Source organism: Collinsella sp. An7, from assembly GCF_002159335.1.
Taxonomy (GTDB): domain Bacteria; phylum Actinomycetota; class Coriobacteriia; order Coriobacteriales; family Coriobacteriaceae; genus Coprousia.
Map to the genome: position 1 here is coordinate 115,344 of NZ_NFHP01000004.1, position 57,671 is coordinate 173,014.

Annotated in this window: 46 protein-coding genes, 1 pseudogene and 1 riboswitch (2 of these 48 cut by a window edge); of the genes and pseudogenes, 29 read left to right on the plus strand and 18 right to left on the minus strand. The window is 65.8% G+C overall.

The window, feature by feature from the left end:
• Both B5G20_RS06015 and B5G20_RS06020 read left to right on the plus strand, forming a co-directional pair.
• Window positions 1-3,342, plus strand: partial view of a DUF4430 domain-containing protein gene (locus B5G20_RS06015; protein WP_143750234.1) — the 3' portion only. The gene continues 2,244 nt to the left of window position 1, outside the view; the window shows 3,342 of its 5,586 coding nt (coding positions 2,245-5,586); the start codon falls outside the window, past its left edge; the stop codon is at window positions 3,340-3,342.
• Window position 3,343: 1 nt separating this feature from the next.
• Window positions 3,344-4,459 (plus strand): DUF4430 domain-containing protein, encoded by a 1,116-nt coding sequence (locus B5G20_RS06020; protein WP_087355895.1) that lies wholly within the window; start codon window positions 3,344-3,346, stop codon window positions 4,457-4,459.
• Window positions 4,460-5,012: 553 nt separating this feature from the next.
• Here the strand turns inward: B5G20_RS06020 and B5G20_RS06025 are convergent.
• Window positions 5,013-5,381, minus strand: a complete 369-nt coding sequence (locus tag B5G20_RS06025; RefSeq protein ID WP_343283991.1) for a GtrA family protein — start codon at window positions 5,379-5,381, stop codon at window positions 5,013-5,015.
• 263 nt (window positions 5,382-5,644) lie between these two features.
• Window positions 5,645-6,040: a GtrA family protein gene (locus B5G20_RS06030; protein ID WP_087355897.1), complete on the minus strand. Its 396-nt coding sequence runs from the start codon at window positions 6,038-6,040 to the stop codon at window positions 5,645-5,647.
• A 208-nt stretch (window positions 6,041-6,248) separates the two neighbouring features.
• Between B5G20_RS06030 and B5G20_RS06035 the strand changes: the two genes are divergently transcribed.
• Window positions 6,249-7,136, plus strand: a complete 888-nt coding sequence (locus B5G20_RS06035) for a DegV family protein (RefSeq protein ID WP_087355898.1) — start codon at window positions 6,249-6,251, stop codon at window positions 7,134-7,136.
• A 162-nt stretch (window positions 7,137-7,298) separates the two neighbouring features.
• On the opposite strand, the gene B5G20_RS06040 is transcribed toward B5G20_RS06035, so the two are convergent.
• Complete coding sequence (locus B5G20_RS06040; protein ID WP_087355899.1) at window positions 7,299-7,829, minus strand: nitroreductase family protein; 531 nt, start codon at window positions 7,827-7,829, stop codon at window positions 7,299-7,301.
• A gap of 144 nt (window positions 7,830-7,973) precedes the next feature.
• On the opposite strand from B5G20_RS06040, the gene B5G20_RS10355 reads away from it, so the two are divergent.
• Window positions 7,974-8,123: a hypothetical protein gene (locus B5G20_RS10355; RefSeq protein WP_158094408.1), complete on the plus strand. Its 150-nt coding sequence runs from the start codon at window positions 7,974-7,976 to the stop codon at window positions 8,121-8,123.
• Window positions 8,124-8,229: 106 nt separating this feature from the next.
• Here the strand turns inward: B5G20_RS10355 and B5G20_RS06045 are convergent, their stop codons facing one another.
• The 4 genes from B5G20_RS06045 to B5G20_RS06060 all read right to left on the minus strand — a co-directional run bounded on the left by B5G20_RS06045 (window position 8,230) and on the right by B5G20_RS06060 (window position 12,515).
• Window positions 8,230-9,219, minus strand: a complete 990-nt coding sequence (locus tag B5G20_RS06045) for an RsmB/NOP family class I SAM-dependent RNA methyltransferase (RefSeq protein WP_087355900.1) — start codon at window positions 9,217-9,219, stop codon at window positions 8,230-8,232.
• A gap of 105 nt (window positions 9,220-9,324) precedes the next feature.
• Entirely contained in the window at window positions 9,325-10,071 is a 747-nt protein-coding gene (locus tag B5G20_RS06050; protein ID WP_087355901.1) for an energy-coupling factor transporter transmembrane component T, read from the minus strand.
• Complete coding sequence (locus tag B5G20_RS06055) at window positions 10,064-11,836, minus strand: energy-coupling factor transporter ATPase (protein WP_087355902.1); 1,773 nt, start codon at window positions 11,834-11,836, stop codon at window positions 10,064-10,066. The genes B5G20_RS06050 and B5G20_RS06055 overlap by 8 nt, the downstream gene beginning before the upstream one ends.
• A 106-nt stretch (window positions 11,837-11,942) precedes the next feature.
• Window positions 11,943-12,515: a hypothetical protein gene (locus B5G20_RS06060; protein ID WP_087355903.1), complete on the minus strand. Its 573-nt coding sequence runs from the start codon at window positions 12,513-12,515 to the stop codon at window positions 11,943-11,945.
• Window positions 12,516-13,196: 681 nt separating this feature from the next.
• Here B5G20_RS06060 and tgt point away from each other — a divergent pair.
• Both tgt and B5G20_RS06070 read left to right on the plus strand, forming a co-directional pair.
• Window positions 13,197-14,336, plus strand: a complete 1,140-nt coding sequence (gene tgt, locus B5G20_RS06065; RefSeq protein WP_087355904.1) for a tRNA guanosine(34) transglycosylase Tgt — start codon at window positions 13,197-13,199, stop codon at window positions 14,334-14,336.
• Window positions 14,303-15,787, plus strand: a complete 1,485-nt coding sequence (locus tag B5G20_RS06070) for a DUF2252 domain-containing protein (protein ID WP_204207690.1) — start codon at window positions 14,303-14,305, stop codon at window positions 15,785-15,787. The genes tgt and B5G20_RS06070 overlap by 34 nt, the downstream gene beginning before the upstream one ends.
• Here B5G20_RS06070 and B5G20_RS06075 read toward each other — a convergent pair.
• The gene (locus B5G20_RS06075; RefSeq protein ID WP_087355906.1) at window positions 15,730-16,518 is read right to left on the minus strand and encodes a helix-turn-helix transcriptional regulator; all 789 of its coding nucleotides are present in this window, start codon (window positions 16,516-16,518) and stop codon (window positions 15,730-15,732) included. The genes B5G20_RS06070 and B5G20_RS06075 overlap by 58 nt on opposite strands.
• Before the next feature lie 316 nt (window positions 16,519-16,834).
• On the opposite strand from B5G20_RS06075, the gene B5G20_RS06080 reads away from it, so the two are divergent.
• A complete protein-coding gene (locus B5G20_RS06080) occupies window positions 16,835-17,530 on the plus strand; it encodes a TIGR00730 family Rossman fold protein (protein ID WP_087356029.1) in 696 nt (231 codons plus the stop codon).
• 343 nt (window positions 17,531-17,873) lie between these two features.
• Complete coding sequence (locus B5G20_RS06085; RefSeq protein ID WP_087355907.1) at window positions 17,874-18,797, plus strand: TIGR02452 family protein; 924 nt, start codon at window positions 17,874-17,876, stop codon at window positions 18,795-18,797.
• A gap of 315 nt (window positions 18,798-19,112) precedes the next feature.
• On the opposite strand, the gene B5G20_RS06090 is transcribed toward B5G20_RS06085, so the two are convergent.
• From B5G20_RS06090 to thiC, 3 genes are all read right to left on the minus strand, one after another.
• A complete protein-coding gene (locus tag B5G20_RS06090; RefSeq protein ID WP_087355908.1) occupies window positions 19,113-19,703 on the minus strand; it encodes a DUF308 domain-containing protein in 591 nt (196 codons plus the stop codon).
• A gap of 252 nt (window positions 19,704-19,955) precedes the next feature.
• Window positions 19,956-20,774: a bifunctional hydroxymethylpyrimidine kinase/phosphomethylpyrimidine kinase gene (gene thiD, locus B5G20_RS06095; RefSeq protein WP_087355909.1), complete on the minus strand. Its 819-nt coding sequence runs from the start codon at window positions 20,772-20,774 to the stop codon at window positions 19,956-19,958.
• A 227-nt stretch (window positions 20,775-21,001) separates the two neighbouring features.
• The gene (gene thiC / locus B5G20_RS06100) at window positions 21,002-22,402 is read right to left on the minus strand and encodes a phosphomethylpyrimidine synthase ThiC (protein ID WP_239286899.1); all 1,401 of its coding nucleotides are present in this window, start codon (window positions 22,400-22,402) and stop codon (window positions 21,002-21,004) included.
• Window positions 22,363-22,488: riboswitch (TPP riboswitch) on the minus strand. Its footprint overlaps the gene before it by 40 nt.
• A 678-nt stretch (window positions 22,489-23,166) precedes the next feature.
• Between thiC and ilvD the strand changes: the two genes are divergently transcribed.
• The 5 genes and pseudogenes from ilvD to B5G20_RS10560 form a co-directional block, all read left to right on the plus strand.
• The gene (gene ilvD, locus B5G20_RS06105) at window positions 23,167-24,831 is read left to right on the plus strand and encodes a dihydroxy-acid dehydratase (RefSeq protein ID WP_087355911.1); all 1,665 of its coding nucleotides are present in this window, start codon (window positions 23,167-23,169) and stop codon (window positions 24,829-24,831) included.
• Window positions 24,828-27,023, plus strand: coding sequence for a biosynthetic-type acetolactate synthase large subunit (gene ilvB, locus B5G20_RS06110; protein ID WP_239286900.1), 2,196 nt, complete (start codon window positions 24,828-24,830; stop codon window positions 27,021-27,023). Before ilvD ends, ilvB begins: the two co-directional genes overlap by 4 nt.
• Entirely contained in the window at window positions 27,020-27,493 is a 474-nt protein-coding gene (gene ilvN, locus B5G20_RS06115) for an acetolactate synthase small subunit (RefSeq protein WP_087355912.1), read from the plus strand. Before ilvB ends, ilvN begins: the two co-directional genes overlap by 4 nt.
• Before the next feature lie 344 nt (window positions 27,494-27,837).
• Complete coding sequence (gene ilvC / locus B5G20_RS06120) at window positions 27,838-28,833, plus strand: ketol-acid reductoisomerase (protein WP_087355913.1); 996 nt, start codon at window positions 27,838-27,840, stop codon at window positions 28,831-28,833.
• Window positions 28,834-29,397: 564 nt separating this feature from the next.
• Window positions 29,398-29,610 (plus strand): annotated as a pseudogene (locus B5G20_RS10560) (IS30 family transposase); the annotation flags it as partial.
• Between the two features lie 76 nt (window positions 29,611-29,686).
• Here the strand turns inward: B5G20_RS10560 and B5G20_RS06130 are convergent.
• Both B5G20_RS06130 and B5G20_RS06135 read right to left on the minus strand, forming a co-directional pair.
• Window positions 29,687-30,706, minus strand: coding sequence for an aldo/keto reductase (locus tag B5G20_RS06130; RefSeq protein ID WP_204207692.1), 1,020 nt, complete (start codon window positions 30,704-30,706; stop codon window positions 29,687-29,689).
• A gap of 324 nt (window positions 30,707-31,030) precedes the next feature.
• The gene (locus tag B5G20_RS06135) at window positions 31,031-31,834 is read right to left on the minus strand and encodes an alpha/beta hydrolase family protein (protein ID WP_087355916.1); all 804 of its coding nucleotides are present in this window, start codon (window positions 31,832-31,834) and stop codon (window positions 31,031-31,033) included.
• Window positions 31,835-32,080: 246 nt separating this feature from the next.
• On the opposite strand from B5G20_RS06135, the gene B5G20_RS06140 reads away from it, so the two are divergent.
• From B5G20_RS06140 to asnS, 6 genes are all read left to right on the plus strand, one after another.
• Window positions 32,081-32,827 carry a carboxymuconolactone decarboxylase family protein gene (locus tag B5G20_RS06140; RefSeq protein WP_087355917.1) on the plus strand — a complete coding sequence of 249 codons (747 nt, stop codon included), beginning with the start codon at window positions 32,081-32,083 and terminating at the stop codon, window positions 32,825-32,827.
• Window positions 32,828-33,641: 814 nt separating this feature from the next.
• On the plus strand, window positions 33,642-34,649 hold the full coding sequence (locus B5G20_RS06145) for an ABC transporter substrate-binding protein (RefSeq protein WP_087355918.1): 1,008 nt from the start codon (window positions 33,642-33,644) through the stop codon (window positions 34,647-34,649).
• A gap of 58 nt (window positions 34,650-34,707) precedes the next feature.
• Window positions 34,708-35,745, plus strand: coding sequence for an ABC transporter substrate-binding protein (locus B5G20_RS06150; protein ID WP_087355919.1), 1,038 nt, complete (start codon window positions 34,708-34,710; stop codon window positions 35,743-35,745).
• Window positions 35,746-35,974: 229 nt separating this feature from the next.
• Window positions 35,975-36,937, plus strand: a complete 963-nt coding sequence (locus B5G20_RS06155; protein WP_087355920.1) for an ABC transporter permease — start codon at window positions 35,975-35,977, stop codon at window positions 36,935-36,937.
• Between the two features lie 2 nt (window positions 36,938-36,939).
• Complete coding sequence (locus B5G20_RS06160; RefSeq protein ID WP_087355921.1) at window positions 36,940-37,734, plus strand: ABC transporter ATP-binding protein; 795 nt, start codon at window positions 36,940-36,942, stop codon at window positions 37,732-37,734.
• 205 nt (window positions 37,735-37,939) lie between these two features.
• On the plus strand, window positions 37,940-39,343 hold the full coding sequence (gene asnS / locus B5G20_RS06165; protein WP_087355922.1) for an asparagine--tRNA ligase: 1,404 nt from the start codon (window positions 37,940-37,942) through the stop codon (window positions 39,341-39,343).
• Window positions 39,344-39,598: 255 nt separating this feature from the next.
• Here the strand turns inward: asnS and B5G20_RS06170 are convergent, their stop codons facing one another.
• Window positions 39,599-41,740 (minus strand): TIM-barrel domain-containing protein, encoded by a 2,142-nt coding sequence (locus tag B5G20_RS06170; RefSeq protein WP_087355923.1) that lies wholly within the window; start codon window positions 41,738-41,740, stop codon window positions 39,599-39,601.
• 158 nt (window positions 41,741-41,898) lie between these two features.
• Between B5G20_RS06170 and B5G20_RS06175 the strand changes: the two genes are divergently transcribed.
• Window positions 41,899-42,846, plus strand: coding sequence for an AraC family transcriptional regulator (locus tag B5G20_RS06175; RefSeq protein WP_087355924.1), 948 nt, complete (start codon window positions 41,899-41,901; stop codon window positions 42,844-42,846).
• A 44-nt stretch (window positions 42,847-42,890) separates the two neighbouring features.
• Window positions 42,891-44,105, plus strand: a complete 1,215-nt coding sequence (locus tag B5G20_RS06180) for an aminotransferase class I/II-fold pyridoxal phosphate-dependent enzyme (protein WP_087355925.1) — start codon at window positions 42,891-42,893, stop codon at window positions 44,103-44,105.
• Between the two features lie 268 nt (window positions 44,106-44,373).
• Here the strand turns inward: B5G20_RS06180 and B5G20_RS06185 are convergent, their stop codons facing one another.
• Window positions 44,374-44,997, minus strand: a complete 624-nt coding sequence (locus B5G20_RS06185; protein WP_087355926.1) for an HAD family phosphatase — start codon at window positions 44,995-44,997, stop codon at window positions 44,374-44,376.
• Between the two features lie 372 nt (window positions 44,998-45,369).
• Between B5G20_RS06185 and B5G20_RS06190 the strand changes: the two genes are divergently transcribed.
• The 7 genes from B5G20_RS06190 (at window position 45,370) to B5G20_RS10565 (ending at window position 54,018) form a co-directional block, all read left to right on the plus strand.
• Window positions 45,370-46,206, plus strand: coding sequence for a cell division protein FtsQ (locus tag B5G20_RS06190; RefSeq protein ID WP_087355927.1), 837 nt, complete (start codon window positions 45,370-45,372; stop codon window positions 46,204-46,206).
• 18 nt (window positions 46,207-46,224) lie between these two features.
• Window positions 46,225-48,066: an ABC transporter ATP-binding protein gene (locus tag B5G20_RS06195; RefSeq protein ID WP_087355928.1), complete on the plus strand. Its 1,842-nt coding sequence runs from the start codon at window positions 46,225-46,227 to the stop codon at window positions 48,064-48,066.
• 1 nt (window position 48,067) lies between these two features.
• Window positions 48,068-48,907 (plus strand): energy-coupling factor transporter transmembrane component T, encoded by an 840-nt coding sequence (locus tag B5G20_RS06200; protein WP_087355929.1) that lies wholly within the window; start codon window positions 48,068-48,070, stop codon window positions 48,905-48,907.
• Complete coding sequence (locus B5G20_RS06205; RefSeq protein WP_087355930.1) at window positions 48,904-49,695, plus strand: PHP-associated domain-containing protein; 792 nt, start codon at window positions 48,904-48,906, stop codon at window positions 49,693-49,695. Before B5G20_RS06200 ends, B5G20_RS06205 begins: the two co-directional genes overlap by 4 nt.
• 3 nt (window positions 49,696-49,698) lie before the next feature.
• On the plus strand, window positions 49,699-50,529 hold the full coding sequence (locus tag B5G20_RS06210) for a MurR/RpiR family transcriptional regulator (protein WP_087355931.1): 831 nt from the start codon (window positions 49,699-49,701) through the stop codon (window positions 50,527-50,529).
• A gap of 195 nt (window positions 50,530-50,724) precedes the next feature.
• On the plus strand, window positions 50,725-53,085 hold the full coding sequence (gene feoB / locus B5G20_RS06215; protein WP_087355932.1) for a ferrous iron transport protein B: 2,361 nt from the start codon (window positions 50,725-50,727) through the stop codon (window positions 53,083-53,085).
• Window positions 53,086-53,322: 237 nt separating this feature from the next.
• Complete coding sequence (locus tag B5G20_RS10565) at window positions 53,323-54,018, plus strand: uracil-DNA glycosylase family protein (protein WP_239286901.1); 696 nt, start codon at window positions 53,323-53,325, stop codon at window positions 54,016-54,018.
• A gap of 386 nt (window positions 54,019-54,404) precedes the next feature.
• On the opposite strand, the gene B5G20_RS06230 is transcribed toward B5G20_RS10565, so the two are convergent.
• On the minus strand, window positions 54,405-55,802 hold the full coding sequence (locus tag B5G20_RS06230) for an aminopeptidase (protein WP_087355933.1): 1,398 nt from the start codon (window positions 55,800-55,802) through the stop codon (window positions 54,405-54,407).
• Between the two features lie 173 nt (window positions 55,803-55,975).
• Window positions 55,976-56,635 carry an MBL fold metallo-hydrolase gene (locus B5G20_RS06235; protein ID WP_087355934.1) on the minus strand — a complete coding sequence of 220 codons (660 nt, stop codon included), beginning with the start codon at window positions 56,633-56,635 and terminating at the stop codon, window positions 55,976-55,978.
• A gap of 239 nt (window positions 56,636-56,874) precedes the next feature.
• Between B5G20_RS06235 and B5G20_RS06240 the strand changes: the two genes are divergently transcribed.
• Window positions 56,875-57,315 carry an Rrf2 family transcriptional regulator gene (locus B5G20_RS06240; protein ID WP_087355935.1) on the plus strand — a complete coding sequence of 147 codons (441 nt, stop codon included), beginning with the start codon at window positions 56,875-56,877 and terminating at the stop codon, window positions 57,313-57,315.
• A gap of 100 nt (window positions 57,316-57,415) precedes the next feature.
• On the opposite strand, the gene B5G20_RS06245 is transcribed toward B5G20_RS06240, so the two are convergent.
• Window positions 57,416-57,671, minus strand: partial view of an HAD family hydrolase gene (locus tag B5G20_RS06245; protein ID WP_087355936.1) — the 3' portion only. The gene runs 500 nt beyond the window's last position; only the last 256 of its 756 coding nucleotides appear in the window; its start codon lies off the right edge, out of view; the stop codon is at window positions 57,416-57,418.

Sequence of the window (57,671 nt, forward strand, 5' to 3'; positions counted from 1 at the left end):
ACGAGCTCCGACGAGGACGTCGTCAAGGTTACCGGCAACAGCTGGGACAAGACCATGACCGGCGCGGTCACGCGGCCGGCGGAGGATACCGAGGTCACGCTCACGGCTACGGTAGGCGTAGTGACCTCGGGCGGCCCCGAGGTTACGGTCGAGGTGCCGTTCACGCTGACGGTCAAGGCCGATCCCGCCGCCATCGAGGAGGAGACGGCCGCGCTCGCGGCGAAGGTCGACGCCGCCTTCACGCCCGACGCCCTCACCTACAGCGCTGACGGCGCCGCGGTCGACGCGGCGGCGGTGGCGGGCGACCTGCAGCTGCCCACGACGCGCGCCCTCGGTATCGACGGCAAGTATTACACGGTCGCGTACGCGGCCTCGACGGACGCCCTCGTCATCAACGGGTACCGCGCCAACGTGTACCAGCCGCTGCCGGGCGGCGCGCCGCGCGAGGTCGAGCTCGCGCTCACGGTGACGAGCAAGGATAACCCCGCAATCACGGCGACCAAGACCATCGCGCTCACCGTCTCGCCGCTCGCGGCGGAGGCGATCGATGCCGAGCTCGCCCTTATGGAGGAGGCCACGGCGGGCTATGCCGCCGCCCTGCTCGACGGGCAGGGCGCCGATGCCGTGACGGGCGACCTCGCCATCTTCCAGAAGGCGTACCGCGCCGAGGACGGCTCGCTCGCGTGGGCGCGCGATTACGCGGAGGCCTCCGCCGCGGGCGACGGTATCGAGACCGTCGACCTCGAGGCGGATGACGAGATGGGCGTCGTGCCCGGCCATTGGTTCAAGTCAAGCGACGCCGGCGTGGTGGCGCACGACACGCTGCGGGTGACCCAGCCGGAATACGACACGCAGGTCACCGTCACGAGCATGCTCGCGAGCGAGAGGTTCGCGCGCTACGCCGAGCTCTATGCGGACGATGCCACGTGGGGTCCCGCGTTTACCCGGCTCGCCGGCCAAGAGGTGCGCGCCACCTTCACGGTCGCGGGCACGAGGGGGCCTGAGGACCCGGATGTGGAGGCCACAGTCGCCATCATCGGTGCAGACGCCTTTGGCGAGGACCAGGTCTGGGTGGCGCGCACGTCCTACGACCTCGCGAAGGGGTCGACGGCGGCCGACCTTATCGAGGCGGCGCTCGCCGACGCCGGGCTCGCGCACGAGGCGTCGGGCGTGGGCACCGAGGGGTACTACCTCAGCACGATCACCGCTCCGGACGGCCGCGTGCTGGGCTGGGACGAGGAGACGGGCAAATACTGGCAGCTCTTTGTGGACGGCGCCGCCTCCGATACGGGCGCGGGCCAGGTGGCGCTCGAGCCGGGTACCGACGTCGTGCTGTACTACGCGCCCTACGGCGCGTCGCCGGAGGATATCGGCAAGGCCAAGATCACGGTGACCGCGCAGATCATCGGTCCCGATGCGGAGGGCGCGGACGCGTCGTGGATGGGCCTCACCGAGATCTCGCTCCCGCAGGGCTCCACGGCGGCCGACCTCACCGAGCGCGCCCTCGCGCTCGCGGGCCTCGAGGCGGATACGGGCACCGGCTCGTACGGCTGGTTCCTCAACAGCATCACCTCGCCTTTCACCGGCGAGTCACTGGGCACGGTCGAGACCTCGCCCGGTACGTGGTCGTACTGGCAGCTGTTTGTGGATGGCGCGGCGTCCGACCTCGGCGCGGGCAGCGTGGAGCTCAAGCCGGGCACCCAGGTGGTGTGGTATTACTCCGCGTACGGCGCCGAGCTTCCCGCAAACGACGTCACGGTCGATCCGGACGCCTGGGACGAGCGCCCCTCCGACTGGGAGGCGGCGTGGGAGGGCTTCGCCCCGGGTGCCCTCGCGGGCATCGCCACGCCCACCGAGGGCGGCGAGCTCGCCTGGGCGGTCGCCACGGGGGCCACGCCGGGCAGCGCCTCCGCCGTCTATCAGAGCGACCCCGCCATCGCGGGCGGCCGCGTCTTTTTGGCGGTGGGGGACACCCTCAGGGCCTATGACAGCGCGACGGGCACGGAGCTCGCCCGCGCGACCCTCGCCACGAGCATCGATTCCGCCTGCCGGCTCGTCTTTGCGGACGGTCTCATCGTCGTGCCGCTCCACGGCGGCCGGCTGCAGGTGCTCAGGGCCGATACGCTCACCACGGTCTCGCTCACCTCGGAGCTCGCGGTGGGCGCGCAGGCGCTCTCCTCGGTGACCGTGTGGGACGGATACGCGTATTTCGGCACGACGGACGGCGCCGGCGCCGCGGGCGCGCTCTTCTGCGTCAACCTGCGGACGGGCGCCGTCGCGTGGTCGACGACCGGCTCCGGTGACGCCGGTTACTACTGGACGGGCGCCGTGCGCGCGGGCGATCGCGTGGTCGCCGTCGACGGCGCGGGTACAGTGCGCTCGCTCGACGCGGCGACGGGTGCCGACGAGCAGACGCTCGCGCTCGGCGCCGACGCACGCGCGGCGCTCGTGGCAGACCCGTCGGACGCCTCGACGCTCTACGCCGTAACGCAGGACGGAACCCTCCACCGCATCACGGTTGCGGCGGACGGATCGCTTGCGCTCACGGGCAGCGTCCGCTTTGCGGCGAGCTCGACCTCCACGCCCACCATTGCCGACGGGCGCGCCTATGTCGGCGGCGCCACGGAGAGTTACACGGGTGTGCTCGCGGTCATCGATCTGGCCACCATGACGGTCGAGCACGAGGTCACCGGCTTTGCGAGCGGGGCGTCGCTTCCCGGCGACGTCAAGGCGGCGCCGACGGTCGCGGTGCAGGGCGACGCCACCTACGTCTACTTCACCTGCAACGCCGCGACCGGTGCGGTGTACCGCTACCGCCTGGGCGACGATGCGGCGGTGCTTGTGTACGAGCCGACGGGAGCCTATGCCGACTGGTGCATGGCGAGCGTGGCCGTCGATGCCGAGGGCGCGCTCTATTACGTCAACGACTCCGGCCATCTCTTCCGCATCGATGCGGGCGCGGCACTGCCCGATCCGGAGGCGCCGGCAGACCCCGAGGGCTCGGGGACATCGGATGGCGCGGGGCAGAGCGGCACGGTCTCCGGCGCGGGCGGGGCAACCGGCGGCACCGTGCCGCAGATCGTGCTTACGGGCACGGCCGCGGCCGCCGACGCCGCCGCATCGAATGGCGATGCCGGCGATACCGCAGACGCCGAGCCCCAGAGCTTGCTCTCAGCCTTCGCCCGCGCGGGGGAGGACGGTGCGGTTGCGGCGGCTTCCGCCGCCGACGCGACCGAGGGCCCGCGCGCCCCGCTCGTCGCCGTCTTCCTCCTTGCCATCGCCGCGGGCGTCATCCTCATCATCGGTCTTGTCGTCACGCGCCGCCGCGCGGGGGAGGAGTAGCATGACTGCCACCGATCAGGGGCGCGCGCCCCACTGGATCCGTCCCGCGCTCGCCGCGCTCGCGGTCCTGCTCATCGTCGTCGGTGTCGGCGGGGCGATTGCCCTCGGCGCCGGAGACGGCCTCGCGGGGCTTCTCGGCTCCGACCTCTTTCAGACGGTGGCCGAGGAGCCGGCGGAAGATGATGCCGCGCTCACGGCGACGGTCACCGTCGACGACGTGCAGGGGGCGCTCGCGGAGCTCCCCGGTGACCTGGCCATCTCCCCGGACGCCACCGGCATCACCTGCGTGGTGGACGGTGACGGCATCTGGGTGGAGTACCCCGAGGCGACCGATGCCTCCGCGGTCATCGACCTCGCCGCGCGGCGCGCGGCGGGCCTCGCGCAGTGGGCCGCGCAGGCGGACCCCGCTATCAGCCAGGTGACCTGGATCGCCGAGGATGCGGGTCAGACGGCGCTTTTTGCCCTGGCCCTCGATCCCGCCGCCGTTGTGTCCGATGCGGCAGACGCCTCTGCCGCGGATATCCTCGCTGCGGCCACCGGCTACCGCATCGCGGGCGACGCGTACGCCTCTCTCGACGACCCGGCCTTCGAGCAGGAGGCGGGTGCGGCGCCCTCGCTGCCCGACGGCAGCGAGGTGCCCATCGAGCTTGCGCAGACCGCAACCGATGGGGCCGATGCCGCGCAAGGCGGCGCCTCCGGCTCGACGGGGGGCGGCGCTGCCGGCGCGGCGCAGGGCGGCCCGACCGGCACCGCGTCCGGCACCACGTCCGGCACCACGTCCGGCACCACGTCCGGCACCACGGCAGACCTCATCACGGTGTCCATCACCGTCGACGGCTCGGCTGCCGGGGCGGGCGCCTCGTCCGCCACGGTATCGCTCGCAGCGGGCTCAACGGTCTACGACGCGCTTGCCAAAACGGGCATCAGCATCTCCGCCTCGGGGTCTGCCTACGGCATGTACGTGTCGGCGATCGGAGGCCTCGCGGAGCGCCAGCACGGCCCCATGAGCGGGTGGATCTTCAGCGTCAACGGCGTCGAGCCCAGCGTGGCGTGCTCCGCCTATACGCTCAGCGCGGGCGATAGCATCGTGTGGACGTACGTGAACGTGGAGGAGTAAGCGACGGGAAGGGTTTCCGTTACGCGTCGGTTTGCGGGGCGCGGGCGCAAGGGGTGCGCCCGCGCCCCGTTTTGCCGCACCGGAGAGTTCGAGAGCGCCGCCCGCGGGAGGAGAGCCGCGCGCATCCCGCACGGAGGCGCCGTTTCACCGAAATAAATAACCCCCTATGGACAAAAAGCGCATCGAAATAATGATTGACCCTCGTTCTCAGGGGCCTTCACTGTGCTGCGACGGGACATGGCGCCAGCTACAACCAGCGTTTCCGCAGGAAACGTCCTGTCGCCAAGGTGAGTGCGGGCAACTTGCGCGCGCCGGAAGCCTCTGCTCCCGTGTCCTGTCGTTATTTGAAGCGCTTTTCTGGCCAGAGGGGTTATTAATATCCCTGTTGGGCGCGACCTGGCCACCCGTGAGCGGCGCGCAATCGATGGGCGCCGCGCGATTTCGCGATTCCCGCGGGCGGGGTGCTATGTGTCAATCGCGGGGAATGCGCGAGGCGCCACAGATGCGTCGTGTTCCACGCCGGGGCGCCGGGGCGGCGGGCGGCGGCGGAGGGCTACCCTGCGAGGAACTTCTTGCGGCTGAAGAAGTTGTACCAGGTCACGCAGAAGGTGGCGATGACCTTCATGGCCTGGTAGGCGATGTTGAGCACGGTTACGCCCACAAACATAAAGACGTCGTTGAGGCCCAGGCCCACGGCCGAGAGAATCGCAAAGATGGTGAACTCGCGCTTGCGGCTCATGTCGTCGCGGTGATCAAAGACGTAGTGCATGCTCAGCGCGTAGTTGAGAATGACCGACGCGGTAAACGAGATCGTGGTGGAGAGCAGGTAGTCGGCGTGGCAGAGCTCCACCAAAAAGACCAGCAGCGCCCAGTCGACCGCGAAGGAGATGATTCCCACCACGGCGAACTTCATAAACTGCATGGTCGACGGTTTGGAGAGCGCAGCGCGCACGATGCCCCTTTTCTCTCAGGCGGCGCCGGAGTGCCCCGGCGCATCGGTTACCGCGGGCGCGTCTCGGCAGAATCCGAGTCCGGGCGGCCGCGAGTACCAGGAACTATACGGTAAACATCAGGATTGTGTAAGCGACGCGCCGCCTCGGGCGAGAAAACCGCGCATTCTGCACAGTTGGGTGGGCGCGGCTACCGGCCGCGTCGTCGCCGAGCACCCGGTCCGGCCCGCCGGGCCTACTTGCTCTCGTCGCCCTCGAGGAAGATCTTGCGGGTCACAAAGTTCCACACCATCACAACGGCCGTTGCCACCAGCTTGACGAGGCGGTAATCGAGCGTCACCACCTCGGTGCCGAGCCACATGAGCGCGTCGTTGATGCCGAGCCCCACGGCCGAGAGCACGACAAAGATCACAAACTCGCGTTGGCGGCTCATGCCCTCGCGATGGCTAAAGACGTAGCGCATGCTCGCGAGGTAGTTAAAGATCACCGAAACGATAAACGAGATGGTGGCCGAGACTACGGGGTTGAGCCCAAAGACCTCGGTGAGAAAGACGAGCACGCCAAAGTCGATGGCAAAGGCGATAACGCCCACGATGCCAAACTTCACGATCTGAGCCAGGAGCTTTTGCACGGTCGTCCTTTCCGGGTGCCGGCGGATAGGGTGGCGCGGACTGCGCCGACCACCCAGTATAGCGCCGAGGCGGCGCCAGGGCGCGTGGGCACCGCTGACACTCCGTCAAAATCGCGCTCATGGCGGCCCGGACTCTGCAATAATATTGCGTAGATAGGTAACGGTCCGGTACCGTGCATATGCCGGCACCCGGTGCAAAGGAGCGGCTATGAGCGACTTCGTACTGTCTTGCGAATCCACGGCGGACTATCCGCGCTCGTTTTTTGAGGAGCGGCAGATCGCGTGGGTGCCCTTCCACTACAACCTCGACGGCGTGAGCTATCCCGACGATCTCTATGCCTCCATCTCGCCCGAGGCATTCTTTGACAAGATCAAGGCGGGCGCACAGCCCACGACCTCGCAGGTGGGCGTCGGCGACTACGTGGAGCTGTGGGAGCCCTTCCTCAAGGAGGGCAAGGACGTGCTGCACCTCACGCTCTCGTCGGGCATCTCGGGCACGTACAACTCCGCCTGCGTGGCGGCCGAGCAGCTGCGCCAGGCCTATCCCGAGCGGACCGTGCGCGTGATCGACTCCTTGGCGGCGTCGGCAGGCTACGGCCTGCTCATGGAGTACCTCGCCGACCTGCGCGATGGCGGCATGGGCTTTACCGAGCTCGGCGATTGGGCCGAGGAGCACAAACTCAACGTCAACCACTGGTTCTTTGTCTCCGATCTCGACTGCCTCAAGCGCGGCGGTCGCGTCTCTGCCACGAGCGCGCTTCTGGCCAACGCGCTCAAGATCTGCCCCGTGCTCAACGTGGACTACGAGGGCAAGCTCATTCCGCGGCAGAAGATCCGTACCACCAAGAAGGCGATCGCCGAGCTCGTGCGCATGATGGAGGCGCACGCCGAGGACGGGCTCGCCTACAGCGGCAAGTGCGTGCTCTCGCAGTCTAACTGCCGCGCCGACGCTGATGCCGTGGTGGCGGGTATCGAGGAGAAGTTCCCGCAGCTCGCGGGTAAGATCGAGGTCAACAACATCGGCACGGTGATCGGTTCGCACACCGGTCCCGGTACGGTGGCGCTTTTCTTTATGGGCGACCGCCGGGTGGACTAGCAGCTCATCGCCCCGTCGCGCATGTGTGCGCGGCGGGGCGATTTGTGTTTCTGGCTGTGTGTCGATGCGGGCGCGCGTTTGTGGGACTGCGGGGCGCCGGTTCGGGCGCCCGGGCGAGCGTTGACGCGGATATCGCCAGGGTGCCGGCAGCGCGTGCTGCGGCTAGGCGCAGTGGTCGGCAAAGGTCTCGTAGCGCACGAGCCGCTCGAGGGGCTGGGACTCCTCGTGCATGTGCGAGGGGTGGCTCTCCTCGGAGGGGTACCCGAGCGGCATCACTGAGATGATGCGGTGCGTGCGCGGGATGTCAAACTGGCGGCGCAGCTCAGACGGGTCGATGAGGCCCACCCAACAACTGTGGACGCCGAGCTCGGCCGCCTGGAGCATCATGTGGGTCGCGGCGATCGAGGTGTCGACGATGCCAAAATCGACGACGTCCGGGTTGTGCGAAGCCACGGTCATGTCGTAGGTGAGGACGAGCACCACGGGCGCGCCAAAGCGGCAGCGGGTGCACCGGTCGATCTTGGCCAGTCCCTCGGCGCTCTGCACCACGAGCGTGCGTTGGGGCTGGAGGTTTCGCGCGGTGGGTGCGATGCGTCCGGCCTCCAGGATCGCCTGGAGCTTCTCGGGCTCGAGCGGGATGGGGGCGAAGTTTCGCTCTGAATAGCGCTCGCGCGCCAAGTCGATGAATGCCATGAGTCGCTCCTGTTTCTTTTAGCTTGTTCGGGCATGCGCGCACGGGGCAGGCCGCATGCTCTGGTAAGCTTGCGGACATAACACGTATGAATGTACCCCGTTGCGCCCCGTGCGCGCGGGTTATCGATAGCTGGTGGTACGCATATGGTGGATATTGTCGACCTGCTTGCCCCGTTTGGGCTGGTACTTGGTGCAATCGCGGTGGCGGCGCTGCTCTATTTTGTGGTGACGACCATCAAGTCCCGCCGCTCGGGCGGAGACGACGCTTCGGGTCGGGGCGGGCACGCACGCTAGCGCAACCGACCGGGCCCCGTTGTGCGCATCGGCGCAACCGACCGGACTCCGCCGCGCACAGTAGGGCGACCGCCACGGGGCGCGCGCGATTTTGATCGGCGCCTCCCTAACGCGCGGCCTTTCTGATCTTGGCGAGGTAGAAGCCCTCGTAGTCGCGGGTGGGGCAGATGGTGAGCGTGCCGGGCAGACCGTTGGGCAAGAGCGGGAGCGCCCCATCCTCGGCGGCGCGGGCCAGGGCCTCTGCCGTTGCCGGGCGGGTCGGGGCGTCCTCGGGGAGCGCGCCCGCAAGCGGTACGATCGAGCAGTCGCGATGCCGTTTGAGGGCAGCCTCGACCTGCTCCTCGTTCTCTTGCGGGAGCACCGAGCAGGTGGAGTAGACGAGCTCTCCACCGGGTTTGAGCACGGTGAGCGCCCGGTCGAGGAGGGAGCGTTGCGAGCGCGTGACCTTAGCGAGGAGCTTGGGCGTTACGCGTGCCGCCGCGCGCTCGTCGCCGACACGGAGCGTACCCGTGCCGGTGCAGGGAGCATCGAGCAGAATCTGATCGAACGAGAAGAACTCGTCGAGCTGCCGAGCGTCGACGCGCATGACGTTGGCACCGCGCACGCCGAGCTTCTCAAGGTTGTAGGCGAGCTTCTCCGCGCGCGGCGCGTTCATCTCGCAGGCGGTGAGGTGGGCGGCCGGGGCGAGGGCGGCGAGCTCGGTGGTCTTGCCGCCGGGTGCGGCGCACATGTCGAGGATGTCCGCGCCGTCGCGCGGACCGAGCGCGAGCGGCGGCAGCATGGACGAGAGGCTCTGCAGGTAGACTTTGCCTTCTTGGTAAATGGACAGGTCCCACACGGCGTGCTCGCGCACGTTGGTCAACACAAACGCATCTGCGTACCAGGGGACGGTCTCCCATGAGATGCCGGCCTGGCTGAGCGCCTCGGCCACCTCGTCGCGCGTGGCCCGGAGCGTGTTGGCGCGGAGCGTCACGGGCCGCTCGCAGGCAGCGGCGAGCCCGGCGCGGATGCGCGCTGCGGCGTCGGCGTCAAAACGCTGGGCGAGTGCCTCTTCTAGAATCGACGGCAGGATGGGGGCGGTGCGGGGTTCGTCCATAGCGGTCCTTCCCATGCGGATGCTTCCAGCATGGTAGCAGAGCCGCCCGCCCGTCCGCGGCGCGGTGCCGCCGCGCGTCAGGCGAGAGCGCCTGTCGCCACCCGCCTACAGCACCAGGCCAAACGCGATGAGCGCCACGCAGCACACCGCGACCACCGCGTCGCGCGCGGCAAAGGGATAGCGCTTGTAGCTGCTCTCGCGTGTGCGCAGGTAAAAGCCGCGCTCCTCGGCCGCAAGGGCCGTGGCGTCGGTCTTTCCCACCGAGGTCACGAGCAGCGGCACGCACACGGGCAGCATGAGCGTGAGCTTCTTAAAGGGGTTCTTGGTATCAAACTCCACTCCGCGGGCCGTCTGCGCCTCCATGATGGCGTTCATCTCTTGGGTAAAGACCGGCACAAAGCGCAGGGCGGTGGTAAAGGTAAAGGCGTACTTGTAGGGGATATGCAGGTGCTCAACGCACGCGTTGGCAAGGTCGGTGAGCTTGGTCACGGTGAGCATGAGCACGAGCGGCAGCGCCACGCCCAAAAGCCGCAGGCACGCCTTGCTGCCCGAGATGAGCCCCTCGTCGGTCGCAAAGAACAACACGGGCGTTCCGCGGCGCACAAAGATTGCCTGCAAAGCGAGCATGAGCGCGGCTACGGGGACGAGCACTTTGAGCAGCGACAGCAGCCGGGAGCCGCTGCCCGCGTAGATGCCGAGCACGAGCGTGAGCGCAAGCAGGGCGATGAGCGCGGCGTAGCTGTCGGCGAGGAAGGTCGCTGCGATGATGGACGCCGCGAGCGCGACCTTGGTTACGGGGTTGAGCCGGTGGAGCACCGTGGTGCCGGGGATGTAGTCGATGACGTTAAGCACGGTTGACCAGCTCCTTTACGGTCCGAACAACATCGGCGACCTCGCTCGCGTGCGCGAACGCGGGGCTTGCCTCTCGAGTGAGGCGCTCGGCCAGGGCGGTGACCTGCGGCGGCGCTACGCGGGCGCGCTCCATGAGGGCCGCGTCGGCAAAGATGTCGCGCGTGGCGCCGGCGCCGAGGATGCAGCCGTCGGCCATCACCGCCAAGCGCTCGGCAAAGTCCGAGACAACCTCCATGTCGTGGCAGACCATGATGACGGCGCACCCGTGCTCGGCCATCTCTCGCACCGTCTCCATAACGGTCATGCACTCGCGGTAGTCGAGGCCGCTCGTGGGCTCGTCGAGTACCACGATGTCGGGCTCGACCACCACCACCGAGGCGAGCGCGACCATCTGCCGCTGCCCGCGCGAGAGCGAGAAGGGCGACTCCTCCGCGGGGAGGCCAAAGCGCTCAATCACGCGCTCGGCACGGCGGCGCGCCTCGGCGCGGTCGATGCCGGCCAGCTCGAGGCCAAAGGCAACCTCGTCGAGGACCGTGTTTTTGCAGAGTTGCCGGTCGGGGTTCTGAAAGAGCGTTGCCACGTGCCGGGCGATGCGCGAGACGGGGGCGGTCCGGGTGTCGAGGCCCGCCACGGTCACCGTGCCCGAGGCGGGCTTGAGCAGGCCGTTGACGAGCTTGGTCGCGGTGGTCTTGCCCGCGCCGTTCTGGCCGATGACGCCCACGAGCTCCCCGGGATAGACGGTGAGCTCGAGGTTGTTGACCGAGGCGCCGCCGCCGGGGTAGGCAAACGAGACGCCGCGGAAGGTGAGGACGGGCTCGGCGCCTGCGGCGTGCGGACGTGGGGCGGGTGTGGTGGGCGCCGCCGGAGCGGGCGCCTCGGCGGTGCGTACGCTGCCTGCGATACGCGTCCCCTGTTCCCGCAAGATCCCCTCGACGAGCCCGGCCGCCTCGTCCACGCTGAGCGCCGGTGGCTCGGCGGGGCAGAGGCCCGCGGCGGCGAGGCTGTTGGAGATGCGCGCCGTGCGCGGGCTGTCGACGCCGATCTCGCGGAGCTCCTCCGCGTGCCCAAAGACCTCGTGCGGCGTGCCCGAGAGCACGGTCCTGCCGCCGTCCATCACCACGATGCGGTCGCAGAACTCAGAGAGCAGCGCGACCTTTTGCTCGATGACCACCACGGTGATGCCCTCGTCGCGGTTGAGGTCGCGGAGCACCTCAAAGACCATCCGCGAACTCACGGGGTCGAGCGCGGCGGTGGGCTCGTCCATCACGAGCACGCGCGGCGCGAGCGCAAGGATCGCGGCGATGGCGACCTTCTGCTTCTGCCCGCCCGAGAGCGTGGCGATCTCGCGGTCGCGCAGGTCGGCGATGCCCACGGCGTCGAGCGCGGCGGTGATGAACTTCTCGATGTGCTGGTGCGGCACGCCAAAGTTCTCGAGTCCAAAGAGCAGCTCGTCCTCCACCACCGAGGCCACCATCTGCGCATCGATATCCTGGTTGACGTGTCCGATGATGCGCGCGATATCGGTGAGGGTGATCTCGCAGGTGTCCTGCCCGTCCACGTAGGTGGCCCCAAAGAGCTCGCCGGTAAAGTGGTGCGGGATGGCGCCGCAGAGCACGTTGGCGAGGGTCGACTTGCCGGCGCCCGAGGGGCCGATGATGCCGGTGAACGAGCCGGTGGGGATGTCGAGCGTAACGTGGCTGAGGGCGCGGGGCGCGCCCGGCGCGTACGAGAACGAGACGTCGTTGAGCTCGATGATGTTGGACATGGGCGAGCCTTCTGGTCGGGGCGGATAGAGCGTGAGGCCGTTGGCCGGTGACGCAGACGGGCCGGCCCCTTGCGAAGGACCGGTCCGTCTGGGTGCAGGTTTTGGGTTAGTCGGCGAGCTTGAGGGCCTTCTTGATGGGCAGGTAGAGCGCACCTACGAGGACGGCGTTAAAGACGGCGGTGAGCGCGACCACAGGCAGCATGGCGGCGGCGATGGCCATATCAAACTGCATGAGCGCCATGCGGATGAGCATGAAGATAAAGCCCGAGACAAAGGTCGTCACAAAGGTGCCGACGATGGGGATGACGGACTTGGCGGGGGTCTTCATGCCGGCGTTGACGATGAGCGCCATGAGCACGGCGGCCACACCCTCGGCCACAAAGTCAGCTCCGGGCAGCGTCGTGGTGATCTGGATGACGGCGGCCGAGACGAGGCCGATGATGAGCGCCTGGAGGAGGTTGGGCCGGACGACGAGGATGGTGAGGCAGAAGGCCGAGATGATGAACTCGGGGCTGATCATGCCGCCGGAGATGGCCGAGATGGCGCGGCCGACGGTGAAGTTGAGGATGAAGCCGGCGGCGAGGAGGACGGCGAGGAGGACGAGGGCCTTGATGTCGAGCTTGCCGCGGTCGACGGTCGAGACAGTGCGGGGCTGGGCGGCGGTGGTGTTCTGCGACATGATGGGTTCCTTTCGGGATGGCGTGTCTGGGGGGGGTGCCGCGTGCGAGCGGCGAGGGGCGGAGGCGCGTGATGCGGACGCGTTTGCCGGTGATAGATGCCGGGGAGCCGCAAAACAAAAAAAGGCCCCCGGTCAACCCGGGGGCCTTGGCTGAGCAAAAAGAGCTAGCGCGAGGGGCTCACCGTTGACCGGCCGAGTTCACATCACGCCACCACCAGTTGTTGAGGGCAAGGTTAGCGTTCTTCATGGCTGGTGGCTCCTTTCGTGCAATCGGGGGATGCGGGCATCCCAATCTGTTGCGGCAGACTATAGCACAGCCCCGGGGCCGGACGGCGCGCAGGGGTAAAGATTTCGGCCGTGTTACGGCGCGCGCTGTCGAGCGGCTGCGGCGCGGGGGGCGGCAGGGTTGGCTCGCTTGCCGATTGGGCCTGTTCGGCAGCCCGCCGGAGATGGGGCAGGGCCCGTCAAAGGCGGCGGGCGCGGTGCCAGGTCGTTCTTCCAGCGTGTTCGGTTGCAGCCCGGTCTGCAGCAGGCCGGGGACGGAGTTCCTGCGGTGATGGGCGCATGTCGCACGCTTGGCCCGGGCACTCGGCGATAATGGGACGACCGACGGCTCCCGGTCGCACCCGCCCGCGGGGCAGACGCCGCCGCGCTCAGCCTCAACTCGCAAAGGACCGCTCCATGGATCAGACGCTCTTCCGCTACGACATCGTTGCCGAGGACCCCAAGACGCACGCCCGCGCCGGTGTGCTGCACACGCCGCACGGCGACATCGAGACGCCTATCTTCATGCCCGTGGGAACCAAGGCCACGGTCAAGGGCATCCCGTGGGAGACGGTGCGCGACTTGGGCGCGCAGATCGTGCTCTCCAACACCTATCACCTGGCCATGCGCCCTGGTGCCGACCTCGTTGCTGAGATGGGCGGCCTGCATCAGTTCATGAACTGGCACGGACCCATCCTCACCGACTCCGGCGGCTTTCAGGTGTTCAGCCACTCCGACGCCGTCAAGCTCACCAACGAGGGTGTGCGCTTCATCGCAACCGACTACGACGGCTCCCACGTGTTCTGGACGCCCGAGGACAACATGGCCATCGCGCAGAAGCTGGGGAGCGACATCTGCATGCAGCTCGACCAGTGCATCGGCTACCCCGTCGAGCGCCGCGACGTGGAGAAGTCGACCGAGCTCTCCAGCCGGTGGGCAGAGCGCTGCTACAAGGCTCACACCCGCCCCGACCAGGCGCTCTTTGGCATCGTACAGGGCGGTATGCACATGGACCTGCGTCTGAAAAGCCTCCAGCGCCTCGAGGAGATGGGTGACTTCCCGGGATACGGCATCGGCGGGTACTCGGTGGGCGAGAGCCACGAGATCATGTTCGAGACGCTCGAGCCGCTCGCCGCGGAGTACATGCCGCGCACCAAGCCTCGCTACCTCATGGGTGTGGGCAACCCCACCACGCTCGTGCGCGGCGTGGCCTGCGGCATCGACATGTTCGACTGCGTGCTGCCCACGCGCACGGGGCGCATGGGCACGGCGTTCTCGAGCGAGGGGCGCCTGAACTTCCGCAACGCCAAGTTTGCGCGCGACCCGCGCCCCATCGACGAGAAGTGCACCTGCCCGGTTTGCACGGGCGGCTACAGCCGCGCGCACATCCGCCACATGGTGACGGTCAAGGAGATGCTGGGCGGCATCTTGCTCTCGATGCACAACATCTACTACCTGCTCGACCTCATGCGCGAGGCGCGCGAGGCCATCATCGCGGGTACCTATGGGGAGTTCGTTCGCGCTTGGATGGACTCGCCCGCGGCGGCGGATTACTAATGGGCGCCGCGCCACGGGTGTCGCCCGATCGCCGTGACCGCGGGACGCGTGAGGAGCGCGTGGCGCGCGGCAGACTGGCGGCTTCACGCTGCCCTATCGAGGCGCTCGCGTCGTGGGGTCTCCGTCAGGACGGCGCTTCGGCCATCGCACTGCTTGAGGAACAGTCTGCTACGCGCGTGGCGGACCTCATCCCCATACGCTACGGCCGCATGAGCGCCTCTGCCTTTGCGTTCTTCCGCGGCTCGGCGATCATCATGGCAAGCGACCTTGCCACGCGCCCCGTCACCGGCATCGAGGTGCAGGCGGTGGGTGACGCGCATATCGCCAACTTCGGCATGTTCTTGAGCCCCACACGCCACCTGGTCTTTGATATCAACGACTTCGACGAGACGGCGCCGGGTCCCTGGGAGTGGGACGTCTGCCGTCTTGCGGCGAGCATCGAGATCTGCGGCCGCGCGCGCGGCTTCTCGCGCCACGACCGCCGCGTTGCCGTGCGCGCCTGCGCCAAGGCCTATGCGCAAGCGATGGCCGACTTTGCCGAGATGGGGGAGCTCGATGTATGGCATGCCCACCTCGACCTTGATGAGGTGGTCGCTCATTTTGAGGACGAGATGAGCGGCAAAGAGAGCCGGACGCTTCGTCGGGCCATGGAGAAGGCGCGTTCCAAGAACAGCGCTCGTGCCGTGGAGAAGCTTGCGCGCGTCGAGGGCGGAAGGCTTCGCTTTGAGATGCGTCCGCCCGAGCTCGTGCCGCTCTCCGAGCACCACGGCTACCGCGATACCGTGGAGCTCTCCCACGCGCTCATGGTTCTTATGCGCCGCTACTTCGACAGCCTCTCCTACGACCGGCGCTTTCTGCTCAACCGCTACCGTTACCAGGATGCGGCGCAAAAGGTCGTGGGCGTGGGAAGCGTCGGCACGCGCGCATGGGCGGTGCTGCTCGCGGGCAAGGACGCCGACGATCCCTTGGTTATGCAGGTCAAAGAGGCGCAGACCTCGGTTGTGGAGCGTTTCTGGCGTCCCGCGGGGTTTGCGAGCGCCGGTGAGCGCGTGGTCGAGGGCCAGCGCCTGATCCAATCAACGGCGGACATTCTACTAGGCTGGACGAGCGTCGAGAACCCGCTCGGCGAGCACCGCGACTACTACGTGCGACAGCTCTGGAACGGCAAGGGGTCGATTGATCTCGAGGGTATCGGCGTGGAAGGGTTGCATTCGACGGCGCGCCTCTGCGCCTGGGCCCTTGCGCATGCGCACGCGCGCACGGGCGACGGTGTTGCCATTGCGGCGTATACGGGCTACGGACTTCCCAAGAAAGAGCTACGCGCCGCGGAGGATGCGTTTGCCGACGCGCTCGCCGACTTCGCCCACGCTTACGCGGATCAGAACGAGGCGGATTATCGTCTGTTCTGCGAGTTGATTGCGTCAGGCGAGCTACCCTGTGCGGTGGAGTGACGGCTCCGGCCTCTGTTTACCGAGTATTCCCAGGTGAACGGAATCGTCCCTACAAGCAGCAAGAATGCAGGGCCGATAAGGCTCGTCGCCTCTGCTGTTCCTCCGGCCATGCCGAGGACACATCCGACAGAGTAGGTGACGGCAGCCATAGCGAACCAGATGGTCCAGAACCACCGGCCTATAAAGCGCAGGACCTTGTCGCACGGGCCTCCCGGTTTGCGCGAGGCGAGGCTTGCGAAGTCGATCATCTGGCGGATGGTGGTGAGCCCTTCCCGCCGCGCGATATGCAGCATCCAGAGCGCCCCGAGGGCAAGAGCGCCGAGGCGAAAGGTGCCAAAGGAGTGAGGGGAGAGCGAGCCTGAGGAGTTGAGCTCAATGCCGTTTGCGACCATGGTCACGATTTGGATCCCCAGAACGATCCCCATGACCAGTGCAAGCTCGCGGCGCGAAGCGAGGGCACGGGTGCGTGCGCGCCTCTCGTCCTCACCAAGGAGCTCGCTGACCGTTACACCGCAGACGCGTGCGATGTACTGAATCGAGACGGCGTCGGGGATGGTGCGTGCGCATTCCCAGTTGCTGACCGTCTGGCGCGTCACGGCGAGCCGGCGGGCGAACGCCTCCTGGCTCATGCCCAACGTTTGACGATGCGCCTTGATGCGCCGCGCAATCTCCTCGGAAAGTGGGGCGATGCGGGCGCGGCCGTCGCATCGACGGTCGTTGTTCTCTTTCATCGCAACTGCCTTTCTCCCAACGCGTCATGCGCTTTCATACCTGAGCTTACCCGAGGGATCGCTGCGAGTGCTGCAAAACATCTTTTGCAGCGGGGATTTGCCTGGCTGGCAGATTCTTTTCTGCGTGCTTACGCGGCTGTGCGGGGATGCTGGGTAGGATAAAACATCATGGCGCGATGAAGGTGAGCGCTGCGTTCACCACTTGTCGAGGGGAGCACCTGTGAGTTCTGATAGCGATCTGCATGCGCCCGGCCCGCCCGAGGACGGGAGCGTAAACGAGGGGGTGGGGGAGCGCACCTACTACCGCGGTCCCGTGATGATGCGCGGCCGCATGATCCCCACCGACAACACGTACGCCAACCTGCTCGCCCCGGAGAAATCGACCGACTGGCTGCACATGGACCCCTGGCGGGTGCTGCGGATCCAGGCGGAGTTCGTGGACGGCTTCGGCGCGCTCGCCGAGGTGGGCCCCGCGGTCGTCATCTTCGGCTCGGCGCGCACGCAGTCGGACGACCCCATGTACGCCGCCGCCCGCGAAGCCGGCGCGCTGCTTGCCGAGCGCGGCATCGCCACCATCACAGGCGGTGGCCCCGGTATCATGGAGGCCGCCAACCGCGGCGCCGCGGAGCGCGGCGGTGTCTCGGTGGGACTCGGGATAGAGCTCCCGCGCGAGCAGGAGCTCAACCGCTGGGTCAACCTCGGCATGAGCTTTCGGTACTTCTTTGTGCGCAAGACGATGTTCGTCAAATACTCCGCGGGCGCCATCGCCTTTCCCGGTGGCTTCGGCACGCTCGATGAGCTCTTTGAGCTCCTCACGCTCGTCCAGACGCATAAGGTTACGCGCATTCCCGTGGCGCTTGTGGGCACTGCGTACTGGCACGGCCTCTTTACTTGGTTGGACGAGGTGGTGCGGGGCGAGGGGATGATCTCGGACCTCGACCCCAAGCTCGTCTCCATCACCGACGACGTGTCCGAGGCCGTCGCTGTGGCGACGAGCGCAATTGAGGCGTAGGGGAGTAGACGCTTGGCACCTTTGGGCGACTCACTCACCCGGTTCACGAACGGGTTCATTGCTCGACGTTCTGCCGGCATGTTCTGCTAAGACGCTGGAGCAGTGAACCCGCCTGTGAGCGCGTCTGCAAACGCCCATCCATGAACCGCCCGCGCCGGCAGGCGTACCGGCCCTGAGGACTGCGTGGCCGCCCGTCGTCTTCAACTGTTCGGCATCGATTCCACGTCGCTCGTCCCGTGCGTTAAGCGCTCGTCGCCTTCCCAACCGCCGAATTCTGGCGGCTGGTCCGATCCGGTTGACCTAGGATGAATAGCAGTATGTGACGCGAGGAGAGGCGGTTGACATGCCCAAGGAGAACGGTCGGAGACAGAACCCGCGGCGCGAGGCGCGGCGGCAGGCGGCGGAGCGGCATACGGCCGAGGTCGCCCAGCGGCTGGCAAAGGATATCGAGCGCTCGAGCGCGGGCGTGACGCGCTACGAGGGCGTGCCGACGGCCAAGGTGGCCGACCCCGTGATGCCGGAGGTCACCGTCGTGGCGCAGGACAGCGTTGCCGCCATCCTCGAGCACGGGCGCGGCTACGCGCAGTTCTGCGATCTGGCGGTCCTCGACTTTGCCTCGTTCGTCAACCCGGGCGGCGGCTACATTCGCGGTGGCTTGGCGCAGGAGGAGGCGCTCTGCACCGAGTCGTACCTCTACAACGTGCTCGACGGCCAGCGCGACTGGTACCAGGAGAACCGCCGGCGCAACATCAACTGCGAGCTCTACCGCGACCGTGCGCTCGTGGTGCCCGCGGTGCGCTTTGAGCGCGGCAAGATGCATGCGTATGCCGACGTTATCGTGGCGGCTGCGCCCAACGCCGCGCGTGCCCGGACGGACTACCATGTGGCCGAGGACGCGCTCACCGATGCCATGCGCAGCCGCATCCGCTTCGTGCTGGGCATCGCAGACGCGCTCGGGCGCGAGAAGGTCGTGCTCGGGGCCTACGGGTGCGGCGTCTTTGGCTGGGACGCCGAGCTGGTGGTCGAGCTCTTCCGCGAGGAGCTCACGAGCGGGGCGCACGGGGTCAAGCAGGCGATCTTCGCCATCCCCGAGACGCGCTACGACGACAACCTCGCTGTGTTCCGGCACGGGTTCTCGGCGTTTCCCGAGGCACCGGAGGAGAGCTATGCCGAGGCTCGCGCCGCGGCCGATGCCGCCCGGGCAGCCGAGGCATCCGCTGCCGCCGACGATGACGACGAGGACGACGACTGGCGGAAGTACCTGTAAGAACTCCGCGCGCCGCGCGGCCCGCCCGAGTGCCGCAGCGCGCGGCAGAGACAACGGGCGCCGGGTGCCTGAGGGAGGCTTCTCCGTCAGGCACCCGGCGCCCGTCTTTGTCGAGGTCGTCGAGGTGCGACTGCAGCGCTTTGCAACATGCGGCAGTTTGTAACGATAAGAGGGTCAAAATGCTCCCTTATTGTTACAAGCTGCCGCATTGCGCTCGTTATTGTTATATCTTGCCACGGACCCGGCAGAGCTTGCACACCAAGGCAAGTTCCGCCGGGCCCAAACCAAAACTCTCGTTGCTGCCTGGTTGATTTGTTAGCGCTCGATCTTCTTGATCGCGATGCCCTCCGCGATGAGCGTGATGCCCGCCACGATAAGGTACGCGGCGATGAGGTAGCTCAGCACGACGCTCGTCATCAGGGGCGTGAACAGAAAGACCACGCCGAGGATGATGTTGAGTACGCCCATCGCGCCGCCCATCGAGGAGGTGGGGATGCCGTAGTAGCTCATCTGGCGCGAGAACGTCAGGCGCTCAATGCCGGTCATGATGAGCAGGAAGGAGAGCAGAAAGACGAGCGTGCCCGCGGTAAAGGTGGCCGGCAGCAGCAGGAAGAGCACGCCGAGGACCGCGTTGAGGATGCCCGAGGCGAGGACCGTCCCCGCGCGGAAGAACTCCGGCGTCTGGAAGTAGGTCACCACCTGGCTCACGCCGTGCACGATCAGCACCGCGGCGACGATGCCCTGGATCACCCCGTACATGCTGTACGGTGCAAACGCGGCAGCGAGTCCCACGATGATGAGCGCGATGCCGAGGATGATCATCCCCGCCTTGGATCGCTTGACGCTCTGGTTCCACTGGTCGACGTAGTCGCTGACGTAGTCGTGATTCTGATCGTAGGGTGACATAGGCGCTCCTTATAACAAATGCTCCCCAACCTCTGTCCAGTCGGGGAGCGTGTGGGGTACCTCTTTTCTACCCGTTTGGGGGAGCGCCAACGGAGGAGCGCCCATCTTAAGTGGATGTTCACTATTGGCGTGGCGTGTGCGCCGCGGGCGCCCTGTGCGCGGCGCCGGCGGCGCGGCATGTTGTCCGGAGTGTCGGGAGCGGCGGTCTGCGCGAGGGCGGATGCCGACTCGGCGGGTCGCCGCCCGGGCGCTCTAGTAGCCCCACATGTGGTCGAGCGGGCCGGAGCCGTGCCCGAGGTCGAGCCCGGCCGCGAGGGCCCCCGTGAGGTAGTCCTTGGCGAGCGACACGGCGTCCACGAGTTCGTGCCCGGTTGCGAGTTCGCAGGCGATGGCCGAGGAGAGCGTGCAACCCGTGCCGTGGGTGTTTTCGGTCTCGATTCGCTTGTGGCGGAACCACGTGGTGTGTGCGTTGGCCTTGCGGTTTGCATTGGGCACCGCCAAGACGTCGTTGGCGTCGTTGACGTTGTGGCCGCCCTTGAGCAGCACGGCGCAGCCAAATCGCTGGGCGAGGTCGGCGGCGAGGCGCTCCTGATCATGCGCGGTGGCAACCTCGCGCCCGTCGCCGAGGGCGCGAGCCTCCTCGATGTTGGGGGTGATGACCGTGGCGAGCGGGAAGAGCCGGTTTACCAGGGCGTCCATCGCATCGTCCGAGATGAGCCGCGCCCCAGAGGTTGCCACCATCACCGGGTCGACCACGATGTTGGGAGCCTCCCAGTGTTCGAGGCGCTCGGCGATCGCCTCGATGATGCCCGCCTGCGAGACCATGCCGATCTTAACGGCCGCGGGCGGGATGTCCTCAAAGACGGCGTCGATCTGCGCGGCGACGAAGGCGGGCGTCGCATCCTGCACAGCGCGCACGCCCGTGGTGTTCTGGGCGGTGAGCGAGGTGACGGCGGTCTCGGCAAAGAGACGGTGCGCCGTGATGGTCTTGATGTCGGCCTGGATGCCGGCGCCGCCGCTCGAGTCTGATCCGGCGATGGAGAGGACGGCGGGGATGGTCTTGGTCTGCATGGCGGTCATCCTTTCTGCAGGTGTCGCAGCTCTACGTACCCCGTCTGCCGCCCTTGCATACCAACTGAGAATCCGGGGACGGGTGCGTTTTTCCCAAAAGCGAGAAAAACGCACCCGTCCCCAGATTCTCCATCCGGCGAGTTCCGCAGGCCCCCGCGCGGCGCGCGGGGGCCGAGGCCTGTTTGAGCAGAGGAGGCATGGGGCGGGACGCGGACGGTCCCGGTTGCCTACTCGGCGTCCAGGTCGATCGTCGTGCCCTCAAACACTTTGTTGACCGTGCGCACTGCGCACATCTTGCCGCACATGGTGCAGGTACCCTCGGTCGAGGCGGGCGAGGCCTCGTAGCGCGCGCGACTTGTTACCGGGTCGAGCGCATACTGCCACATCTCGTCCCAGGCGAGGCGACGGCGTGCGTCGCCCATGCGGTCGTCGACGTTGCGCGCGCCGGGCACGCCCTTGGCGATATCGGCGGCGTGCGCGGCGATTTTCGTGGCGATGAGGCCGTCGAGAACGTCCTTGGCGTCGGGCAGGCACAGGTGCTCGGCGGGTGTGACGTAGCAGAGGAAGTCGGCACCGGCAGACGCCGAAATGGCTCCGCCGATGGCAGCGGTGATGTGGTCGTAGCCCACGCCGATGTCGGTCACGAGCGGGCCCAGCACATAATAGGGGGCGCCGTGGCAGAGGCTCTTCTCGAGGCGGACATTTGCCTCGATCTCGTTGATGGGCATGTGGCCCGGCCCCTCGATCATCACCTGCACGCCGGCGTCCCAGGCGCGGCGGGTGAGCTTGCCAAGCTCGATCATCTCGGCGGTCTCCACGGCGTCGTTTGCGTCGTAGAGGCAGCCCGGGCGGCAGGAGTCGCCGAGCGAGATGGTCACGTCAAACTCGTGGCAGATCTTGAGGATCTCGTCGTAGAACTCAAAGAACGGGTTCTCGTTGCCGGTGACCTCCATCCAGCCAAAGAGCAGCGACCCGCCGCGCGAGACGATGTTCATCAGGCGGCCGGTCTCTTTAAAGGTCTTGACCACCGACTTGTTGATGCCGCAGTGGATGGTCAGAAAGTCCACGCCGTCCTCGGCGTGGGCGCGCGTGACCTCCAGCAGGTCGTCGACGGTGAGCTTGACGAGCGGCTTTTCCATGTAGCCGATGGCGTCATACATGGGGACGGTGCCGATCATGAGCGGGCTCTTCTGCACGAGCTCCTGGCGGAAGAAGCGCGTCTTGCCCGAGTTGGAGAGGTCCATGATGGCGTCGGCGCCAAACCGCTCGGCGGTGTGCACCTTCTCCCACTCCACATCGGCGTCGGCCACGTCACCCGAGATGCCGAGGTTGACGTTGACCTTGGTGGAGAGGCCCTCGCCCACACCGCGGGGCTCGAGCCCCTGCTCGAGGTGGCGGATGTTGGCGGGGATGGCGATACGCCCGGCTGCCACGCCCGCGCGGATGAACTCCGGGTCGCGCTTCTCGCGCTCGGCGACGTGTGCCATGGCGGGGGTGACGATGCCCGCGCGGGCGAAGTCCATCTGGGTGATGAGCTTCTTGCCGTCGGGCCCGGTGGAGCCGAGGTTAGGGGTGGTGTAGGTGGTCGGCGCGTCCATGCGCAAGCTCCCTTCGCTGGTATTACCCATATCAGGTTCCTCGGGTCGGGGCGGGCGCGCCCCCTCTCAGCCTGCCGTCGCGCCGCGCGCTCCTGCAAGCTCCCCGTATGTCGCGCACCATTATAGGCGCTCGGCGCACGCCCGGAGCCGGCAGGGCGTGGGTCATTTGGGGACGTGTTCCGTTTGACCCATTTCGTACCTTGCCGAGGGCGCAGGCGGCGAGCCTGAAGAGGGCGGCACCGGGTTGCGGGCGGCGCGGCTCGGCGCTCAGCTCGGTGCCCCGGGACGTCACGAGGCGCTTCGGACCGCGGCGATGCAACCCGCGCCGGCCGGCTGCCCGCATCACGACCGCCCGTGGGTCAGATGCTACCGTTCGCCGGAGTCCGGGTTTCCGTTCTGTTTCCGCCGCGTGCGCTCCGTCCGCCGATGCCGCAGCCGACGGCATACTGGCACAACTCAGCAAATGCGTTGACAGGGCGAGTACCTGACGGCCGTGCCACAGCGAGCGGGGGAGTGTGAGAACCCGCGGCGGCCGGTGGGGAACATACCCTCGAGCAGCTCGGCTGAACGCGCACGCCGCGCCTCCGCATCGCCGGCCACCACGTCGGAATGCGACCACCGCGCGGCGCCGGGGCAACAACCATCGCCCCGGGGAGCGACGAGGCGGGAGACCCCCACCCGCGCCTGCGCCCACGCCGCGCCGGAGCCCCCGTTACGGGCATCGCGAGGACGGCAAGCCCGTCGCCAGCGCATTTCCTGACGCGTACCAGATAGACGCCAAGGAAGCGAGGGCGATGCGCATGCGAAGCGATGCCATCAAGAAGGGGCTGGCGCGGGCACCGCACCGGAGCCTGCTCAAAGCCGACGGACTCACCGATGAGGAGCTCGAGCGCCCGCTCGTCGCCGTGGTCTCGGCGCAGAACGAGGTCATCCCCGGCCACATTCACCTCCAGCAGATCGCCGACGCCGTCAAGGCGGGCGTGCGCATGGCCGGCGGCACGCCGCTCCAGGTCAACACCATCGGCGTGTGCGACGGCATCGCCATGAACCACGAGGGCATGCACTACTCGCTCACGAGTCGCGAGGTCATCGCCGACTCGGTGGAGTGCGCCATCCAGGGGCACCAGTTTGACGCGATGGTGCTCATCCCCAGCTGCGACAAGATCGTGCCCGGCATGCTCATGGCGGCGGCGCGGCTCAACATTCCCACCATGCTCGTCTCGGGCGGCCCCATGCTCGCCGGCCGCGACAAGTGCGGCCACCAGACCGACCTCAACACGCTCTTTGACGCGGTGGGGCAGGTTACGGCGGGCACTATGACCGAGGAGGAGTGCGCCTGGCTCGAGAACACGGCCTGCCCCACCTGCGGCAGTTGCTCGGGCATGTTCACCGCGAACTCCATCTGCTGCCTCGCTGAGGCGCTGGGCTTGGCTCTGCCGGGCAACGGCACCGTCCCCGCGGTGTACGCCGAGCGCATCCGCCTTGCCAAGAAGACGGGCATGAAGGTCATGGAGCTCGTCGAGCGCGGCATCACCGCCCTTGACATCCTCAACGAGGCCTCCGTCTACAACGGCATGGTGCTCGACATGGCCTTCGGCGGCTCCACCAACACCATGCTCCACCTCACGGCCATCGCCCACGAAGCGGGCTGCGACATCTCGATGGACGACTGGGACGAGGTCAGCTCCAAGACGCCCAACATCGTGCGCATCGCGCCGGCGGGCCCGCTCCACATCGAGGACCTCAACGCCGTGGGCGGCATCCCGGCCATCGTGGGCGTGCTCGGACGCGCGGGGCTTTTGCGTGGCGATGCCCTCACCTGCCACGGCACCGTGGCCGAGTGGGTCGCGGCGTGCCCTGCGGCCGACGGCGAGATCGTGCGCGAGGTGGCGGACGCCTACTCGCCCACGGGTGGTCTCAAGGTCATGCACGGCAACCTCGCGCCCGACCGCGCGGTGGTCAAGCGCTCGGCCGTGGCGAGCGACATGTGGCGCTTCACGGGCACGGCGCGCGTCTTTGATAGCGAGGAGGCGGCGTGCGAGGCCATCTTCGGCGGCAAGATCCACCCGGGCGACGTGGTGGTCATCCGCTACGAAGGGCCGGCCGGCGGCCCGGGCATGCGCGAGATGCTCACGCCCACCTCGGCCATCTGCGGCATGGGGCTCGATCACTCTGTGGCGCTCATCACCGACGGGCGCTTCTCGGGCGCGAGCAAGGGCCCGTGCATCGGCCACGTCTCGCCCGAGGCGGCAGCGGGCGGTCCCATCGCGCTCGTGGAGGAGGGCGACCGCATCTCCATCGACATCGAGGCGGGCACGCTCGAGCTCGAGGTTACCGACGACGAGCTTGCCCGTCGCCGCGCCGCGTGGCAGCCGCCCGCGCCCAAGTACACCCGTGGCGTACTCGCACGCTACGCCAAGCTCGTGACCTCGGCCGATAAGGGGGCGTATCTGCAATGATGAACGATCGGACTCAGACCTCGGCAGGCGCTGAGCCAGCGGCGCCCGCGACGCCTGCCCCGGCGCCCGGCGGCGCCCCGCTCGCCGGCAGCCCGCGCACGTCCGACATGCCCGACGACATCCGCCAGCACCTCTGCTCCTCTGCGGTGGCGCGGCCGGACGGCAAGGGAGACGGCACCACCCGCGAGGAGCGCCTCGCGCTCAAGGAGCTCGCCTTCTCGGGCAGGCCCTTCGGCCCGGGCAGCCGCACCGAGAAGGAGGGTCGCACCATGACCGGCGCCGAGGCGATCATCGCCTCGCTCGAGGCCGAGGGCGTCGACACGATCTTTGGCTACCCCGGCGGTCAGGCCATCAAGATCTACGACGCGCTCTACGACTCCACCAAGATCCGCCACATCCTCGCTCGTCACGAGCAGGCCGCGGTGCACGAGGCTGACGGCTACGCGCGCGCCACGGGCAAGGTGGGCGTGGTGATCGTGACGAGCGGCCCGGGCGCCACCAACACCGTCACGGGCATTGCCACGGCCTACATGGACTCCGTGCCGCTCGTGGTGATTACCGGGCAGGTAACGCGCGGGGTCATCGGCACCGACGCCTTCCAGGAGGCCGATATCGTGGGCATCACCATGCCCGTGGTGAAGCACAGCTTTTTGCTGCAGTCCAACGACGACCTCACCCGCACCTTCCGCGAGGCGTTCTACATCGCGAGCACGGGGCGCCCGGGTCCGGTCCTCATCGACATCCCGTCCGACCTCGCCGGTGAGCAGATGGTCTTCCACTATCCCGACCAGGTCGATATCCCGAGCTACCGACCCACGTACCGCGGCAACGCCAAGCAGGTCAAGCAGGCGGTCGAGCTCATCCGCGCGAGCGAGCGGCCGCTCATCATGGCCGGCGGCGGCGTGGTGACGAGCCACGCCTGCGCCGAGGTGGTGGAGCTTGCCGAGAAGATGCAGATCCCCGTGGTCACGACACTCATCGGCAAGGCGGCTGTGCCCTGCTCCAACCGGCTCAACCTGGGGCCCGTCGGCATGCACGGCTCCAAATACGCAAACCTCGCCGTGACCGAGGCCGACCTCATCATCGCCATCGGGGCGCGCTTCTCCGACCGCGTGACGGGCAAGCTCAGCGAGTTTGCCCCGCACGCCAAGATTATCCACATCGACATCGACCCAGCCGAGATCGGCAAGGTCCGCGACCCGCAGGTTCCCATCGTGGGCGACGCACGCAACGTGGTGAGTGCCATCAACGAACGGCTCGACCGCCTGGGCGCCGAGCCCGTCGACGCCCCGTGGGTCGAGACGGTTTTTGAATGGCGCGACCGCTGGCCGTTCTACATCGAGGACTTTGCCGACTATCCCGATCGCATCGCCCCCGAGCAGGTGCTCGAGGCGCTTTCGGCCAAGCTCGACCCGCACGCGAGCGTGGTGACCACCGAGGTGGGCCAGCATCAGATGTGGGCCCACCAGCACATCCACCGCGAGGAGTCTCGGACGTTCATCTCCTCGGGCGGCCTGGGGACCATGGGCTTTGGCTTTCCCGCGGCGATCGGCGCCAAGATCGGCCGGCCGGGCGCGCAGGTGGTCTGCATCGCGGGCGACGGATCCATCCAGATGAACATCCAGGAGATGGCCACGGCCATCGGTAACGGCGTGGCCGTGAAGGTGCTCCTCATCGATAACAACGCGCTCGGCATGGTGCACCAGTGGCAGCGGCTCTTCTACCACGAGCGCTACAGCTGCACCGAGTTCACGGCCAACCCCGACTTCGTCAAGCTCGCCGAGGCCTACGGTTGGGGCGCCGAGCGGATCAGCCATCCCGACGAGGTGGACGCAGCGCTCGACCGTATGCTCGCCGCCGAGGGCCCCTACCTTCTCGACGTGGTGATCCCCACGGCCCAGACCGTCTACCCGATGGTCGCGCCCGGTGCGGCGATCGACGACATCATCGGCGCCATCGACGTGACGCTCGGCGGTGTCCGCGTTACCGAGAAGGGCATGAGCCCGGCGGGCGAGACGGCGGGCACGGTGGCGGAGCCGCTGCCGCTCACCGCTGCAACCGACGGCGCCCTGCGCACCGGCGGGGCCGTCCGCATGGGCGCGGGCCCCATGGGCGCCGAGGCGCGCCCGCAGCCGATGGGGGAGACGGCCGCCGGGGAAGATGGGGCCGCGAAGGGAGGCGACGCCCGATGAAGTACATCCTCTCGGTGCTCGTAGAGAACAAGCCCGGCGTGCTCAGCCGCGTGACGGGGCTCATCAGCCGTCGCGGGTTCAACATCGATTCGCTCGCCGTGGCCCCCACCGAGGACGTCTCGATGAGCCGCATGACGATCATCGTCGACGCCGACGAGGTGGCCTATGAGCAGCTCACCAAGCAGCTCCATAAGCTCGTCTCGGTCTACAAGATCTCGGACATGACCCACGAGGACGCCATCGAGCGCGAGCTCGTGCTCTTTAAGGTCATGGCCCCGCCCGATCGCCGGCACGAGATTATCGAGATCGCCAACATCTTCCGCGCCAAGGTGGTCGACGTGGGCAAGAACACCCTCACCGTGGAGGCGACGGGTACCCAGAGCAAGCTCGATGCCATGGAAGGGCTCTTCCGTGGCTACGGCATCAGGCAGCTCACGAGGACGGGCAAGATCGCCATGTCGCGCAGCTGACCCGGCCTTCCCGGGCGCCGCACCTTGGCCCTCAATCGTCGGTCGGCGCCCGTAAGGCGCCCTCCCTCCTCTTTTGGGCCAATCTGCGGCACCTGGGGAGTCCGGGCGGGACAAAAGGGTCAGTTGGGGACGTGTTCCATCTGACCCATTCGCGCCCGACCTGACATGGTTCTTGGGGACTTTGTCAGACAGTTCGGTTACCAAGGGCCGCAGCTGGTGCCCCAGATTGCCCTGAAAGCGGAAGGGCATGCGCCTTTTGGCGATGCCCGACGCTTGAAGGGCAAGGTGGGGTACCAGATGTGGCCGGTAAACATAGCAGTAAGGTCAACAGTTAGGAGAAGAAAATGGCCGTTACGATCTACTACGAGCAGGACTGCAAGCCCGAGGTGATCCAGAACATGAAGATCGCCGTCATCGGCTACGGCAGCCAGGGGCACGCCCACGCGCTCAACCTCATGGACTCGGGTTGCGACGTGCGCGTCGGCCTGCGCGAGGGCTCCAAGAGCTGGGCCAAGGCCGAGGAGGCGGGCCTCAAGGTCACCACGATGGACCAGGCCGCCGAGGAGGCCGACCTCATCATGATGCTCGTTCCCGACGAGACTCAGCCCAAGGTCTACGAGGAGCACATCAAGGCGCACCTCAAGCCCGGCAACACGCTCGCCTTCGCCCATGGCTTTAACATCCACTACGGCTACATCGTGCCGCCCGAGGACGTCAACGTCATCATGTGCGCGCCCAAGGGCCCGGGCCACATCGTGCGCCGCCAGTTTACCGAGGGTTCCGGCGTGCCCGACCTGGCCTGCGTGCAGCAGGACGCCACGGGCAACGCGTGGGACATCGCGCTCGCGTACTGCTGGGGCGTGGGCGGCGCCCGCTCGGGCATCATCAAGGCCACCTTTAAGGAGGAGACCGAAGAGGACCTCTTTGGCGAGCAGGCCGTGCTCTGCGGCGGCCTCGTGGAGCTCGTGAAGGCCGGCTTCGAGACCCTCACCGAGGCGGGGTATCCGCCCGAGCTCGCCTACTTCGAGTGCTATCACGAGATGAAGATGATCGTGGACCTCATGTACGAGAGCGGCATCCACTTTATGAACTACTCCATCTCCAACACCGCCGAGTACGGCGAGTACTACGCCGGTCCCAAGATCATCAACCAGGAGAGCCGCGCGGCCATGAAGGTGATCCTCGAGCGCATCCAGGACGGCTCGTTTGCGCAGGAGTTCGTCGACGATTGCAACAACGGCCACAAGAAGCTGCTCGAGGAGCGCGAGAAGATCAACGACCACGAGATCGAGAAGGTCGGCGAGAAGATCCGCTCGATGTTCAGCTGGATCAAGAAGTAGCTTGCGGCCACGGCGCGGTTAGGCTGGCCATGGCCTGCGGCTTCGGTATGGTCAGGCAGGGGCGGGCCGGCCGCGTTTTGCGATCGCGGCACGGCTCACCGTGATCCCATTCGCCCTAAACCAGATTGCAGGTATGATGTGGAATGCAGCCTGCGATCTTGAACCTGCGGGGTATCCCCTTGGGGGTGCCCCGCCTTTTCATTACAGGTGGTTTGCTGCCGTAACGTTCCCCTTTTGCGATATGAGGTTACCTCAAAAGCATCACATCGATAGTTGGCATCACCTTTGCCCCTTAGTCTTTTCATTCCAAGTGCGACGGCTTCGAACGGGGTCGGCCCACGGCGCCCTGACACGATGGTGCTTGCGACGACAGCATCATCAGGAGGCAGCCATGGGCCGGTACAGCCATCTTGCCATCGAGGAGCGCGAGGACGTCATGTGCCTCTGCAGGCAGGGGAGGGCGTCTGCGAGATCGCCCGCGCGATCGGCCGGGACAAGTCGACGGCGTCGGGGGAGTTCTCCGCGCGCGCCCGGTTCACCGAGGCCGTCGGCGCCGAGCGCTGTTTCTGCCTGCCGCACCACCCGTGGCAGCGCGGCGCCAACGAGAACACCAACGGACTGCTGCGGCAGTACTTCCCGAAGCGCTGCGACCTCGGCGCGGTGACGGACGAGGAGGTCGCGATGGTGTTCGATGAGCTGAACCGAAGGCCGCGCGAGCGCCTGGGCTGGAGGACGCCCTATGAGGTCTACCACTCGGTGGCGTTGCACTTGCTCTGAAAAACTAAGGCGGTTTATGAGGCAGTCGACCCAGGAATCAGGTGTCTAGGAAGCACGAACCTGGGAAGCGATAGGTCTAGGAAGCGGAAGGCGCGTTGCGGGTGCGTTTCTCGTGCGCGCCCCACGATGCCATAGACTCGCCCTCCACCTGCACGTGGCCACGGTGACCTGCCACCGGCAGCGCCTCGAGCGCATCCTCGAGCTGGGAGAACTCATGGTCGGTGAGCGTCACCGCTGCGGCACCCAGATTCTCGAGGATGCGTTCTTGATGCTTGGAGCCAGGGATGGGTACCACGTGGGGCCATTTGTGGAGCATCCACGCTAGCGAGATCTGCGCGGGCGTGGCGACCTTTGCGCTGGCCACCTGGCGCAGCAAATCCACGATGGGCTGGTTGGCAGCGAGGTTCTCGGGTTTGAGCTGCGGCACGAACTTGCGCACATCGTCCGCGTGCGAAAAATCACTCTGTGCCGTGAGGGTGCCGGCCAAAAGGCCGCTTGCAATCGGCGAGAACGCCACAACACCGATGCCGCGCGCTTGGCAGTAGGGAATCACCGATTCCTCGAGCCCGCGCTCGACCATCGAGTAGATGCTCTGCACCGCCGTGACCGGGCAGGTTTGATGCGCACGGTCGAGCATCTCGACCGAGACCTGCGAGAGGCCCCAGCCACCGATGAGGCCCTCGTCGATGAGCCGCGCCATGACGCGCGCCACGTCCTCAAGGGGAATCTGCGTGTTCACGCGGTGGAGGTAGTAGAGCTCCACATGGTCGGTGCGCAGCCGCTCGAGTGAGGCGGCAAGGTGTGCACGGATGGTGGCTTCAAGCCCTGCCTGCGCGACTTCCGTTGTATCAAGGTGCAACTTGGTGGCCAAAACCACCTTGTTGCGGAAGGGCTCGACCGCCTCACCCACGAGGCGCTCGTTGTGGCCGCGGTTTTCGGGAGCGAGGTTGGGGCCATAGGCCTCGGCGGTGTCAAAGAAGGTGCATTCGGCGTCATAGGCACGGCGAATGGCCTCGATGCTGTAGTCATGGTTGGGGATTTCACCGTAGCCGTGGGAGAGCCCCATGCATCCCATGCCGATCTCTGAAACGGTCAACGTGCCAAGGGTGCGCGTGTTTATGCGGGCTCCAATCTGATGAGGTGGTTCGATCGTGCTGTTTACGGTGATGCGGCTCGTGCGATGGTTTGACGGCGCTACGGGTGTAGCGGTTCGATGATGCGGGTTTGTGCCGCGATACGCGGGAACGCCGGGTCATCTCATGGGACCCGGCGTTCCCGTTGTTAGGCCTGCTGGGTGTAGTCGTTTTCCACGAGTACGAAGGCGGGCGGCTCTTCGGGCACGGTGTAGTAGGCGTGTTGCGGAAGCGCGTCGATGCGCGCCGCCCCATCATGTTTGGACGATTGGGCGGACGGCGAACGCCTAGACCGAGCGCTTGCCCATCTTGGCGTAGATGTCGTCGCGCGGGATCCAGTCGAGAAAGCGCTCGACCTCGAGGTCCCAGAAGCGCCACTCGTGGGTGTAGCCCTCCACGGCATCCCAGGTGATGTCGGTGCCCAGGCCCTTGAGCTCGTCGACGAACGCGGCGTTTGCCTTGTAGAGGAAGTCCTCGGTGCCGCAGGCGATGTAGAGCGGCGGGAGCTTCACGCCCGCCTCGACATCCTTCTTGGCGAGCGCTGCCAGATCGTATTCCTCGGGCAGCGGTGCGCCCTGATCGCCTATATGGACGTTGTTCGCCAGCGTTTCGGGGTTGATGCCGATACCGCCCGAGAACGACCCGATGGCGCGGTAGCGTTCGGGGTGCGCGAGGCCGTGATACAGCGCCCCAAAGCCGCCCATCGAGAGGCCGGCGATGTAGGTTTCCTCGGGCTTGGCGGAAACGGGGAAGTAGCTGGTCACGAACTCGGGCAGCTCGACGTCGACGAAGCGCTTGAAGTCGTCGCCGCCGACTTTGGCATAGCCCTTGTTCTCGGCAGACATGGTGACCACGGCGATGCGGCGCTCCTCGGCGTACATCTCGACGTTGGAGTAGCCCATCCACTGCGCGTGGTTGTTGCCAAAGCCGTGCAGCAGGTAGAGCACCGGGAAGGGCGCCGGCAACTGGTGCGAGGGGGTCTCGCCGGTGAGACCGAGCGACTCCGGGCAGGTCACCGACGGCACCACCACCGAGATGTCGACGGCGCGGTTGAGCACATACGAATAGAAGTTGGTAACGGAACGTGCCATACGGGCTCCTTTTCTTGGGGATGTTGTCCGTGATGATTGTAGGCGATGAGGGCATATCCATCGTGGAGGCGTCGGCGAAGTGCCGCCGATGCGCCGGCGGGGCATGGGGCAAGGACTCTATGCGAAAATCGGGGCGTGATCGGAGCTCCCAGACATTCTTCCGAATACGCGTCGCGGATATCTGTGTTATCATGTTATGTAACATATCGTCACTTAATATCAGGCATACAAGCTAAGGAGCAAGGTATGGATGCCGCTACGTTTCAAGAGAAGGTTTTTGGCAACGGAGCCGGCTCGCTGGGCGAGGCCAATCCGGAGTACGCGCGGTTTGCGTCTGCGTTCGCGGGCGCCGAGGTGCCCGGCGAGCCGGCGGCCGAGCTGCATGAGCGCGAACGCTACCTGGCGATACTCGCCGCGCTCATGGGCTGCCAGGGGCTCGACATGTTTCGCATTCAGGCTGGCTGTGCGCTCGATGCGGGTTTGACGCCTGTCGAGATCAAAGAGGTTGCCTACCAGGGGACTGCCTATCTGGGTCTCGGTCGCGCCTTCCCGTTTGTGAAGGCGGTTGACGAAGTGCTCGCCGAGCGCGGGATCGAGCTGCCGCTCGAAGGCCAGTCGACCACCACACCCGAGACGCGCCTGACCGCCGGCAACCAGAAACAGATCGATTACTTTGGCGAGGGTATGCGCGAGAGATGGACCAAGGGTGCTCCGGAGCGCTCGGTGGTAAACCGCTGGCTCGCCGACAACTGCTTTGGCGACTACTATACGCGCGGAGGTCTCTCCGACCTTGATCGCGAGCTCGTGACGTTCTGCTACATCGCCGCCCAGGGCGGCTGCGAGCCGCAGCTCACGAGCCACGCCGCTGCCAATATGGGTCTCGGCCGCACGAAGGACTTCATGTATCGCGTGGTGGAGCAGTGCCTGCCCTACATCGGCTATCCGCGCAGCCTGAACGCGCTGGCCTGTGTCGATAACGCCGCCATGAGATAGCCCCATCCTGTCGGCGATTACAGGGAGAACGGCTGTTAAAAACGCATCTTGGGGGTGTGGGCAAAAGGACAGGTTGTTTCTGCCGAGAATCGTTGTTGGACTTGGGGGAGGCGAACGGCTGAAGCTCGCTTCTGGAGGTCAAATACCGTCAACCTTGTGCTTGGGACTTCGTAAGGTGGCTTAGCGGGTTGCGTAGGTCACGCGCCGTTCGTTAGTGTCCGCTCCGCTCCGGCGGTTAGTGCCGGGGCGGTCGCGCGCCGCCTCTCATTTCTGGCGAATCGCCCGCACTCGCGCACTCGGGAAGCTCGTTTCTTTATCCAATGTCGCTCGCGGAGGGTTCCGGGGCTGCATTTGTGGGGCGGTGTGGCCAAATAGATGGTCGAAAAAGTATTTTCAGATCTTGGGAAGCGTCTCAAGCTGCCTGAGGGCGGCAGTTCTCGGAGAGCGTGTTGTTAATTTAGCTATTTTATATATCGTAATGCGTCTTTTGGCCTGCGCATTCGGCTGTAGAACCGTTCCCGCAAGGGAGTTTGCAAGCCTGAATTACTTTTTCGAGCTGGTTTTTGGCCAGGCGGGCAATCTGGAGGACGCGCCGCGACGGGACACGACAGAGGACGGAGCGCCCTCTCGGGTCGGTCTACGTTGAGCCGTCGGCGAACGGCGGCGGCCGTGCGACGAGCGGTGTGCAAGGTTAACACTTCGTGACGTCCAGGGCTTGGCGAGGACCTTCACTATCATAAAACCCTATCCGGCTCGGGCCCGTGCCCGCGGCCGGGTGGGGGAAGTATCCATCTTCGTATGAAGGAGCTCGCACATGAAGCGACTCAAGACCCTTGGCGCAACCCTGGTCACGGGGGCCCTTGCCCTCGCGCTCACGGCTTGCGGCGGAAACGGCGGTAGGGCGGAGGGCTCGGCCGGCACGTCCGGTAGCGCCGACGCCGGCACCACGTATTCGATCGGCGTCCTCCAGCTCACGGAGCACGCGGCGCTCGACGCGGCCAACGAGGGCTTTGTCGCGGCGCTCGATGACTCGGGCATCAGCTACACCATCGACCAGCAGAACGCGCAGAACGACCAGTCCGCCTGCCAGACGATCGCCTCCAAGTTCGTGAACGACGGCGACGACCTCGTGCTCGCCATCGGCACGCCCGCCGCGCAGGCCATGGCCGGTGCCACGACCGATATCCCCATCCTGGGCACGGCGATCACCGATTTCGCCGAGTCCGGCCTGGTGGAGAGCAACGACGCCCCCGGCGGCAACGTGACGGGCAGCTCCGACCTCACCCCGGTCGCCGACCAGATCGAGCTTCTGCAGGAGCTCGTGCCCGACGTCAAGACGGTGGGTCTGCTCTTCTGCACCGCCGAGTCAAACTCCGAGGTGCAGATCCAGATGGCCGAGGAGGCCCTCGACGAGGCGGGTATCGCCCACGAGCGCTACACGGTCTCGAGCTCCAACGAGATCCAGCAGGTCATCGAGTCGATGGTCGGCAAGGTCGACGCCATCTACGCGCCCACCGACAACACCATCGCCGCCGGCATGTCCACGGTTGCCATGGTCGCCAACGAGAACAAGCTGCCCGTGATCGTGGGTTGCGATACCATGGTCGAGGACGGCGGCCTCGCCTCGTACAGCATCAACTACTACGACCTGGGGTACAAGGCGGGCGAGATGGCCGTGAAGATCCTCACCGAGGGCGCCGACCCGGCTGACATGCCCATCGAGTACCTCGATGCGAGCGAGTGCCAGCTCATCGCCAACCAGGCGACGGCCGATGAGGTGGGCGTCGACATCTCCGGGCTTAAGGACGCCGAGATCGTTTAAGCCGTTTGATTGTCGGGGCCCGCGCACCGGGCCCCGATTTCTACCGAAAGGACCAGCTATGACTATGACCATCGACCGCCGCGCCTTTGCTAAGGGAATGGCCGGCGCCGCCGTGGCGACGGGTGCGTTCGCCCTTGCCGGCTGCAGTGACGGCGGCGGCTCGGCCTCCGGCTCCACCGCCGAGGCGGACGCCTCGAGTGGCGCCACCTACAAGATTGGCGTGCTGCAGCTCACCGAGCACGCGGCGCTCGACGCGGCCAACGAGGGCTTTGTCGAGGCGCTCGACGACTCGGGCATCGACTACACCATCGAGCAGCAGAACGCCCAGAACGACCAGTCCGCCTGCCAGACGATCGCGCAGACGCTCGTCAACGACGGCTGCGACCTTATTCTGGCTATCGGCACGCCGGCTGCGCAGGCCGTCGCGGGCGCCACGACCGACATCCCCGTCGTGGGCACGGCGATTACCGACTTTGCCGCTTCGGGCCTCGTGGACAGCAACGACGCGCCGGGCGGCAACCTCACCGGCTCGTCCGACATGAACCCCGTGGCCGACCAGATCGACCTGCTGCACGAGCTGCTGCCCGATGCCAAGACGGTGGGCCTGCTCTACTGCACCGCCGAGTCCAACTCCGACATCCAGATCGAGATGGCCTCCGAGGAGCTCGAGGCCGTCGGCCTTACGGGCGTGGAGTACACCGTCTCGAGCTCCAACGAGATCCAGTCCGTGGTGGAGTCTATGGTGGGGCAGGTCGATGCCATCTATGTTCCCACCGACAACACCATCTCGGCCGCCATGACGCAGGTCGCCTCCATTGCCAACGAGGCGAAGATCCCCACGATCTGCGGTGAGGTAGGCGAGGTCGAGGCCGGCGGCCTGGCGAGTGTCTCCATCAACTACGAGGAGCTCGGCTACCGTGCGGGCGAGATGGCCGTGCAGATTCTCACCGAGGGTGCCGACCCGGCCGAGATGGCCATCGAGACGATGTCCGCGAGCGAGTGCGACCTGGTCTACAACCAGGAGACCGCCGACCAGATCGGCGTTGACGTGAGTGCACTTGCCGCCGAGGGCGGCGAGGACGTGAGCGCCTCCTAAGCGGGCGAGCAACGCCTGACGATGCGGCCCGACCGGGTGAGAAATCCGGGCGGGCTGCTTTTTTATTACCCCGCATCGGTTTCCGGCGCGTTACGCGCGCCCGCGTGCTCACCATGTGCGCCGCAGCCTGTTACACTATCGAACCACCTGCGCCTCGACGGCATGCCGTCGAGGCTTGTTCGGCTACAGCGTCCGGGCGCCCGTGCCCGGATAGACGGAAGGGGACGATATGGGGCTTGCGCTCGCGCTTCTGGGTGCCGTATCCCAAGGTATTCTCTGGGGCATCATGGTGCTCGGGGTGTTTATAACCTATAAGCTGCTCGACATCGCAGACCTTACGGTCGACGGCAGCTTTGCTCTCGGCGGCTGCGTGTGCGCCGTGCTCGTGGTCTCCGGCGTCGACCCGCTGCTCGCCATCCTCGCCGCCATGGTCGCGGGCATGGTGGCCGGCGCGGTGACGGGCTTCCTCCACACGGTTTTCGAGATTCCTGCCATTCTCGCCGGTATTCTCACGCAGATCGGCCTGTGGTCCATCAACCTGCGCATCATGGGCAAGTCCAACACGCCGCTGCTCAAGAACGCCACCATCTTTAGCGAGGTCACCGATGCCACCGGGCTCTCCACCAACGTGGGTGCCATCATCGTGGGCCTGATTGTCGCCGTGGTCATCATCGTGGCGCTGTACTGGTTCTTTGGGACCGAGATCGGCTCGGCCTGCCGCGCCACGGGCAACAACGAGGCCATGGTGCGTGCGCTCGGCGTCAACACCAAGGTCACCAAGATGATCGCCCTCACGCTCTCCAACGGCCTCGTGGGCCTTTCGGGCGGGCTCATCTGCGAGAGCCAGAAGTACGCCGATATCGGCATGGGCACGGGCGCCATTGTGATCGGCCTTGCCGCCATCGTAATCGGCGAAGTGCTCTGGCGCGTGCTGCCGGGTGCCAAGCTGCACGCCTTTGGCGGGCGGCTTGCGTCGGCCGTGGTGGGCTCGGTGGTGTACTTCCTCATCCGCGCCATCGTGCTCCAGATGGGCATGGACGCCAACGACATGAAGCTCCTCTCCGCCATCATCGTGGCGCTCGCGCTCTGCGTGCCCGTGGTGTGGGAGCGCTACCAGCTGCGCCGTGCCTACGCCCGCGCCTCGCGCGAGGTGGCCGCCGTGGACGGCTCGACCGCAGAAGGGGGGCGGTAGCCGTGCTCAAGCTCACGCATGTTTCCAAGACCTTCAACGCCGGGACCATCAACGAGAAGCGCGCACTCATCGACTGCAACCTGCACCTCGCGTCCGGCGACTTTGTGACGGTGATCGGCGGCAACGGCGCTGGCAAGTCGACCCTCATGAACATGATTGCGGGCGTGTACCCCATCGACGCGGGCACGATCGTGCTCGACGGCAAGAACATCTCGCGCCTCTCCGAGCCGGCGCGCGCCCAGTACCTGGGACGCGTCTTCCAGGACCCGATGATGGGCACCGCGGCCGACATGCAGATCGTGGAGAACCTCGCCATGGCCAAGCGCCGCGGCAAGACCCGCACGCTCGCTTGGGGCGTCACCCGCGCCGAGAAGGAGGAGTACGCCGAGCGCCTGCGCGAGCTGGGGCTCGGGCTCGAGCGTCGCCTCACGAGCAAGGTGGGCCTGCTCTCGGGCGGCCAGCGCCAGGCGCTCACGCTCCTCATGGCGACCCTCACCGAGCCCAAGCTGCTTCTGCTCGACGAGCACACCGCGGCGCTCGACCCCAAGACGGCCGCCAAGGTGCTCGCGCTCACCGAGAAGATCGTGGACGAGCGGCATCTCACCACGCTCATGGTGACGCACAACATGAACGACGCCATCCGCCTGGGCAACCGCCTCATCATGATGCACGAGGGGCGGATTATCTACGACGTGTCCGGCGCCGAGAAGCGCTCGCTCACCGTGCAGGACCTGCTGCAGAAGTTCGAGGAGGTCTCGGGCGGCGAGCTCGCCAACGACCGTATGCTCTTGAGTTAAACTGGGACGTCCCGCGAGGGCGGGCCGTCTGTCGAGCGGGCCGGGCTCCAAGCCGCGCGAGCGGTGACGGGCTCGGCCCGTTTTTGGTTGCGGCGCGGCTCTGCCGTTCGCGGCGGGCGGGGCCGGCTGCTATCATGGTGAACGGTTGAATCTGCCTGCGCCGGGGCGTGGCGCGCCCCTGTGCCGGGAACACGAAAGGAACCGCATGGATCGCACCAAGATCGCAGAGCTCTACCGCCGCTCCGAGGAGCTGGGTGGGGCCACCGTAACCGTGGCCGGCTGGGTCAAGTCCATCCGCGACATGAAGAACTTCGGCTTCGTGACGCTCAACGACGGCAGCTGCTTTAAAGACCTGCAGGTCGTTATGAACCGCGATGCGCTCGCCAACTACGACGAGATCGCCCATCAGAACGTCTCCGCCGCCCTCATCTGCACGGGCACCCTCAAGCTCACCCCTGAGGCGCAGCAGCCCTTTGAGCTCGCGGCCGAGTCCATTGTGGTCGAGGGCGCTTCCGCGCCGGAATATCCGCTGCAGAAGAAGCGCGCCACGGTTGAGTTTCTGCGCACCCAGCAGCACCTGCGCCCGCGCACGAACCTCTTCCGTGCCGTCTTTCGGGTGCGCAGCGTGGCCGCCGCGGCGATCCACCGGTTCTTCCAGGAGCGCGGCTTTGTCTACGTCAACACGCCGATCATCACCACGTCCGATTGTGAGGGCGCAGGCGAGATGTTCCGCGTGACGACGCTCGATATGGAGAACCCGCCCCGCACCGAGGAGGGCGGCATCGACTGGAGCCAGGACTTCTTTGGCAAGCCGGCCTCGCTCACCGTCTCGGGCCAGCTCAATGCCGAGAACTTCGCCATGGCCTTTGGCGATGTGTACACCTTCGGCCCCACCTTCCGTGCCGAGAACTCCAACACCACCCGCCACGCCGCCGAGTTCTGGATGATCGAGCCCGAGATCGCCTTTGCCGACCTCGAGGACGACATGAACCTTGCCGAGGCCATGCTCAAGTACGTGATCCGCGCCGTGCAGGAGGCCTGCCCCGACGAGCTGGCCATGCTCAACCGTTTTGTGGACAAGGGGCTCCTGGAGCGCCTGGAGCACGTGGCGAGCTCGGACTTTGCGCGCGTGACCTACACCGAGGCCATCGAGATCCTGGAGGAGGCCGTGGCCAAGGGGCAGAAGTTCGACTACCCCGTGAGCTGGGGCATCGACCTGCAGACCGAGCACGAGCGCTTCCTCACCGAGCAGCATTTCAAGCGCCCGACCTTTGTGACCGACTACCCGGCCGAGATCAAGGCGTTCTACATGCGCCTCAACGACGACGGCAAGACCGTGGCCGCGGCCGACTGCCTCGTGCCCGGCATCGGCGAGATCATCGGCGGCAGCCAGCGCGAGGAGCGCCTGGACGTGCTCGAGCGCCGTATCGCCGAGCTCGGTATGGACGCCGAGCAGTACAAGTACTATCTGGACCTGCGCCGCTTTGGCACCTGCAAGCACGCGGGCTTTGGCCTTGGCTTCGAGCGCCTCGTGATGTACCTCACGGGCGTGGGCAACATCCGCGACGTTCTGCCGCACCCGCGCACCGTGGGCAACGCCGAGTTTTAAGCTCCTCTCAACCAGAGCGGCCCCTCTGGGCACCGTTCCTTCGTCCTCAATCGTCGGTCGCCGCCCTAAGGCGTGCTCCCTCCTCTTTCGGACGAATCTACGGCACTTGGAGGGACCGTTGTCTTTGTTGGGATAAGTTTGGCCTCCCCGGCGCTGTGCCCTTGTGGGCGGCGCCGGGGAGGCCTGTTTTCTCGGTCGGGTGCGGCTGCGTTCGCAACCGGGCGTGGTCGCGTTAGCTAACGGGTGCGGTCGCGCCTAGCCGATGAGCTCAACCTGCTTGGTGGCGCAGCGGGCGCCGCTCGCGGTCACCTCGATGGTATGGAAGTGCTCGGGCGCGTCGATATCGGTGGTGTAGCCGTCATCGTCGTAGAGCGTGTAGGTGATACGCTCGGCCTCGCCCTTGTTGGCAAGCAGGCGCAGGTGGCCGAAGTCCATCGCCTGCGTGCTCGGCGCGGGCTGGGCGACGGGCACCATATGGCCGGGGCGGATGAAGAAGACCATCTCGTTGAGGTCGGCGCTCACGTAATGGTCGCCCGCGGCGAGGTCCTCAGTGGCGTAGTCATCAAGCGCGCGGTAGCGCACCATGCGCATGGGCTCGGGTAGGTACACCATGCGGCCGCGCGCGTTCTCCTCGATCACGGGCGCGATCATAAGGGACTCGCCCACAAGCAGCTGGTCCTCGATACGGCGTGCGCGCTCGTCGTCTGCAAACTCAAAGGCGAGTGGCTTGAAGTAGAGGTCGCCTTTGAGCGCGGCCTTCACAAACTCGCTGTAGAGGTAGGGGAGAAGCGCGTAGCGCAGCTCCACGATGTGGCGCATGGTATCGACGTGCTTGAACGTGTCGAGCTCCTGTGCGCGGCGGCTCGCGGAGTGGTTGCGCATAAGCGGGGTGAAGACCGAGAACTGCAACCAGCGCGTCATGAGCTCCTCGTTGGTATCGCTGCCAAAGCCGCCGAGGTCGGGGCCGCAGTAGAGGAAACCGCACATCTGGATGCCCGGCATCTGGCAGACGGCGAGCTTGAGGTGCGACCACCATGCCATGTTGTCGCCCGTCCAGATGCCGCTCACGCGGTGCATGCCGATCATGGAGCTGCGCGAGAAGAGCAGGATGCGCTTCTCGGGCGAGAGGCGGCAGAACGCCTCGCCCGCGGCACGCGAGAGGTTCGAGCCATAGAGGTTGTGCACGCGATCGTGGCGCACGCGCTTGCCGTCGATGGTGTGATAGAAGAGCTCGTAGTCGGCGGGGTTGTTGGAAAGGCCAGAGAAGGTGGCGACCATGTCAAAGAACGTGTTGAGGTCGAGCTCGCCCTGGCGCAGCTCGTCCACCTTGGCGTACGCCTCGGCTAGACGTTCCTCGGTATAGAAGATTGAGGGCTCGTTCATATCGTTCCAGAAGCCGTCGATCCCGAGGTCGAGGAGCTTTTGGTACTGGTCGCCAAACCAACGGCGGTTGTCGGGGTCCATGACGTCGACCAGGTGGCAGTGGCCGGGCCACACGCCGAGGGTGAAGTCCTCGCCGGCGGCGTTCTTGCAGAAGCGGTTCTCGGCCACGCCCTCCTCGTACACGTCGTAGCCCGGCTCGACCTTGAGGCCCGCGTCGATGATGGGAACGAGGTGGATGCCGTCGCCCTTGAGCTCGGCGGTGAGCTTCTCAAAGTGTGGGAAACGCTCGCGGTCGACGGTGAAGCTCTTGTAGCGCTCCATGTAGTCGATGTCCATGTAGATGGCATCGAGGGGGATGCCCGCCTCGCGGTAGCGGCGCGCGATGTCACGGAAGTCATCCTCCGTCTTATAGGCCCAGCGGCTCTGCTGGTAGCCGAAGGCCCACTTGGGCGGGATGTAGCTTCTGCCCACGAGCGCGCGGAACTGGCGGACGATGTCGGTGGGGTCCTCGCCCTCGATAAGGTAGAGGTCGCAGTCGGGGTATTCGAGCGCGACCTGGATGCGGTCGATGTCGGTCTCGCCCATGTCGAAGGAGATGATGCCCGCGGTGTCGAAGAAGGCGCCGAAGGTCTCGCGCCCGCTCACGATAAAGAAGTTGTGGGCGCTGTAGAGGCTGTGGCGGTCCTCGGTGTGGCGCGCGTTGTCCATGCAGCGCGAAACGTAGGTAAAGTTGCGCTTGTTGATGCCGCGCACCTGCTCGCCAAGACCGTAGACGATGTCATCGGGATCCATCGTGTAGGTGAAGAAGAGGAGGTTCTGGAGGTTGCGGGCGTCAAACGTATCGCTTCCGATCGTGCCGGGGTTGTCCACCTCGGACGCGCGGTCGGCCGCGTGCTCGAGCGGCTCGCCGGGCCGGTGCACCGTGAAGCGGCGCACCTCGCCCGTCTCTGCAGCGGGCTTGTTGAGCACGGCATCTGTCTCGATGGGTTGTCCAAAACGATAGCGAACAATCATGAAGGCCAAACCTTTCTCGCATCGGTGCCTCGGCAGCGCGCCTTGGCTCTACGTGGGACGTTGCGCCACAAGATACCCCAGAGAGCCGGGTGGATTCTTGCGTGATTCGGCGGTATAACTATAACGATTATGACTTTTTGGCATGGAGGACGGTGCATATGCTCGCTCGCCTCAAAGAGGGTAGGGAACACGGGTCGGACCTTTTTCCGCTTGATACCTTTGACCAGCGAGCCCAAGCGGGGTGCGACATCGGCTACATCCACTGGCACGATGAGGTGGAGTGGGTCTATGTAGCCGAGGGCGCGATTGACGTGTTTGAGGACGGCAGCACGCGCCGCGTGGGCGCCCGCGAGCTCTTTGCCGTTGAGCCCCGCACCCTTCACCGCTACAGCGCCGTGAGCGACTGCCACCTCTTTGTGATTGTATTTGACGGTGGGCTTTTGGAGTTTGCGCAGGCAGACGTTGCATCGCGCCGTTATATCGACCCGTACCGCGCTGGTACCCTGACGGTGAGAAACCCGGTGCGCGACGAGGGCGGCACCATCGGCGCGGCGTTTGAGCAGATTCTCGCCGACTGCCGCGGCCTTCCCCCGTGCTTCACGCTCGACGTGCGGATATGCCTTCTTAGCATCTTTCAGGAAATCATCCGCACCGGAAGCCTTGTGGAGAACGAGCGCGACCGCCACAGCCTTGCGGCGGCGGAACAGGCGGTTCGCTACGTGCAGGACCATTACGCCGAGCAGATATCGAGCGCCACGCTCGCCCAGGTGAGCGGGTACCAGCCGCAGTACTTCTCGCGCTTTTTCAAGCGCGCGACCGGTCTCACCCCAACGGCCTTCATCAACCGTTACCGCATCGAGCGCGCCTGCGACGAGCTGCTGGACACCGACCGCTCGATCATTGACATCGGCCTCTCGTGCGGATTCCAGTCCACGAGCTACTTCATCAAGAAATTCAAGGAGCTCAAGGAGGTCTCGCCCCAGCGGTACCGTAAGACGGTGCTCGGGAGCTATGGGGCGAACCGTGAACATTATCAGGCAATCGAGGTCGGTGGAGCAGGCGTTGACTTTGTCCCGTCTGCTGACAAAAATAGCGTTTGTGCCTAAGAAACTTTGCCGCTTGGTGCGGCTCGGTACGGAAGAGGGAGCGCATGAAGTACGATTTCACGACCATCATGGACCGCCGCGGGCAGGATGCCGTTGCGGTGGACGGCCTGACCGACACACCGACCGGCATGGCCCCCACCAAGCCCGCCGAGGGCTTCGACGCCATTCCCATGTGGGTCGCCGACATGAACTTCCCCGTGGTTTCCACCGTGACCGAGGCGCTGATTGAGCGCGCCCGCCAGCCCCACTTCGGCTACTTCGAGCCGCGCGACGAGTACTTCCAATCCATCATCCGCTGGCACGAGACCCGCAACGGCGTCACGGGACTCCGTCCCGAGCATATCGGCTACGAGAACGGCGTGCTCGGCGGCGTGGTGTCGACGCTTCAGGCGTTCGCGCGCCCGGGCGACGCGGTGCTGCTGCACAGCCCCACCTACATCGGTTTTACCGGTAGCATCGAGAACGCCGGCTTCAAGATTGTTCACTCGCCGCTCGTGCAGGACGAAGCGGGCGTCTGGCGCATGGACTACGCCGACATGGAGCGCAAACTCGCCGAGCACAAGATCCACGTCGCGGTGATGTGCTCGCCGCACAACCCCTGCGGACGCGTATGGGAGCGCGCCGAGCTCGAGCAGGCGATGGAACTCTACCGCAAGTACGACTGCGTGGTCATCTCGGACGAGATCTGGTCCGACATCATTCTCCCCGGGCACACCCACACGCCCACCCAGTCGGTCTCCGAAGACGCGCGCCAGCGCACCGTGGCGCTCTACGCGCCGAGCAAGACCTTCAACCTCGCGGGACTCGTGGGAAGCTACCACATCATCTACAACGACTACCTGCGCGACCGCGTGGTCGCCGCCTCGTCCAAGGCGCATTACAACGAGATGAACGTGCTCTCCATGCACGCCCTCATTGGCGCCTACAAGCCGGAGGGCTACGAGTGGGTCGATGAGCTGCGCGAGGTGCTGGGCAAAAACGTCGACTGGGCGTGCCGCTATATCGACGAGCACTTCGAGGGCGTGCATGTGACCAAGCCCGAGGGCACCTACATGCTCTTCCTCGACTGCACGGAGTGGTGCGCTGCCCACGGTCGCGACGTGGACTGGCTCCTTGAGACGGCTTGGCGCGTGGGCGTCGACTATCAGGATGGCCGCCCCTTCCACGGACCGCACCATATTCGCATGAACCTCGCGCTGCCGCTCGCGCGCGTTCAGGAAGCCTTCGAACGGCTCGACCGCTACGTGTTCAACGCGTAGGGCCACTTGCGGCCGGGACATCGTGCACCGCGCAAGGCGAATGACACCCCTCTGCGCAAAAATGCGTTTGCTGACCTCCTATGGGCCCCTATGAGCTGGGACTTCCTTGGTGCCCTTTCGCCCCGGTGGGCAAAGGGCACTTTTTTGGGTAATAAAAGCCCAGATAAACAGGGGGTTATTTTATAGATTAAGCCTTCAAAAAGGTCAGCAAATCAATTTTTGCGCAGAGCGCCGCGGCTCGCCGTGCGCCAAGGCTCATTTGAGAGTTTTATCGCTGCGGTGACAGGCCGATCGCCGCAGCGAGTGCGGCGACATCGCCCGTGAAGTGGAACGCCTGCATGCCGGCGACCTCGGCTCCGCGACAGTTGTCCGCGTTGTCGTCGACAAAGAGGCATTCCGCCGGCACGAGTCCATAACGCCTGCAAAGCAGCTCGTAGATAGCGGGGTCCGGCTTCATGAGCTTCTCCTCTGCGGAGACCACGCGCCCTTTCATAAGGGGATAGGCGGGGCAGTGGTCGAGTTGCTCGTCGATGCGCGTGCCGGCGTTCGAAAGCAGGTAGAGGTCATAGCCTTGCTCGTAGAGATGGCGGGCGAGGTCGTTTACCTCGCAGATGGGCTCGGAGTAGCGTGCCCAGTGCGCCGCCATATCGTGCAAGTTGGGCCAGAGTCGTTCGGGCAGGTGCGCCTCGGCGATGCGCAACATGGTCGGGTAACCGATGGTGCCCGAGTCCAGGAGCGCCCATTCACCGCGCCCAAAATAGGCGGCCTGCAAGAGCGCGGCATCCTGCTCGTTATCAGAGAAGCGCGTCGCAAAGTACGGCCCGTTGAAGGTCATGAGCACGTTGCCCATGTCGAAGACGATGTTTTTGATGATGGGCTCTGTGAGGGTCATAGCGTCTCCTGTCGCAGGGGTGCTGACGGCGTCAAACGGTGCCGCTGCCAGCACCAGTGTACACTCCAGTGCGGCGCGCGTCCTCCATGTGCAATTTGTCAGCTTACGGTAAGGCGGCTCTGCGATTCGTTTTCATGGGGAGCGCGAGGATTCGGGTCCACAATGTGGCGCTCTTCTGGTTATTTTCATGCTTGCCGGTCTTGAAAGTTTATTTTCACTTTACGCTAGCATCACTGATTCATGCAGGTCAGCGCCCTATCATGCCCAATGTCGTCCATAAGGACGGCAGCCGGGGCACCCCGTGCGCACGGCCGGCGCCGTACGTGCCCCCAAACGCGCCCCTCGCCGGGCGCGATCAGAGAGGGGATTATCATGTCAACTTCCACGACCTCCGCCGCTCAGGCGCACAAGCTGATGGTCTTCGTCCTCAGCATGTCTCTGTACGGCTTGGCAACGCTAGTGTCCGAACTCATTCCGTCCGTTCAGGTGGGCATCGTTGAGTTTTCGGTCGAGTTCTTTCTATTCATCCCGTTGACGCTTGCTATGCTCTTTGACCCGCTGTCGGTTGCTCTCGGTGCCGCTACGGGCGAGCTCGTGTTTTCCGAGATCATGCTCGGCCAGTTCGGTGGCCTCGGCGAGCTCGAAAAGTTCCTCACCGTCGCCATCGCCGTCTACGTAGCCGGTAAGCTCGTGCCCGATCCGCGCGATATCAAGCGCGTCGGCATCGCCGCCTTCGGCGCCACGGCGCTCCAGCTCGCCATGAGCGCGGCCGTCGACATCATCAAGGTCGTCGTGGCCGTCGAGGAGTTCGAGGCCGTGCCCGGCCTTCCCGAGTCGGTCTACTTCACCGAGGGCTTCGCCTTCCTGAACGACCTGCTCTTCTCTGGCGTTCTGTTCTGCCTGCTGCCCACGCTCTTCCTCGCCCCGCGCCTCTATGGCAAGATCGAGCCTCTGCTCGGCATCAAGCCCCGTACCCCCGAGGATGTGGCCGACGCGGCCTCCCCGCGCCTTGCGCTCGGCGCCGTGGTCTGCTTCGTGCTCGCCGTGCTTGCCGCCTGCGTATCCAAGGCCGGTTTTTCCCTGATTGAGTGGGAGGCCGAGTGGGCCGAGAGCACCGGTGCGCTCGTGACCGGCCTTGCCGTCGCTGTGGTCATCGCCGTGATTGCCGCCTGGTGCCTGCATCGCAACGCCACGATCTCCCGCGCATAGGGGTGTGAGGGTACGGATATGGCAATCGTCTCCATTAACGACTTGACCTTTACCTACCCTGGCGCCGAGAATCCCACCCTTCTCCATCTCGATCTGGAGGTGGAGGAGGGTGACTTTCTCGCGATTATGGGTGCGAACGGGTGCGGTAAGTCCACGCTCTGCAAGGCGATGAACGGCATCATTCCGCAGTTCATCGCCGGCGACATCAGCGGCACCCTCATGGTTTCGGGACTTGATGCGTCTCAGACGCCGCTCGGCGAGCTCGCCCAGCACGTGGGTTATGTCTACCAGGACTTCGAGAACCAGCTCGTGCGTCCCACGGTGCTCGATGAGGCATCGTTCGCGAGCCTCAATTACGCACAGCCCGACTACCTTGCGCGTGGCATGCGCGCGCTCGAGCTCGTGGGCCTTGCCAACAAGGCGGAGAGCTATGTCTGGGCGCTCTCGGGCGGTCAGAAGCACCTGCTTGCGCTCGCCGGTGCACTCGCACTCGAGCCTGAGGTCATCATCTTAGATGAGCCCATCGCCCAGCTCGATCCCTATCACGCTCGGCAAACCTACGAGGTCCTGCGAGAGCTTAACGAGAACCATGGCAAGACCATTATCGTTATCGAGCACCACACCGATTTCATCGCCGACTACTGCAAGCACGCCGTCCTCATGAACGCGGGCGCCGTCTCGTGGAAGCTCCCGGCGCGCGAGGCCCTGCGCCAGCTGGACGACCTTCGCGCGAGCGATATCTACCCACCCGAGATCGCCCTCGCCGCTCGCGAGCTCAAAGACACGGGTGTGCTCGATAGCGGCGCCACGCTGCCCACCACGGTCGCCGAGGGCGTCCAGGCGTTCGCGGGCCTCGGCTTCACGCCGCAGCCCTGCCCCGCGCGCCCCGTGCGCGCGGACGTGCCCGCCGCAGTGGAGTTTCGCGGCGTGAGCGTTTCGTACCGCAGCGTCAAGGGTGCGCCGCGCCAGGTGTTCGATGGGTTCGACCTCGCTATTCATGAGGGCGAGAAGGTCGCACTCGTGGGTTCCAACGGCGCTGGCAAGACCACGCTCATGAAGCTCATGTGCGGACTCGTCAAGCCGCAGGGGGGCGAGGTCCTCTTGAAGGGCGTCTCCACGCGCGGGCGCGGGGCGGAGGAGATCTCCGACGCCATCTCGCTGGTCTACCAGAACCCCGAGCAGATGTTCATCAAGGACAGCGTCCGCGCCGACGTGTCCTTTGCTATGCGCGCCCGCGGTCGCGTTGACGCCGACGAGCATGCCCACGAGCTCGTCGAGCGGTTCCGTCTCACCCGCCTCGCCGACCGCGACGGACGCCTCATGTCGGGCGGCCAGATGCGGCGCGCATCGCTTGCCATCGGCATCGCGCTCGACCCGCCGATCCTTCTGCTCGACGAGCCAACGGCGAACCTCGACATCGCGACGCGCCGCGAGATTGTGCGCACCATCGCCGACTTGCGCGGTGTTACCGACACCGTGGTCATCGCTACACACGACATGCAGCTCGTGTGCCAGTTTGCCGATCGCGTGATCGTGCTCAACCAGGGTCGCGTCATTGGCGACGGCGCCCCCGAGGAGATCTTCCACGACGAGGAGGTCGTGCGCGCGTCAGGTATCTGCCCACCCGAGATCTACGCCATGGGTGCCGCCCTCGACTGTCGTGCGTCGTGCTTCGACATCGAGGACTTCCTCATGAGTTTCGACGCGTACCGCGCGCTCGCCCACGCGGCGACGGGCGAGGCGGCCGATGTCCCGGTAGCCGACGTGTCCGTCGCCGAGACGCGAACAGCCGACGCGCCGTCCGCGGGAGTGCCCGCTGCCAACGCGCCATCCGCTGCCTGTGAGAAGGAGGTCGCATAGCATGCTCGAAAAGCTTTCCGAGAACGTGCTCGACAAGGTCTCGATTGACTACCTGCGCAACCAGGTGCTAAAGAACGCATACGGAAACGATGACACGCCCATTGCTCGGCTCGACCCGCGTGTGCTGCTCATCTGGTATCTATTCTTCGGTCTCGTGCCGTGGTTTTTAGGTGACGTGGTCACGCTGCTCGGCATGTTTATCTTTTGCGCCGCTACCACGAGGCTTGCGCGCGTGGCGCCGCTCGTACTTTTCGTCTTTGCGCTCGGCGTGTTCTCACAGACGGGCTACCTGCTTATCGTATCGATACTCTTTAGCGGCAGTATCGATGCGCTCATCCCGTTGCTCGTCATGACCCTTAAGGTCACCACCTGCTCGCTCGCCTCAATCACGGTATTCTCGGGACTCGACCCCGACCGGCTCTCCAACGGGCTTCTGTGGTTCGGCTGCCCCGAGCGCCTGTCGTTCTCCATCTCTTTTGCCTACCGTATCCTGCCCATCATGTTCGAGGAGCTACAGAACATCCTGCTTTCCTTTCGCATGCGCGGCCGCGCGCCCGCGCACGAGACACTCGGTGGCAAGGTCCACTGGCTCGTGTACCAGGTGAAGACCATCATCCAATCGTTCTATCCGCTCATGCTTAACATGGCAAAGCGCTCCCGCACCACGGTGGAGGCGCTCGAGCTCAAGGGGTACCGTTACGCCTCGACGAACGCTGCCGTGCTCAAGATTAAGCTCGGCTCGCTCGCCATTGGCAGAAACGACATTCTGTTTATCGCCCTGTCCGTCGTGTGGGCGCTGGGCTGCTTTGCACTGCCCCATGTCCTGGAGGTTCTCGTATGATCATCGATTTTCACACCCACGGAAAGCTCGCCAAATACCTCGCGTTTTCGCCCGCCTACACCGACTGGCTCTTTGCCGAAGCGCGTGCGGCCGGGCTCGACGCGCTCTGCCTGACCGAGCACTTCAACACGAAGGGCTTCGAGGAGGTCTATGCCGACATCGCGGCGCGCTACCCTCGTCGCGGGGACGCCTTCAACGTCAACGGGCTTCTGGTGTTCCCGGGCATGGAGATTGATATCGCCGAGAACGGTCACACGCTCGTGCTCGGCACGATGGAGGAGATTCTCGACTTCAACCGTGCGCTCATCCCGCATAAGGAGAAGGGCTCGTTCCTGCCGCTTGCCGATCTTGCTGCCGAGGTGCGCCGCCGTGGCCTCTTCTTCGGTGCGGGGCACCCCTTCCGCGCGCCCGGGCACATCCCCGAGCAGCCGGAAGAGAACCTCGCGACCTTTGAGTTCGTCGACCTCAACGGCAAGGACCTCGCACACGATTTCGAGGGGACCATCGCGCGTACCCTCGCCTTTGCCGAGAAGCTCGGCGTGCCCGTGGTTTCGGGCAGCGACACGCATCAGGCGTTTCAGTACGGTTGCGTGACGACGGTGCTCGACCGGGAGGTGGACACCGTGGCGGATTTGCGCTCGCAGGTGCTCGCGCACACCTATCACATCGTCTACGCGCCCGATATCGCCTTCAAGGTCAAGACGGCAGGCATGCTCAAGCGCGCGCTTAAGGAGATCGACCGTTTGGGCGGCGACTACGTGAACGTGCTCATCGCGGGGGCGGAGTAGGGGATGACCGACCCGACTCTCTTCAAGTCCGGGGTGACCTACACGCCGGCAGAGCAGCTTATTATCAACTACGTAATCGAGAACCCCCAGGAGTTCCTGCTCCAGTCGATTCAAGAAGTCGCGCGGGTGCTCGAAGTCTCGGACGCAACGGTCTCGCGCTTTGCGCGCCACGCCGGATTCGCCGATTTCAAGGCGCTTAAGGCGGCAGTCGCAAGCTCAACGCTCGGCCCCGCCGACAAGATGCTCGCGAGCATCGGCGAGGGATCGGGCGACGTCGCGGCGTTTCTGCGTCAGCAACGCGACAACATCGACCGCACGCTCGAAGGGCTCTCGACGGCCTCCTTTGACCGGGCGGCCGAGGCGCTCGCGGGCGCGACCTGCGTGCGCATCCAGGGCAAGGGCGCCGCGTCCTGCGTCGCCGATCTGCTCGCCTTTCGGTTCAAGCGCTACGGCATCGCGGTCGACGTGCTCGCCTCGGGCGGCACGGAGCTCTTCGAGGGGCTAGCCCACACGCGCTCGACCGACGTGCTCGTGACCTTCGGATTCCAGCGGGTGCCGGCGGAGGCGCAGGTCGTGCTCGAATACGGCGCGCAGCAAGGGGCGACGACGGTGCTCTTTACCGATCGCATGGTGCGCGGTTCGGGCTCGCAGGCCGATATCGAGCTCTATACCTATCGAGGCGAGCCGCGTGCCTATCATTCCATGGCGAGCGCCGTTGCGCTAGTGGACGCGCTTGTGGTTGCGGTCGCGGCTCGCTTAGACAGCTCGGCCCTCGAGGAGCTCGAGCGCATCCGTGAGCTCAAACGCGCCTACACCCATCTGCTTCCACGTTGATGGCCAAAGGACGAGAGGTCAGTTTTGGTCTGGGCGCGGGTTGGCCTGAAGGTGTGAACTGTATATCTATGGCATTGATTGGCGAGCGTCGGCGCGAAAGTTAGCTGAGGTGTGTATAGTAGGGCGGAATCACGTGATACCGATGTCCGGCGCCCATGCTGCCGAGGCGTCTTTATAGGGGATGGGGGATCGGGCATGACGCTCGACGAGCTCGAGATAGGCAAAGACGCCATCGTGGCGTCGGTGGACTGCGACGACGCGTCGCTCAGGCAGCACATCTTTGATATGGGCCTTACGCCTGGCATTGAAGTGACCATGATCAAGCTCGCCCCCATGGGCGACCCCATGGAGATCCGCCTGCGCGGCTACGAGCTCACGCTGCGGCGGGCCGACGCGGCGCGCGTTGCGCTCGAGAACATCCACGATGCGCACGACAACCCCCGCAAGAACCCGGAGGCCAGCCAGGTGGCGCACCCGGCACTCGGCGAGGGGCCCGCGCATCCGCGCCGCGAGGGAACGGCACCCTTGCCCGAGTCGGCGCCGCTGCACTTTGCCCTCGCCGGCAACCAGAACTGCGGCAAGACCACGCTCTTTAACCAGCTCACGGGCTCCAACCAGCACGTGGGGAACTTCCCCGGGGTCACGGTCGACCGCAAAGATGGGCAGATCAAGGGCCACCCCAACGCCACGATTACCGACCTGCCGGGCATCTACTCGCTCAGCCCCTACACGAGCGAGGAGGTGGTGAGCCGCCAGTTTATCCTGCAGGATAACCCCAGCGCGATCATCGATATCGTGGACGCCACCAACATCGAGCGCAACCTCTACCTCACGCTCCAGCTCATGGAGCTCGACCGCCCCATGGTGCTCGCGCTCAACATGATGGACGAGCTCGCGGCCAACGGAGGCACCGTGGACGTCAACGCGCTCGAGGCGGCGCTCGGCATCCCTGTGGTGCCCATCTCGGCGGCCAAGAACGAGGGCATCGGCGAGCTCACCGAGCACGCGCTCCACGTGGCGCGCTACCGCGAGCACCCCGGCCGGCTCGACTTCTGCGCGGCGGACGGCCCCGACGGCGGTGCGCTCCACCGCTGCATCCACGGTATCTGCCACCTGATCGACGACCACGCCGAGGCCGCGCACATTCCCGTGCGCTTTGCCGCGACCAAGCTCATCGAGGGCGACCGGCTGGTCATCGAAGCGCTGGCGCTCGACCAAAACGAACTCGACGCGGTGGAGCACATCATCTGCCAGATGGAGGAAGAGGCCGGCACCGACCGCATGGCCGCGCTCGCCGACATGCGCTTCTCGTTTATCGAGGGGGTCTGTAACGCCTGCGTGGTCAAGCCGCGCGAGAGCCGCGAGCACAAGCGCTCCGTGGCGGCCGACCGCATCCTCACGGGCAAGTACACGGCGATCCCGGTGTTCATCGGCATCATGGCGCTCGTCTTTTGGCTGACCTTTGACGTGGTGGGGCAACGCCTCTCCGACCTGCTGGCGCTGGGGATCGACTGGTTTACGGGCGTGGTGGACGTGTGGCTCACCAACTTTGGGGTGAACCCGGTGGTGCACGCGCTCGTGATCGACGGCGTCTTTGCCGGCGTGGGGAGCGTGCTTTCGTTTTTGCCGATCATCGTGGTGCTCTTTTTGCTGCTCTCCATCCTCGAGGACTCGGGCTACATGGCGCGCGTGGCCTTTGTAATGGACCGGCTGCTCCGGCACCTCGGCCTTTCCGGGCGGAGCTTTGTGCCCATGCTCATCGGCTTTGGCTGCTCGGTGCCGGCCATCATGGCCACCCGCACGCTCCCTTCGGAGCACGACCGCAAGATGACTGTGATGCTCACGCCGTTTATGAGCTGCTCGGCCAAGCTGCCGGTGTACGCGCTCTTTGCGGGGGCGTTCTTCCCGGACCACGCGGCGCTCGTGATGATCGCGATGTACCTCATGGGCATGGTCGTGGGGGTGCTCGTGGCGCTGGTGCTCAAGGGGACGGCCTTTCGCGGCGACCCCGTGCCGTTTGTGATGGAGCTCCCCAACTACCGGCTGCCCTCGGCCAAGACGACGCTCCACTTGGCGTGGGACAAGGCCAAGGGCTTTGCGACCAAGGCGTTTACCATCATCTTTGCCGCGAGTGTGGTGATCTGGATACTGCAGACCTTCGACATCCGCTTTAACGTGGTGGCCGACCAGAGCCAGAGCATGCTGGCGGGGGTGGGCACCCTCCTGGCGCCGCTCTTTGCGCCGTTGGGTTTTGGCACGTGGGAGGCGGCCGCGGCGCTTGCGGCGGGCTTTGGCGCCAAGGAGAACGTCGTTGCCACGCTCACGGTGCTCATGGGCGGCTCGACCGCGGCGCTCACCACGCTCTTCTCGCCGCTCACCGCGTTTTGCTTCCTTACTTTTACGCTGCTCTACACGCCGTGCGTGGCGGCGGTCTCGGCCGTGCGCAACGAGCTCGGCACGCGCATGATGTGGGCGGTGATCGCCATGCAGTGCGGCGTGGCGTGGATCGTGGCCTTCGTCGTGCGGCTCGCGGGGCTGGCGCTCGGGCTGGCATAGGCCGAGATCGTGCGGCTTTGGGGTGTTGTTTAGCGTTGTTGAGCGGTGCCTAGAAAACTCGACCCCTGATGTGAGTGTATCTTTTGGAGCGAGTAAGTAGCACTTTAGTGTGGCGAAGTGCTCAACAGGCACTTTGCCTGTGCATGCAGCTGGTTTTGAGAGGTTGTACTGACGGTTCCCAAAAGATGCACTCACATCGAGGGTCGAGTTTTTTCTGGCGGGGGAGTGCGAGGGGATATGGCCGAGTATCAGCATATCGAGCACGGCTTTGAGCCGGTGTTTGACGGGCGCTCGCGGGTACTTGTGCTCGGGTCGTTTCCGTCGGTACTCTCGCGGGCGAACGCGTTTTTCTACGGCAACCCGCAGAACCGTTTTTGGCGAGTGATTGCGGCGTGTGTGGGAGAGCCTGTTCCGCCGAATGAGGGGGAGCTGGCGGTTGGTGGTCGCCGTGGTTTGGCGGGGGAGCACGGTGGTGCGGCCGACAGCCTCGAGGTGGCGGGGCGGTGCGGTGGCGCGTCCGGCAACGTTGAGGCTGCAGGGGAGCCTGGTGCGGCCGCCGGCGGTTTCAGGACGTGCGGTGTTGGCGCTGCGCTCCGCCCGGCGACCCTTGAGGAATCCATCGCCGCCAAGCGCGCACTTCTGCTACGCCATGGCATCGCGCTTTGGGATGTGATTGAGAGCTGCGATATCAAGGGTTCATCTGACGCGAGCATCCGCAACGTGGTGCCGGCCCACATCGAGCGCATTACCGATACGGCGCCGATTGAGCGCGTACTCTGCAATGGCGGCACAGCGGGGCGGCTCTACCACCGCTATCTGGAGGAACGCACGGGGCTCGCGGCAACGGTGCTGCCCTCAACGAGCCCTGCCAACGCGAGCTGGCCGCTCGAGCGGCTCATCGCCCGCTGGCGCGAGGGGCTGGCGGGGCTGTAGGGCCAGGTTGTTCGCATCCGGGTCTTATGTTGGCGCGGCAAACCCTTCGGCAGGTGGGGTAACGATATGTCGTGGCCACTGCTTTGGGCGGCGCGTCACCTTGCAAGCCACCACGGCTCTCGGAAATGCCGCTCACTCAGATAAACAGCGTTTTTGGGCCAGATAATGCTGCTAGGGTGAGTGAACCGCAAAACGAAAATGCGGTTCACTCAGCTAAACGGCAAAATGCTGTGAGCGGCAAAAAAGCGCGGGAGGCTCGACATTACATCGAGCCTCCCGCGCTTCTGCGTTGCATAGTAACCGGGCTCGGCGCCACGTGCGGCCCGGCAGCGTGCGGCCGGCGCAGGAGAGCGCCCAGCCGCCTCACCCCGCGCCCGAGCTCTAGCCTACGCGCGCTTGATGAACGCCTGGTAGCCCTTGTAGGCCTCGTACACGTCGGCCTTGTTGGTGACCTCCCACAGCGAGTGCATGCTGAGCACCGCCACGCCGGAGTCGATCACGTCCATGCCGTACTCGGCCAAGATGAAGGCGATGGTGCCGCCGCCGCCCGCGCCGATGCGGCCGAGCTCGCAGGTCTGGAAGGCCACGCCGGCCTCGTCCATGATGTCGCGCACAAGCGCCACGTACTCGGCGTCGGCGTCGTTGGAGCCGCTCTTGCCGCGCGAGCCGGTGTACTTGTTAAAGCACAGGCCGTGCCCCATGATGGCGGCGTTTTTCTTCTCAAAGCGGTCGGCGTAGAGCTGGTCAAAGCCGGCCGACACGTCGCTCGAGAGCATGCGCGAGTTGCCGAGGCAGCGGCGCAGCGCCAGCGGGCTCTCGAGCCCGGCGAGCGCGAGCACCTCGGCCATGGTGTTCTCAAAGAAGCGGCTCGTCATGCCCGAGGCGCCCACCGAGCCGATCTCCTCCTTGTCCACAAGGAGCGTCACGGCGGTGCGCTCAACCTCGGGAACGGCGAGCTGCGCGGCGAGCGAGGTGTAGGCGCAGACGCGGTCGTCCTGGCCGTAGCCCAAGATCATCGAGCGGTCAAAGCCCATCTCGCGCGCCGGGCCGGCCGGCACGACCTCGATCTCGGCCGAGAGGAAGTCCTCCTCGTCAAAGCCGTACTTCTCCTTCAAGATTCCGAGCAGGTAGCGCTTGACGGGCTCCTTGGGGTCGTCCTCCTTCTGCTCGTCGATCACCACGGGGCGGCCGCCCACGATCACGTCGAGGTTCTCGTGGTCGACGGCCTCGGCGGCCGGCTTCTTCATCTGGTCGGCTGCGAGGTGGATGAGCAGGTCGGAGATGCAGAACACCGGGTCGTCGGCATCTTCGCCCACGGCCACCTCAACGGTGGTGCCGTCCTTCTTGCATACCACGCCGTGGATGGCGAGCGGCGTGGCGACCCAGTGGTAGGCCTTGACGCCGCCGTAGTAGTGCGTGTCGAGGTAGGCCATGTCGCCGGCCTCGTAGAGCGGGTTCTGCTTGAGGTCCAGGCGCGGGCTGTCGATGTGCGCGCCGAGGATGTTGAGGCCGTCCTCGAGCGGGGCGGTGCCGAGGTTGACGAGCATGAGGGTCTTGTTGTGGCAGGTAGCGTAGACCTTGTCGCCGGCCTTGAGCTCGCGACCCTGGGCGCGCGCCGCATCGAGGCTCACGTAGCCGGCGGCCTCGGCGAGCTTGACGGAGGCGGTGACGCACTCGCGCTCGGTCTTGTTCTGCGAGATAAAGGCGCGGTAGTCCTGGCAGAGCTCCTCGAGCTCGGCGAGGGCCGCGTCGTCGTAGGCCTTCCAGGCGTTCGGACGTTCCATGGGGGTCCTTTCTGCGTTGCGTGATGGGTGGATAGTTCCGCCCGCCATGGTAGCACGGCACGCCGTGGGCGGGCCTGCGGAGCGGGCGTATCCACCACCTCTGCTTGCGCCGGGCATCCGCACGCCGTGACCGCCACGTGCACCGTGCCGCCTGCTTCGCCTGTCCGCTCGTTCTACCGCTCGAGTTTGACCTCGACGGCGATGCCCGGGTCGACGGCTGCGGCAAACGCCTCGGCGTCTTCGGGCGCGCCCACGATGTTGCCATAGTGGGTCGGCACGGCAACGCGCGGCCGGATCCTGTTTATCAACGCCGCTGCCTGCACGGGGTCCATGGTAAAGGTCCCGCCGATGGGTACGAGTGCAACATCGCAGGTAACCGCGCGGTTATCGGGCTGCTCGTCGGTGTCGCCGGCAATGAGGTAGCGCACGCCGTCGAGCGTGACCACGTAGCCGAGCCACCCGTTTTCCTGAGGGTGCTTCTCAAGCCGGCTCGGATCGGTGTTGTAGGCGGCAATGGCCTCGATTCGCACCCCGTGCACGTCGAGCGTCTCGCCGGCCCGCATCAGGTGCGTGGCCACGGTGTTGAGCGCCGCGACCTCGTTTGCGATGCTTGCCGGCGCCACGACCTCGGTCGACCCGTTTGCCACGCGCGCGTAGTTTGCGGGCGAGAGGTGGTCGTAGTGCGGATGGGTGATGAGCACGAGCGTCGCATCGTGCGGCTCCTCGACGAGGTCGAAGGGATCGGCATAGACGACCGTTTCGCCGTCTGCGCTCTCGAGCCGGATGGCGCTGTGCGTGAGCACGCGCAGGTGCGTAAGGTCGACGTTGGGCATAGCTCCTCGATTCTCTGTATATGGAACGCTTCTCTTATGCCCCGTTCCGCTGCTGGGATGCACCGGCCATGCGGGTGGGGGAAGAGGGGACGGGCGTGTTTCTTACATTCGAGAAGCACGTTCCCGCCCCCCTGCCCTTGCGACGGGCGCCGCATCGCCTGTAACTGCCGGGGCTACATCTATGGTATGCTGAGAAAGCGCGCTGCCGGGTGGCGGTGCGCTTGAGCAGGGGAGAGTCCATGCAGATCTCTACGCGCTTTTCCATCGCGGTGCACACGCTGCTGTGCATCGCGCACTTTGCCCCGACCACCAAGGTCACCTCGGCCTTTATCGCGGCGAGCGTGAACGTCAACCCGGTGGTGATCCGCCGCACTCTCGGCATGCTCAAAGAGGCTGGACTCGTGCATGTGGAGGCGGGCGTGGGTGGGGCCTCGCTCACCCGACCGCTCAACGAGGTGACGCTCCTCGATGTGTACCGAGCGGTGGAGAGTGTCTCGGGCAGCCTCTTTGACTTCCACGCCAACCCCAACGCGGCGTGCCCGGTGGGTCGCAACATCCATGCAGTGCTCGATGACGAGCTCGCTGCCGCGCAGGCTGCCCTGGAGGACCGTCTTGCCCAGACCACGCTCGCCGACCTTGACGGTCGTCTGGAGGGGCTGATTAGCGCAGAGTCGCACTAGGGTGTCAGGCTAGGGGTACTCCGGCCGGCTCCGACGGCGCAGCCCCGCGGTACTCCCGTCGCGCCGCCCTGCTCCCACCGCAGCGTTCCGAGCGCCGTCGCTAAGCGTCCTCCGCCTTGCTCTCCGCGTTAAAGCGCTCCTCGATCTGAGCAAAATCCCGAGCAAACTCCTCCATCGAGCCCGACCAGAACGCGCGTGCCGGTCGGCGGCTGCCTACATAGGCGGTGCGCAGGCCGCAGTCCGGGGTGGGGAAGTCGCGCTTGGCGTCGTTGCCCACCATGAGAACCTCCTCGGGCGCAAGCCCCAGGCGCTCGAGGCTCTCGCGGTAGTAGATGTCGCTCGGCTTAACGCGCGTG

Bases quoted from the DNA above. Each gene is read 5' to 3' on its own strand.
- B5G20_RS06170 (WP_087355923.1), bottom strand. From the start codon at position 41,740: ATGATTGTTCGCTATCGTTTTGGACAACCCATCGAGACAGATGCCGTG.
- B5G20_RS06080 (WP_087356029.1), top strand. From the start codon at position 16,835: ATGATGCGCGGCCGCATGATCCCCACCGACAACACGTACGCCAACCTG.
- thiD (WP_087355909.1), bottom strand. From the start codon at position 20,774: ATGCAGACCAAGACCATCCCCGCCGTCCTCTCCATCGCCGGATCAGAC.
- B5G20_RS06025 (WP_343283991.1), bottom strand. From the start codon at position 5,381: ATGCAGTTTATGAAGTTCGCCGTGGTGGGAATCATCTCCTTCGCGGTC.
- B5G20_RS06135 (WP_087355916.1), bottom strand. From the start codon at position 31,834: ATGGCACGTTCCGTTACCAACTTCTATTCGTATGTGCTCAACCGCGCC.
- thiC (WP_239286899.1), bottom strand. From the start codon at position 22,402: ATGGGTAATACCAGCGAAGGGAGCTTGCGCATGGACGCGCCGACCACC.
- B5G20_RS06230 (WP_087355933.1), bottom strand. From the start codon at position 55,802: ATGGAACGTCCGAACGCCTGGAAGGCCTACGACGACGCGGCCCTCGCC.
- B5G20_RS06235 (WP_087355934.1), bottom strand. From the start codon at position 56,635: ATGCCCAACGTCGACCTTACGCACCTGCGCGTGCTCACGCACAGCGCC.
- B5G20_RS06155 (WP_087355920.1), top strand. From the start codon at position 35,975: ATGGGGCTTGCGCTCGCGCTTCTGGGTGCCGTATCCCAAGGTATTCTC.
- B5G20_RS06195 (WP_087355928.1), top strand. From the start codon at position 46,225: ATGGCAATCGTCTCCATTAACGACTTGACCTTTACCTACCCTGGCGCC.
- B5G20_RS06150 (WP_087355919.1), top strand. From the start codon at position 34,708: ATGACTATGACCATCGACCGCCGCGCCTTTGCTAAGGGAATGGCCGGC.
- B5G20_RS06045 (WP_087355900.1), bottom strand. From the start codon at position 9,219: ATGGACGAACCCCGCACCGCCCCCATCCTGCCGTCGATTCTAGAAGAG.
- B5G20_RS06180 (WP_087355925.1), top strand. From the start codon at position 42,891: ATGAAGTACGATTTCACGACCATCATGGACCGCCGCGGGCAGGATGCC.
- B5G20_RS06240 (WP_087355935.1), top strand. From the start codon at position 56,875: ATGCAGATCTCTACGCGCTTTTCCATCGCGGTGCACACGCTGCTGTGC.
- B5G20_RS06085 (WP_087355907.1), top strand. From the start codon at position 17,874: ATGCCCAAGGAGAACGGTCGGAGACAGAACCCGCGGCGCGAGGCGCGG.
- B5G20_RS10355 (WP_158094408.1), top strand. From the start codon at position 7,974: ATGGTGGATATTGTCGACCTGCTTGCCCCGTTTGGGCTGGTACTTGGT.
- asnS (WP_087355922.1), top strand. From the start codon at position 37,940: ATGGATCGCACCAAGATCGCAGAGCTCTACCGCCGCTCCGAGGAGCTG.
- B5G20_RS06175 (WP_087355924.1), top strand. From the start codon at position 41,899: ATGCTCGCTCGCCTCAAAGAGGGTAGGGAACACGGGTCGGACCTTTTT.
- ilvC (WP_087355913.1), top strand. From the start codon at position 27,838: ATGGCCGTTACGATCTACTACGAGCAGGACTGCAAGCCCGAGGTGATC.
- B5G20_RS06190 (WP_087355927.1), top strand. From the start codon at position 45,370: ATGTCAACTTCCACGACCTCCGCCGCTCAGGCGCACAAGCTGATGGTC.
- B5G20_RS06055 (WP_087355902.1), bottom strand. From the start codon at position 11,836: ATGTCCAACATCATCGAGCTCAACGACGTCTCGTTCTCGTACGCGCCG.
- B5G20_RS06145 (WP_087355918.1), top strand. From the start codon at position 33,642: ATGAAGCGACTCAAGACCCTTGGCGCAACCCTGGTCACGGGGGCCCTT.
- B5G20_RS06200 (WP_087355929.1), top strand. From the start codon at position 48,068: ATGCTCGAAAAGCTTTCCGAGAACGTGCTCGACAAGGTCTCGATTGAC.
- B5G20_RS06060 (WP_087355903.1), bottom strand. From the start codon at position 12,515: ATGTCGCAGAACACCACCGCCGCCCAGCCCCGCACTGTCTCGACCGTC.
- B5G20_RS06075 (WP_087355906.1), bottom strand. From the start codon at position 16,518: ATGAAAGAGAACAACGACCGTCGATGCGACGGCCGCGCCCGCATCGCC.
- B5G20_RS06035 (WP_087355898.1), top strand. From the start codon at position 6,249: ATGAGCGACTTCGTACTGTCTTGCGAATCCACGGCGGACTATCCGCGC.
- B5G20_RS06205 (WP_087355930.1), top strand. From the start codon at position 48,904: ATGATCATCGATTTTCACACCCACGGAAAGCTCGCCAAATACCTCGCG.
- B5G20_RS06140 (WP_087355917.1), top strand. From the start codon at position 32,081: ATGGATGCCGCTACGTTTCAAGAGAAGGTTTTTGGCAACGGAGCCGGC.
- tgt (WP_087355904.1), top strand. From the start codon at position 13,197: ATGGATCAGACGCTCTTCCGCTACGACATCGTTGCCGAGGACCCCAAG.
- feoB (WP_087355932.1), top strand. From the start codon at position 50,725: ATGACGCTCGACGAGCTCGAGATAGGCAAAGACGCCATCGTGGCGTCG.
- ilvB (WP_239286900.1), top strand. From the start codon at position 24,828: ATGATGAACGATCGGACTCAGACCTCGGCAGGCGCTGAGCCAGCGGCG.
- B5G20_RS06090 (WP_087355908.1), bottom strand. From the start codon at position 19,703: ATGTCACCCTACGATCAGAATCACGACTACGTCAGCGACTACGTCGAC.
- B5G20_RS10565 (WP_239286901.1), top strand. From the start codon at position 53,323: ATGGCCGAGTATCAGCATATCGAGCACGGCTTTGAGCCGGTGTTTGAC.
- ilvD (WP_087355911.1), top strand. From the start codon at position 23,167: ATGCGCATGCGAAGCGATGCCATCAAGAAGGGGCTGGCGCGGGCACCG.
- ilvN (WP_087355912.1), top strand. From the start codon at position 27,020: ATGAAGTACATCCTCTCGGTGCTCGTAGAGAACAAGCCCGGCGTGCTC.
- B5G20_RS06020 (WP_087355895.1), top strand. From the start codon at position 3,344: ATGACTGCCACCGATCAGGGGCGCGCGCCCCACTGGATCCGTCCCGCG.
- B5G20_RS06040 (WP_087355899.1), bottom strand. From the start codon at position 7,829: ATGGCATTCATCGACTTGGCGCGCGAGCGCTATTCAGAGCGAAACTTC.
- B5G20_RS06210 (WP_087355931.1), top strand. From the start codon at position 49,699: ATGACCGACCCGACTCTCTTCAAGTCCGGGGTGACCTACACGCCGGCA.
- B5G20_RS06185 (WP_087355926.1), bottom strand. From the start codon at position 44,997: ATGACCCTCACAGAGCCCATCATCAAAAACATCGTCTTCGACATGGGC.